This is a genomic window from Rhizobium sp. B230/85 (genome assembly GCF_019355735.1).
Taxonomy (GTDB): domain Bacteria; phylum Pseudomonadota; class Alphaproteobacteria; order Rhizobiales; family Rhizobiaceae; genus Rhizobium; species Rhizobium rhododendri.
Map to the genome: position 1 here is coordinate 1555960 of NZ_CP072156.1, position 54133 is coordinate 1610092.

64 protein-coding genes (2 of these 64 running past the window's edge) are annotated in these 54133 nt (G+C 61.9%); 43 read left to right on the forward strand and 21 right to left on the reverse strand.

The features are described 5' to 3' along the window. Both J5289_RS07445 and J5289_RS07450 read right to left on the reverse strand, forming a co-directional pair. Positions 1 to 793 carry the 5' portion of an AI-2E family transporter gene (locus tag J5289_RS07445; protein ID WP_142824353.1) on the reverse strand. 377 nt of this gene lie to the left of the window's left edge, so only the first 793 of its 1170 coding nucleotides appear in the window; its start codon is at positions 791 to 793; the stop codon falls past the left edge of the window. Between the two features lie 158 nt (positions 794 to 951). Next, positions 952 to 1815, reverse strand: coding sequence for a VOC family protein (locus J5289_RS07450; RefSeq protein WP_209183213.1), 864 nt, complete (start codon positions 1813 to 1815; stop codon positions 952 to 954). Between the two features lie 276 nt (positions 1816 to 2091). On the opposite strand from J5289_RS07450, the gene J5289_RS07455 reads away from it, so the two are divergent. Next, positions 2092 to 2505 carry a universal stress protein gene (locus J5289_RS07455; RefSeq protein ID WP_209183214.1) on the forward strand — a complete coding sequence of 138 codons (414 nt, stop codon included), beginning with the start codon at positions 2092 to 2094 and terminating at the stop codon, positions 2503 to 2505. Between the two features lie 92 nt (positions 2506 to 2597). Continuing rightward, positions 2598 to 3143, forward strand: a complete 546-nt coding sequence (locus J5289_RS07460) for a GNAT family N-acetyltransferase (RefSeq protein ID WP_209183215.1) — start codon at positions 2598 to 2600, stop codon at positions 3141 to 3143. 7 nt (positions 3144 to 3150) lie between these two features. Here the strand turns inward: J5289_RS07460 and J5289_RS07465 are convergent, their stop codons facing one another. Next, positions 3151 to 3402, reverse strand: coding sequence for a hypothetical protein (locus J5289_RS07465; RefSeq protein WP_142829893.1), 252 nt, complete (start codon positions 3400 to 3402; stop codon positions 3151 to 3153). Between the two features lie 55 nt (positions 3403 to 3457). Next, positions 3458 to 3829: a putative toxin-antitoxin system toxin component, PIN family gene (locus tag J5289_RS07470; protein ID WP_209183216.1), complete on the reverse strand. Its 372-nt coding sequence runs from the start codon at positions 3827 to 3829 to the stop codon at positions 3458 to 3460. Between the two features lie 137 nt (positions 3830 to 3966). On the opposite strand from J5289_RS07470, the gene J5289_RS07475 reads away from it, so the two are divergent. Next, positions 3967 to 4638 (forward strand): hemolysin III family protein, encoded by a 672-nt coding sequence (locus tag J5289_RS07475; protein ID WP_209184080.1) that lies wholly within the window; start codon positions 3967 to 3969, stop codon positions 4636 to 4638. On the opposite strand, the gene J5289_RS07480 is transcribed toward J5289_RS07475, so the two are convergent. Then, positions 4610 to 5152 carry a hypothetical protein gene (locus J5289_RS07480; RefSeq protein ID WP_209183217.1) on the reverse strand — a complete coding sequence of 181 codons (543 nt, stop codon included), beginning with the start codon at positions 5150 to 5152 and terminating at the stop codon, positions 4610 to 4612. The two genes, J5289_RS07475 and J5289_RS07480, sit on opposite strands and share 29 nt — an antisense overlap. A gap of 195 nt (positions 5153 to 5347) precedes the next feature. Here J5289_RS07480 and J5289_RS07485 point away from each other — a divergent pair, with 195 nt between their 5' ends. The 5 genes from J5289_RS07485 to J5289_RS07505 all read left to right on the forward strand — a co-directional run bounded on the left by J5289_RS07485 (position 5348) and on the right by J5289_RS07505 (position 9698). Then, positions 5348 to 5854 (forward strand): N-acetyltransferase family protein, encoded by a 507-nt coding sequence (locus J5289_RS07485; protein WP_307877416.1) that lies wholly within the window; start codon positions 5348 to 5350, stop codon positions 5852 to 5854. A 769-nt stretch (positions 5855 to 6623) separates the two neighbouring features. Continuing rightward, positions 6624 to 7052: a MucR family transcriptional regulator gene (locus tag J5289_RS07490; RefSeq protein ID WP_142824361.1), complete on the forward strand. Its 429-nt coding sequence runs from the start codon at positions 6624 to 6626 to the stop codon at positions 7050 to 7052. 210 nt (positions 7053 to 7262) lie between these two features. Beyond that, complete coding sequence (locus tag J5289_RS07495) at positions 7263 to 7691, forward strand: helix-turn-helix domain-containing protein (protein ID WP_247749018.1); 429 nt, start codon at positions 7263 to 7265, stop codon at positions 7689 to 7691. Then, positions 7681 to 8535: a DUF6456 domain-containing protein gene (locus J5289_RS07500; protein ID WP_209206612.1), complete on the forward strand. Its 855-nt coding sequence runs from the start codon at positions 7681 to 7683 to the stop codon at positions 8533 to 8535. Before J5289_RS07495 ends, J5289_RS07500 begins: the two co-directional genes overlap by 11 nt. Positions 8536 to 9011: 476 nt before the next feature. Continuing rightward, positions 9012 to 9698, forward strand: coding sequence for a YkgJ family cysteine cluster protein (locus J5289_RS07505; RefSeq protein WP_142824362.1), 687 nt, complete (start codon positions 9012 to 9014; stop codon positions 9696 to 9698). Between the two features lie 42 nt (positions 9699 to 9740). Here J5289_RS07505 and J5289_RS07510 read toward each other — a convergent pair whose 3' ends face one another. Together J5289_RS07510 and J5289_RS07515 are read right to left on the reverse strand one after the other, a co-directional pair. Further along, complete coding sequence (locus J5289_RS07510; RefSeq protein WP_209183220.1) at positions 9741 to 10163, reverse strand: SufE family protein; 423 nt, start codon at positions 10161 to 10163, stop codon at positions 9741 to 9743. Positions 10164 to 10364: 201 nt separating this feature from the next. Further along, positions 10365 to 10835, reverse strand: coding sequence for a DUF5330 domain-containing protein (locus J5289_RS07515; RefSeq protein WP_209183221.1), 471 nt, complete (start codon positions 10833 to 10835; stop codon positions 10365 to 10367). Between the two features lie 469 nt (positions 10836 to 11304). Between J5289_RS07515 and J5289_RS07520 the strand changes: the two genes are divergently transcribed. From J5289_RS07520 to J5289_RS07530, 3 genes are all read left to right on the forward strand, one after another. Continuing rightward, a complete protein-coding gene (locus J5289_RS07520) occupies positions 11305 to 12822 on the forward strand; it encodes a HAMP domain-containing sensor histidine kinase (protein ID WP_209183222.1) in 1518 nt (505 codons plus the stop codon). Next, entirely contained in the window at positions 12794 to 13798 is a 1005-nt protein-coding gene (locus tag J5289_RS07525; protein ID WP_209183223.1) for a peptidoglycan-binding domain-containing protein, read from the forward strand. Before J5289_RS07520 ends, J5289_RS07525 begins: the two co-directional genes overlap by 29 nt. Before the next feature lie 153 nt (positions 13799 to 13951). Next, a complete protein-coding gene (locus J5289_RS07530; protein WP_209184082.1) occupies positions 13952 to 14365 on the forward strand; it encodes a GNAT family N-acetyltransferase in 414 nt (137 codons plus the stop codon). A gap of 45 nt (positions 14366 to 14410) precedes the next feature. Here J5289_RS07530 and J5289_RS07535 read toward each other — a convergent pair whose 3' ends face one another. The 3 genes from J5289_RS07535 to J5289_RS07545 all read right to left on the reverse strand — a co-directional run bounded on the left by J5289_RS07535 (position 14411) and on the right by J5289_RS07545 (position 18408). Further along, positions 14411 to 15637 (reverse strand): cytochrome P450, encoded by a 1227-nt coding sequence (locus J5289_RS07535; RefSeq protein ID WP_209206611.1) that lies wholly within the window; start codon positions 15635 to 15637, stop codon positions 14411 to 14413. Positions 15638 to 15755: 118 nt separating this feature from the next. Next, positions 15756 to 16193, reverse strand: coding sequence for a VirK family protein (locus J5289_RS07540; RefSeq protein WP_209183225.1), 438 nt, complete (start codon positions 16191 to 16193; stop codon positions 15756 to 15758). A 307-nt stretch (positions 16194 to 16500) separates the two neighbouring features. Next, positions 16501 to 18408 (reverse strand): hypothetical protein, encoded by a 1908-nt coding sequence (locus J5289_RS07545; RefSeq protein ID WP_209183226.1) that lies wholly within the window; start codon positions 18406 to 18408, stop codon positions 16501 to 16503. A gap of 238 nt (positions 18409 to 18646) precedes the next feature. Here J5289_RS07545 and J5289_RS07550 point away from each other — a divergent pair, with 238 nt between their 5' ends. Further along, a complete protein-coding gene (locus tag J5289_RS07550) occupies positions 18647 to 19003 on the forward strand; it encodes a DUF1491 family protein (protein WP_142824370.1) in 357 nt (118 codons plus the stop codon). A gap of 12 nt (positions 19004 to 19015) precedes the next feature. Here J5289_RS07550 and J5289_RS07555 read toward each other — a convergent pair whose 3' ends face one another. Together J5289_RS07555 and J5289_RS07560 are read right to left on the reverse strand one after the other, a co-directional pair. Continuing rightward, positions 19016 to 20041, reverse strand: coding sequence for a DUF2336 domain-containing protein (locus J5289_RS07555; RefSeq protein ID WP_209187365.1), 1026 nt, complete (start codon positions 20039 to 20041; stop codon positions 19016 to 19018). A 286-nt stretch (positions 20042 to 20327) separates the two neighbouring features. After that, positions 20328 to 20552 (reverse strand): hypothetical protein, encoded by a 225-nt coding sequence (locus J5289_RS07560; RefSeq protein ID WP_142824371.1) that lies wholly within the window; start codon positions 20550 to 20552, stop codon positions 20328 to 20330. Positions 20553 to 21135: 583 nt separating this feature from the next. On the opposite strand from J5289_RS07560, the gene J5289_RS07565 reads away from it, so the two are divergent. Next, positions 21136 to 21318, forward strand: a complete 183-nt coding sequence (locus J5289_RS07565) for a hypothetical protein (protein WP_209183228.1) — start codon at positions 21136 to 21138, stop codon at positions 21316 to 21318. A 25-nt stretch (positions 21319 to 21343) separates the two neighbouring features. Here J5289_RS07565 and J5289_RS07570 read toward each other — a convergent pair whose 3' ends face one another. After that, on the reverse strand, positions 21344 to 21892 hold the full coding sequence (locus tag J5289_RS07570) for a DUF1254 domain-containing protein (RefSeq protein WP_209187366.1): 549 nt from the start codon (positions 21890 to 21892) through the stop codon (positions 21344 to 21346). Next, a complete protein-coding gene (locus J5289_RS07575; protein ID WP_209183230.1) occupies positions 21885 to 22472 on the reverse strand; it encodes a DUF1214 domain-containing protein in 588 nt (195 codons plus the stop codon). Before J5289_RS07575 ends, J5289_RS07570 begins: the two co-directional genes overlap by 8 nt. A gap of 154 nt (positions 22473 to 22626) precedes the next feature. On the opposite strand from J5289_RS07575, the gene J5289_RS07580 reads away from it, so the two are divergent. Then, positions 22627 to 23127: a GNAT family N-acetyltransferase gene (locus J5289_RS07580; protein WP_209183231.1), complete on the forward strand. Its 501-nt coding sequence runs from the start codon at positions 22627 to 22629 to the stop codon at positions 23125 to 23127. A gap of 333 nt (positions 23128 to 23460) precedes the next feature. Further along, a complete protein-coding gene (locus J5289_RS07585) occupies positions 23461 to 24942 on the forward strand; it encodes a hypothetical protein (protein WP_209183232.1) in 1482 nt (493 codons plus the stop codon). A 96-nt stretch (positions 24943 to 25038) separates the two neighbouring features. Here the strand turns inward: J5289_RS07585 and J5289_RS07590 are convergent, their stop codons facing one another. Both J5289_RS07590 and J5289_RS07595 read right to left on the reverse strand, forming a co-directional pair. After that, complete coding sequence (locus tag J5289_RS07590) at positions 25039 to 25860, reverse strand: endonuclease/exonuclease/phosphatase family protein (RefSeq protein ID WP_209183233.1); 822 nt, start codon at positions 25858 to 25860, stop codon at positions 25039 to 25041. Positions 25861 to 25949: 89 nt separating this feature from the next. After that, complete coding sequence (locus J5289_RS07595) at positions 25950 to 28115, reverse strand: transglycosylase domain-containing protein (RefSeq protein WP_209183234.1); 2166 nt, start codon at positions 28113 to 28115, stop codon at positions 25950 to 25952. 178 nt (positions 28116 to 28293) lie between these two features. Here J5289_RS07595 and J5289_RS07600 point away from each other — a divergent pair, with 178 nt between their 5' ends. From J5289_RS07600 to J5289_RS07620, 5 genes are all read left to right on the forward strand, one after another. Beyond that, the gene (locus tag J5289_RS07600; protein WP_209183235.1) at positions 28294 to 28815 is read left to right on the forward strand and encodes a YcgN family cysteine cluster protein; all 522 of its coding nucleotides are present in this window, start codon (positions 28294 to 28296) and stop codon (positions 28813 to 28815) included. 488 nt (positions 28816 to 29303) lie between these two features. After that, positions 29304 to 29660 carry a hypothetical protein gene (locus tag J5289_RS07605; RefSeq protein WP_209183236.1) on the forward strand — a complete coding sequence of 119 codons (357 nt, stop codon included), beginning with the start codon at positions 29304 to 29306 and terminating at the stop codon, positions 29658 to 29660. Between the two features lie 3 nt (positions 29661 to 29663). After that, positions 29664 to 30281 carry a PIN domain-containing protein gene (locus J5289_RS07610; RefSeq protein ID WP_209206610.1) on the forward strand — a complete coding sequence of 206 codons (618 nt, stop codon included), beginning with the start codon at positions 29664 to 29666 and terminating at the stop codon, positions 30279 to 30281. Between the two features lie 174 nt (positions 30282 to 30455). Beyond that, positions 30456 to 31061 (forward strand): hypothetical protein, encoded by a 606-nt coding sequence (locus J5289_RS07615; protein WP_209187367.1) that lies wholly within the window; start codon positions 30456 to 30458, stop codon positions 31059 to 31061. A 217-nt stretch (positions 31062 to 31278) separates the two neighbouring features. Next, positions 31279 to 32547 carry a DNA-packaging protein gene (locus J5289_RS07620; protein ID WP_209183239.1) on the forward strand — a complete coding sequence of 423 codons (1269 nt, stop codon included), beginning with the start codon at positions 31279 to 31281 and terminating at the stop codon, positions 32545 to 32547. Between the two features lie 41 nt (positions 32548 to 32588). Here the strand turns inward: J5289_RS07620 and J5289_RS29175 are convergent, their stop codons facing one another. Beyond that, positions 32589 to 32717 carry a hypothetical protein gene (locus J5289_RS29175; protein WP_257623367.1) on the reverse strand — a complete coding sequence of 43 codons (129 nt, stop codon included), beginning with the start codon at positions 32715 to 32717 and terminating at the stop codon, positions 32589 to 32591. A gap of 370 nt (positions 32718 to 33087) precedes the next feature. Between J5289_RS29175 and J5289_RS07625 the strand changes: the two genes are divergently transcribed. Then, a complete protein-coding gene (locus tag J5289_RS07625; RefSeq protein WP_209206604.1) occupies positions 33088 to 33705 on the forward strand; it encodes a glycoside hydrolase family 19 protein in 618 nt (205 codons plus the stop codon). 12 nt (positions 33706 to 33717) lie between these two features. Here the strand turns inward: J5289_RS07625 and J5289_RS07630 are convergent, their stop codons facing one another. Together J5289_RS07630 and J5289_RS07635 are read right to left on the reverse strand one after the other, a co-directional pair. Next, entirely contained in the window at positions 33718 to 34122 is a 405-nt protein-coding gene (locus J5289_RS07630; RefSeq protein WP_142824383.1) for a thioesterase family protein, read from the reverse strand. A 54-nt stretch (positions 34123 to 34176) separates the two neighbouring features. Beyond that, a complete protein-coding gene (locus J5289_RS07635) occupies positions 34177 to 35142 on the reverse strand; it encodes a magnesium and cobalt transport protein CorA (RefSeq protein ID WP_209183241.1) in 966 nt (321 codons plus the stop codon). Between the two features lie 239 nt (positions 35143 to 35381). On the opposite strand from J5289_RS07635, the gene J5289_RS07640 reads away from it, so the two are divergent. The 6 genes from J5289_RS07640 (at position 35382) to J5289_RS07665 (ending at position 40250) form a co-directional block, all read left to right on the forward strand. Further along, a complete protein-coding gene (locus J5289_RS07640) occupies positions 35382 to 37220 on the forward strand; it encodes an alkaline phosphatase family protein (RefSeq protein ID WP_209206603.1) in 1839 nt (612 codons plus the stop codon). Positions 37221 to 37400: 180 nt separating this feature from the next. After that, a complete protein-coding gene (locus J5289_RS07645; RefSeq protein ID WP_209183243.1) occupies positions 37401 to 37709 on the forward strand; it encodes a Dabb family protein in 309 nt (102 codons plus the stop codon). Positions 37710 to 37848: 139 nt separating this feature from the next. After that, positions 37849 to 38241 (forward strand): hypothetical protein, encoded by a 393-nt coding sequence (locus J5289_RS07650; RefSeq protein WP_142824387.1) that lies wholly within the window; start codon positions 37849 to 37851, stop codon positions 38239 to 38241. Between the two features lie 224 nt (positions 38242 to 38465). Next, on the forward strand, positions 38466 to 39623 hold the full coding sequence (locus J5289_RS07655) for a phage portal protein (RefSeq protein WP_142824388.1): 1158 nt from the start codon (positions 38466 to 38468) through the stop codon (positions 39621 to 39623). 52 nt (positions 39624 to 39675) lie between these two features. Then, positions 39676 to 39936, forward strand: coding sequence for a CopG family ribbon-helix-helix protein (locus J5289_RS07660; protein ID WP_142824389.1), 261 nt, complete (start codon positions 39676 to 39678; stop codon positions 39934 to 39936). Then, positions 39933 to 40250, forward strand: coding sequence for a type II toxin-antitoxin system RelE/ParE family toxin (locus J5289_RS07665; RefSeq protein WP_209183244.1), 318 nt, complete (start codon positions 39933 to 39935; stop codon positions 40248 to 40250). The genes J5289_RS07660 and J5289_RS07665 overlap by 4 nt, the downstream gene beginning before the upstream one ends. A 42-nt stretch (positions 40251 to 40292) precedes the next feature. Here J5289_RS07665 and J5289_RS07670 read toward each other — a convergent pair whose 3' ends face one another. Then, the gene (locus J5289_RS07670; protein WP_209183245.1) at positions 40293 to 40433 is read right to left on the reverse strand and encodes a hypothetical protein; all 141 of its coding nucleotides are present in this window, start codon (positions 40431 to 40433) and stop codon (positions 40293 to 40295) included. Positions 40434 to 40467: 34 nt separating this feature from the next. On the opposite strand from J5289_RS07670, the gene J5289_RS07675 reads away from it, so the two are divergent. The 6 genes from J5289_RS07675 (at position 40468) to J5289_RS07700 (ending at position 44368) form a co-directional block, all read left to right on the forward strand. Further along, positions 40468 to 40788, forward strand: coding sequence for a DUF6107 family protein (locus J5289_RS07675; RefSeq protein ID WP_209183246.1), 321 nt, complete (start codon positions 40468 to 40470; stop codon positions 40786 to 40788). A gap of 157 nt (positions 40789 to 40945) precedes the next feature. After that, on the forward strand, positions 40946 to 41536 hold the full coding sequence (locus J5289_RS07680; protein ID WP_209183247.1) for an HK97 family phage prohead protease: 591 nt from the start codon (positions 40946 to 40948) through the stop codon (positions 41534 to 41536). A 4-nt stretch (positions 41537 to 41540) separates the two neighbouring features. After that, a complete protein-coding gene (locus tag J5289_RS07685) occupies positions 41541 to 42806 on the forward strand; it encodes a phage major capsid protein (protein WP_209183248.1) in 1266 nt (421 codons plus the stop codon). A 146-nt stretch (positions 42807 to 42952) separates the two neighbouring features. After that, complete coding sequence (locus J5289_RS07690; RefSeq protein ID WP_209183249.1) at positions 42953 to 43522, forward strand: head-tail connector protein; 570 nt, start codon at positions 42953 to 42955, stop codon at positions 43520 to 43522. 2 nt (positions 43523 to 43524) lie between these two features. Then, on the forward strand, positions 43525 to 43860 hold the full coding sequence (locus J5289_RS07695) for a phage head closure protein (RefSeq protein ID WP_209183250.1): 336 nt from the start codon (positions 43525 to 43527) through the stop codon (positions 43858 to 43860). A 106-nt stretch (positions 43861 to 43966) separates the two neighbouring features. Further along, positions 43967 to 44368 carry a DUF3168 domain-containing protein gene (locus J5289_RS07700; RefSeq protein ID WP_209187368.1) on the forward strand — a complete coding sequence of 134 codons (402 nt, stop codon included), beginning with the start codon at positions 43967 to 43969 and terminating at the stop codon, positions 44366 to 44368. 25 nt (positions 44369 to 44393) lie between these two features. Here J5289_RS07700 and J5289_RS07705 read toward each other — a convergent pair whose 3' ends face one another. After that, complete coding sequence (locus J5289_RS07705; protein ID WP_209206602.1) at positions 44394 to 45617, reverse strand: MFS transporter; 1224 nt, start codon at positions 45615 to 45617, stop codon at positions 44394 to 44396. Positions 45618 to 45789: 172 nt separating this feature from the next. Between J5289_RS07705 and J5289_RS07710 the strand changes: the two genes are divergently transcribed. From J5289_RS07710 to J5289_RS07755, 10 genes are all read left to right on the forward strand, one after another. After that, positions 45790 to 46197 carry a phage major tail protein, TP901-1 family gene (locus J5289_RS07710; RefSeq protein ID WP_209183253.1) on the forward strand — a complete coding sequence of 136 codons (408 nt, stop codon included), beginning with the start codon at positions 45790 to 45792 and terminating at the stop codon, positions 46195 to 46197. Next, positions 46197 to 46559: a gene transfer agent family protein gene (locus J5289_RS07715; RefSeq protein WP_142829875.1), complete on the forward strand. Its 363-nt coding sequence runs from the start codon at positions 46197 to 46199 to the stop codon at positions 46557 to 46559. Before J5289_RS07710 ends, J5289_RS07715 begins: the two co-directional genes overlap by 1 nt. Before the next feature lie 68 nt (positions 46560 to 46627). Further along, a complete protein-coding gene (locus J5289_RS29180) occupies positions 46628 to 46783 on the forward strand; it encodes a rcc01693 family protein (RefSeq protein ID WP_247749020.1) in 156 nt (51 codons plus the stop codon). Between the two features lie 35 nt (positions 46784 to 46818). Beyond that, positions 46819 to 47394 (forward strand): phage tail tape measure protein, encoded by a 576-nt coding sequence (locus J5289_RS07725; RefSeq protein ID WP_209183254.1) that lies wholly within the window; start codon positions 46819 to 46821, stop codon positions 47392 to 47394. An 8-nt stretch (positions 47395 to 47402) separates the two neighbouring features. Further along, positions 47403 to 48044, forward strand: a complete 642-nt coding sequence (locus J5289_RS07730) for a DUF2460 domain-containing protein (RefSeq protein WP_209183255.1) — start codon at positions 47403 to 47405, stop codon at positions 48042 to 48044. After that, positions 48041 to 48931 (forward strand): DUF2163 domain-containing protein, encoded by an 891-nt coding sequence (locus J5289_RS07735; RefSeq protein ID WP_209183256.1) that lies wholly within the window; start codon positions 48041 to 48043, stop codon positions 48929 to 48931. The genes J5289_RS07730 and J5289_RS07735 overlap by 4 nt, the downstream gene beginning before the upstream one ends. Then, the gene (locus tag J5289_RS07740) at positions 48928 to 49365 is read left to right on the forward strand and encodes an NlpC/P60 family protein (protein WP_209183257.1); all 438 of its coding nucleotides are present in this window, start codon (positions 48928 to 48930) and stop codon (positions 49363 to 49365) included. Before J5289_RS07735 ends, J5289_RS07740 begins: the two co-directional genes overlap by 4 nt. 49 nt (positions 49366 to 49414) lie before the next feature. After that, complete coding sequence (locus J5289_RS07745) at positions 49415 to 49741, forward strand: hypothetical protein (protein ID WP_209206601.1); 327 nt, start codon at positions 49415 to 49417, stop codon at positions 49739 to 49741. Positions 49742 to 50066: 325 nt separating this feature from the next. Beyond that, positions 50067 to 53900 (forward strand): glycoside hydrolase/phage tail family protein, encoded by a 3834-nt coding sequence (locus J5289_RS07750; protein ID WP_209206600.1) that lies wholly within the window; start codon positions 50067 to 50069, stop codon positions 53898 to 53900. 22 nt (positions 53901 to 53922) lie between these two features. Next, positions 53923 to 54133, forward strand: the 5' portion of a protein-coding gene (locus J5289_RS07755) for a hypothetical protein (RefSeq protein ID WP_209183259.1). The gene runs 2 nt beyond the window's last position; the window shows 211 of its 213 coding nt (coding positions 1-211); it begins with the start codon at positions 53923 to 53925; the stop codon is cut by the window's right edge — 1 of its three bases falls inside, at position 54133.

Consider the following 54133-nt stretch of genomic DNA (forward strand, 5'->3'; position numbering starts at 1 on the left):
AGGCGATGGCCGTCATGATCACGCCGAGCCCCATATAGATCAGCGAGGCCGTGGCGAAATAATAGCCCAGCACCTGCTCGACAGCATTGATGACGCGGATCGCCGCCAGCCGTTCAGGCCGGCCCTTGAACGCCATGATGATCGCCTTGCGCAGAGTGACGCGGCCGACCAGAAAAAGCAGCAGCGCCGCAAAGAACACCAGCCCCTGGACGATGGCCGGGGTCAGGTTGGCGGTGACCACGTGCAGTATGCTTCCGGTATGCTCGATCAGGGCACCTGCCGACATCGGCCCGCTCTCGAATGTCTTCGGCGTGATGTGCAGCCAGTGGATTTTCTGCAGGAACGGCATGATGCGGTCGATCGAGTTCTGCACCATGTCCGGCCCTTGGCTCGCCAGCGCTGCCAGCGGCCCGGCAACGCTGTTGATGATCAGGAAGATGATCAGCGCCACGGAGCTCGAGAGAAGGACCGCATTGAGAATGCGCGGGACACCGAGCTTGCTGAGCTTTTCGGCGACCAGACCGAGGATCATGCCGACGACGATTGCCAGCGTCACCGGAATGAGGATGACCGACATGAAATAGATGCCGGCTCCCGCCATGATCAGGAAAATGCCGATGATGGCCCAGGCGGACGCGACGTCGAGCCCGTCTTTCTCGACCCGGCGCATGGGTGCCCCACCATCCATCTGCTCGGTCGCCTGTTTCAGCGAATTGGCCCAGCTGCTCAATCGCATCTCGCGTTCTATGGCAATCTTGCGTGTCTGCTTACGTATACCGTTGGCAATGCCCATTTTTGTGAACGTTCCGGAAGCCCCAGCGCCTCGCAGCCATAACGCGCAAACGCACTGCGGGTTCCCGAGAGCGGTAAGCTAAAGGTTGTAGCCGGCTCTGCGGCATCGGCAGCGATTTCTACAGCGCCGCCGACTGCCCGCCGGGAGGGCGGAACGCCCTATGCGGTGAGCGTCAGGCCGATACCCCAGGGGTCTCTCAGCGACACCCCGCCGTCGCGTTTTTCGTGGCGGATTTCGAGGCCGTCGAGCTTGCTGACGGCTGCATCCAAAGCGGCGCTGTCGTTGAAGCGAAGCGTGTAGTCGGACAGCCCGGTCATGTTCTCCGCGCGGACGCCGGCGCCACGGCTGTTCCAGATGTTGGCCGCGACATGATGGTGATAGCCGCCGCTGGCAAAGAAGCTGGCGCCGGGATAGCGCGCCATGATCTTCAGGCCGAGGACGTCGCGATAGAAAGCATCCGCTTCCGGGATATTGCCGACCTGCAGGTGGATATGGCCGATGGCCGAGCCGTCCGCCATGCCGTTCCAGCTGTCCTGTGGCGCACTTTCGTAGAGCTTCTGCAGGTCCAGCGCCAGTGTCGCCATTTCGATCATGCCGTCGGTCTGCAACTTCCAGAGGTCGTGGGCGCGGTCGGCATAGATCTCGATGCCGTTGCCTTCCGGATCGGCGAGATAGATGGCCTCGCTCACGAGATGGTCGGAAGCGCCCTGCAGCTGCACGTTGTTGTGGGCAGCATGGCGCAGCCAGCGGGCCAGCTCGGTCCTGTTGGGCAGCAGGAAGGCGGTGTGAAACAGGCCAGCGGTATTCTGCGGCGCGCGCCTGGCTGCTTTGTCGGTGGTGAGCGACAGCAGCGGCTTTCCGCCAACGCCGAGCAATTCGCCGCTGGCGCTTTTTTCCATCGATTTCAGGCCGAGCATAGACTGGTAGAAGCCGGAAACCAGTGGCAGGTCGCTGACGACCAGATGCGACTGGCCGACATAGGCTGGGCGCGTCAGCGCATAGGACGGTGCGGTCTCGGTCATGAAATCTCCTGCCCGGTGTCCGGGTATTATATCCGTCGCGCGAGGCGGCATCGATGGGACGGCTGGCAGGACCCGAGGTCCCGCCACCGCCTTCGCTATCTTATATGGCCGATAACCGTCGTTCGCAGAAGATGTGTTTTTGACGATGAAGCGTGCATTCCTTGTTGACGCTGGCCTTGTTGACGCTGGCAGCCTTTGACCTCGATCAAGGGATTGTCGGGTCAGCGCCGTTAGGGTGGTCATGGAAAGCAACGGGGCGTCCAAAGGGGCAGAAGCATGTACAAGAAGATCATCGTGGCCATCGATATCGGAACCCTTGCGAAGGGTGAGCCAGCGCTGCGGCGCGCGATGGAACTGCTCGATGCCGGCGGCGAGATCGTCGCGTTGAATGTCGTGGAGGATATACCGAGCTCTCTCATCCTCGACCTGCCGCAGGATTTCGTCACCGACGCTATCGGCGACGCCGACCTGAAGCTCCAGGATCTCTGCAAGCGCCTCGCTGTTCCGGCTCTCGTCGAAGTCCGCACCGGCTCGCCGGCAGCAGCGATCCTGAAAGCTGCCGAGGAACATGAGGCAGACCTCCTCATCGTCTCATCTCACATACCCGACCTGTCGAACTACTTTCTCGGCGCAACCGCCGACCGCGTCGTCCGCCACGCCAAATGCTCCGTCCTCGTCGAACGTGGATAGGGGAGCGAAGGAGGAAATACGGCTCTCTCTCTTCTCTGCCGGAGTATGCTATCGGCTACCGCCGGAAAGCACCGAGTGTAGGGGAAGGCGGAATGGAGTTTCGTGAGGCTGTAGCAGACGATGCCGCCAATCTGGCAGCGCTGACGACACAGGTTTTTCTCCATACCTATGCGAAGCGCGGCGTCCGGACCGCACTTTCGACCTATGTCCTATCGGAGTTCACGGCAGACAAGTTCCTTCAGGCCCTCGAGGACAAGCAGCAGATGTTCATCGTCTGCTGCGAGGACGTCCATCTCGTCGGCTACGTGCGCCTCGCCTTCAGCGCGCCGTGTCCGTCCGACGAACGGCTACAGTCGGAAATTGCCACGCTCTACGTCCAGGAACACTTCCTGCGGCGGGGCATCGGGACGCAACTGCTGAACCGGGCGCTCCAAACGTTGCAGCGCCGCGGTGCCGATGCCGCCTGGCTGTCCGTCAACCACGAAAACGCCGATGCCATCGCCTTCTACGAAAGCCATGGCTTCCGACGCGCCGGTTCCACAGACTTCGAACTGGACGGCGAGCGCCACGAAAACTTCATCCTCCGCCGCGCGCTTGACGGGAGTGACGATGGGGAGGGCGTGGCTGAGTCGGGGTGAGTTGGCCTCAGCCCGCGTCTTCGGGCATTTCGTCGCCCTTCTCCGGGGGCTGGCTTTCAAGCCGGTCGAGAATCGCCAGTGCCTGCGCCGGATCGCCACGCGCCGCTCTCCGCTTCAGACTTTTGAAAGCCCGGCGGTTTCCCATGCCCTCGGATATGAGCGACAAAAGCATCTGGTTCACCGAGACATTTTCCTCAGCGGCGGCTTCCTTGGCCTGCTCCATCAGATAGTCGGGCAGCCGCAACGGATATTGGCTCATGTGAGTTTCCTTTCTCGTTTGTACAGGCGGACAAAATCTTTTGCCGAAAGAGCTGTCAGGCCGAATACCGAAACTGACGGATGTCGAAATGGCGATCATCCGTGACGATCAAATTCGCTCCAGCTGCCAAGGCGCATTCGACAATCAGGTCGTCCTTCGGATCATCCAGGAATGGCCGAAAGCGGAACCACGGCTGTATCAAAGTTGCCATGGCACACAGAGCGTCAAGAATGACATCGATCTCCACTGCCGATGTATACAATCCGGCTAGTCCGGGCCTTTTGAGAACATCCTCGTATTCCAGCACAACCGCGGGTGACATTGCAAACGGAATGGACCCCAAAAGCATCTCTCTGAGAACGAAGCCGGATGCTCCGTCCCGCGAACGAATTCCGCGTAGAATGACATTGGCATCCGCGACAATCATGGTTCAGAGTAATATCGTATATGATATCACGCAAGCCCGATGTCAGCGTATGCTGACCTTCTCTGCATCCCAACGCTTGCCCCGAAATCCATGAAATGGCACCATTCGGCATGGCAAATCGCGACGCACATTCACCGGTGGCGGAGTTCAAGGGTATCCGCTGGGCTTACGACAAATCCGAAATCATTGCAGACAGCATCGTCAACGGCGTCGGCGTCGTGCTGGCTCTGATCGGCGCCACGGTGCTGGTCGTCTATGCGACGCTGTGGCGATCTGAGGGCGAAATCGCCGCTGCCTGGATCTACGGCCTCGGCCTCGTGCTGACGCTGACCATGTCGTTTTCCTACAACATCTGGCCGGTCTCGCCGACCAAGTGGATCCTGCGGCGGTTCGATCATTCGGCAATCTTCGTGCTGATCGCCGCCACCTATACGCCGTTTCTCGAGCGCGGATCCGACGATCCACTGCTGCTGTCGACCTTGATCGCCCTGTGGGTGTTCGCTGCTATCGGTATCGTGCTGAAATGCGGATTTCCCGGCCGCTACGACAGGCTGGCGATCCTGCTGTATCTCGCCATGGGCTGGAGCGGCGTGCTGGTGGCGGGACCTGTGGCAGCCCGGATCCCGTCCGTCTCGATGCTGCTGATCGTCGTCGGCGGTGTCGTCTATTCGCTGGGCGTGATCTTTCACGTCTGGGAAAAGCTGCGGTTCCAGAACGCCATATGGCACGCTTTCGTGCTGACTGCCGCCGGCATCCACTATGCGGCGGTCATGACCTGCTTCACCCTGTCGCCGCCAGCGAGCCTTTGAAAGGCGGCTTCTGGCTGCCGGGGTTGCATTTTTCGGTTGCCTTGAGGCTGCGTACCAGCCGCATCAGCACGGCATCGTAGCGCTGCATTTCGGCCTTGGCATAGTCCATCTGGAAAAAGGCGGAAGCCCCGTTACAGAGCGCAACGCCGCGTCCGTAGACCAGCCTGTCGCGCTTGATGCCGGTGAAGCTGAAGCCCTGCGAGGTCGTCTTCGAAAACGACACCTGCCAGCCATCCTGCCTCGCCAGCACCAGACGCGTCTTCGCCTCGCTCTGAAAATCGCTGCTGAAGGCGGGGGTGGCAAATACCAGCAAGCGGGCGGATTTGTCGGCCGGCGCCAGGGAAAGTCCGTCGCCGTGATTGGCAAGAAGGGTAAGCCCGAAACCGGGCGGCAGTTCGATGCTGTAGCCGAAACGGCTGTTGTCGTAGGGCCACCATTCGCTTGCATGAGCCTGCGCGGTCGAGAGCGCAGACACTGCAGACAGGAGCAGACAGGCGGCAAGGCGCGACAACATGCGTTTTCCGGATGGCGAGAACGAAGGATGTCTATTGTTTAGCCTATTTCGAGCCAAGAATCTCGTAGTCTTGAAAAATTAATATGGCGAATTGCCCAAGGATAAGTCATCGCGGCGGCAGCCATGCAAGAGCGGCAGATTTACTTTGGTCATGGCGCGGCGTATGCCGTCGATCGTCCTAAAACGGAGTGTGCCGTGACAGCCCCCATCCTTTTGCGCGATGCCGTCGACGCCGATCTGGCCTCAATCCGCGACATCTACAACCACGCCGTCGAGCATAGCACGGCGATCTGGAACGAGGTGCTGGTCGATGTCGACAACCGCCGCCAGTGGTGGAACGCACGCATCGCCAAGGGCTATCCGGTGCTGGTCGCGGTTGTCGACGGCAAGGTCGCCGGCTACGCGTCATACGGCGACTGGCGCGCCTTCGATGGTTACCGCCACACCGTCGAGCATTCGGTCTATGTCGACCGGGAGGCGCGTGGCGCGGGGATCGGCGAGCAACTGATGCGAGCCCTGATCGAGCGAGCCGCTGCCGGCAATGTCCACGTCATGATCGCTGGCATCGAGGCCGAGAATGCAGCGTCTATCCGGCTGCACGAAAAACTCGGATTTCGCGTCGTCGGGACGTTTTCGGAAGTCGGCATCAAGTTCGGACGTTGGCTCGATCTGACCTGCATGGAGTTGCGGATACTGTCCTGACCGCTGGGCCATGCTCCGGCTTGCTGTCCATGCGCTTGCCTCCAGGCATTGGCAACAAGCCGGGGGCAGGGCGACAAGGTCCCGTCGCTACATCTGCTGTCCCGCGAGTGCAGGGAGAAGTGCACCCCGCAGTATCTGGCAGCTTAACTGCCGGTTGAATACGTCGCGAGACAACACTGGACCCTGCACCGGCGATTTCCGGGGCTCAAGCATTTACAACTTGACGCGGCTTTCTTTCAGGGATCATTTGTTCGTAAGCAAATAGGTAGGTATGCTTTGTTATTTTGGGTGTCTGTTCCTGCATAGAATAACGGATTCGACCGTCTGAAACATTGCAACCGAGATCCTATTTCATAATCTGTTAATTTTCCTTCAAGTTGAAAATTCGAAGTATAATTACATTTACATTTCCCAATGTGTCTGAATTTAGCACACGAATTGTTCCCTGTGGTGACTGGACTTTCACGCCGACAGTGATAATTCATTGCAAGTCGAATTTGACGTGCTTTTGAACTCTCAATTACGCCATTGATGCTTGAAGCTTATTGCAACGGGTTTTACCAAGGGGTCGTTGGTCCATCTTTGGGCGTTCAAAGTCGGCACGCCGATTCGTTGGTAGACAATTTGCTGTTCATGCGGGGACAAGACTTGGGGGTGTCTTGAAGTCACATGCAGTTGTGTCGCGAAAGACTATGTCGCCGCGACGCTGACCGGAACTGAGGCGAGCCAGAGCGGCTTGTCTCTAAAAAATGTGAATAGGAGAATTTGAATGACAGACGCGGTTCTTGGTGCCGGCGCTGACTTGCTGGTTGAACTGACGGCCGACATCGTGGCCGCCTACGTGAGCAATCACGTTGTTCCCGTAAGCGACCTCGCACACCTGATTTCCGACGTGCATTCCGCGCTCAGCGGTACCTCGGCACCGGTCGCCGCTGTGGCTGTTGTTGAAAAGCAGAAGCCTGCTGTCTCCGTACGCAAGTCCGTACAGGACGACCAGATCACCTGCCTGGAATGCGGCGGCAGCTTCAAGTCGCTGAAGCGCCACCTGATGACGCATCATTCCCTGTCGCCGGAAGATTATCGCGAAAAGTGGGACCTGCAGGCGGACTACCCCATGGTCGCGCCAGCCTATGCCGAAGCGCGTTCGCGCCTCGCCAAGGAAATGGGTCTCGGCCAGCGCCGCAAGCGCGCCCGCTGACCATCAAAGATACACAGCGACACGAAACCGGGCCTCGAGCCCGGTTTTTTTGTGGGAAAGTTTCGATATTTAAGGAAAATAATCCCATTAATATTGAGGGTGATTTCCAATTTAATCATTTAATTCAGCAAAAAATGCTGGCGTCTATCAGTTGTTGGTTCTTGCTATCTTCGTCGATGTGTGAATAAATTCCTAAAAAGGAGTTTGCGCATGTCCATCGATCCCCTTGTTCCCGTCTCTCTTCCTGCGATCATTCCGCTGCCAACGGTGCTGTCGGGCACGGCGCTCGTGCCCGTTCGCCGCGGCTTTCTCTCGGTCGACGCCACCTGCGGTATCGTCAACCGTATGGCCGGCGAGATGTCGGCGCTGGTCAGCGAGCGCACTCTGCACCGGCGAGACCGGCGCCGGACGATGTGGCATATCCGCCAGATCTCCATGTATGTCTGCCACGTCGCGCTGCAGATCTCCATCGCCGATATCGCCGACGCCTTCGGGCGCGATCGCAGCACGGTGGCCTATTCCCTGCGGATCGTGGAGGGCAGGCGCGACGACCAGGCCTATGACGCTTTCGTCGAGTCCGTCGAACGTCTGGCCGGCTCGGTGTTTGCAGCTTCGGAGGCGGCTGCAGATGAGCACTAGGACACCCCCATCCCGCAAGTCGCTGGTCAGATTGCTGCGTTTCATCGGCGCCGGTGCGGGTATGATCCCCGAGCCCGGCGGCGTGGTGCTCCAAAGTGTGGACGGACGACGTCAGTTCAGCGCCACCGGGCTGATCGAGTGGGCAATGGCTGCCGGCCTCGTCACCGACAGCCCCTCGACCCCGCCCTTATCGGCGGCTGACGCGCCAGCCGGGTCGTCGGAGACGGCCAAGTACCTGATTTTGTTGCCGGCGGCACGCAGCTTCCTGCGTCGCGCAGCCGCCGACACGGAAGAGGAATTCCTGGCCCAGCACGCCGAAATCGTTTCCACGACTGCAGAGGTCGACGGCGCGAGGCAGAAAGTGCGGTTCGACCAGGCGGAATCGCCGCTTGCCGCGCTTTCCCGGTTGAAAGACCGCAATGGCGCGCCTTTCCTGCCGGAGGCGGCTCTCGCTGCCGGGGAAAAGCTGGCGTCCGATTTCAATCGTGGACAGTTGCAGCCGCGCGTCACTGCCTCGTGGGAGCCGCGCCTTGCGACTTCGGCCAAGGGCGGGCGCGGCGGCATGGCTGACGTCGCAGACAGCGCCATGGCGGCCCGTCTTGCCGTCAACCGCGCCATCGCCGCGATGGGGCCAGAACTCAGCGGTGTCGCGCTCGATGTCTGCTGTTTCACGAAAGGCCTGACGACCGTCGAGCGCGAAAGGCAATGGCCTGCGCGCTCTGCCAAGCTGATGTTGCGTACCGCGCTGCTGACGCTTTCGCGACACTATACGCCACCTCGATCTCAGAAGAATTCCACCACGCAGCACTGGGGAGCGGAAGGATATCGACCGGATCTACTCTAGCCGGCCCGCTCGTTGCGCCGGAAATCGGCCTTTCCGCTTCCGCTTTTCTGTCCGGGATTCGCAATGTCATGTCCAGTTTCAGGCGTTCGAGGAGATAGCGACTGTCTCCCGTTGACCTTTCGTTCAGTGAAATGACGTTTTTTTGGGGATGTTTTGAGCTCGAACGAGGGCGATGATGCGTTCGTAACGTTCGCGTCTAGGTTACATATTTATGCGTTCGCGCGTTGGGCTCGCTTGCGATCATTCATCCGTCCGATCTCAATCTATGGTTAAAGGCATGGTTAATCGTTTGAGCGAGGTGAAGCGCAGTGTTTTGCTGAAACGCAAGGGAGTGCCATCACGATTCTGATAGCTGGATAACGCAACCGGAAAGCAATCCCTGCGCGACTCGACGAATCGTCGGGCGAGGGATAGGCCAGATCCCGCAGCCCGCATTTTGCGCTTTGCTGCGGTCTCCATGACAGGTCAAGACATCGATGGATCACGACGAGGCCCGGCTGCGCATCATGGAGGATATCGCCACCGTCGGCGAGCTGACGCGGATGGTGACGCAGCGCTACGATGCGATGTTCGCGGAGTTTTACGCGGTGCTCCTTGAGACGCTCGACAGCGCCTCCGACATGGCCGATGCGGCGTTGACCGCCATGTCGGTGGCGGACGCTGCTGTCGACACCGTTCGGAGCAATTTCGCCGGCCAGCCGCACTTTGCCTGTTCGAAAGGATGCAGCCCCTGCTGTCACCTGTTCGTCGCGGTGCCGCCCGGCGTGGCCGAGGTGATCGCTGCTCATGTCGAGAGTAACTTCACGGTCATCGAGCGCGAAAAGCTGGTTTTGCGGCTGGAGGCGAAAGTTGCAGCCGATGCGGCCTCGCCGACACCGCAGCTGTTGCGGACGCCCTGTGCACTGCTCGACGACGGCGGCAGTTGCACGGTCTATGCGGTTCGCCCGCTTTCCTGTCGAAGCTTCACCTCGACCTCCCTGCCGCGCTGCCAGCAAGTAGTGTTCGGGGACAACCCGGATGGCGGCGGTGTCGATCAAAACCCGGCGCGCTACCGTCTCTATGAATTCGCGACAAGGGCGCTGGAAGAAACGGCCCGGCGCCGCGGATTGCCCGGCCAGCAACAGGGGCTCTCGGCAGCCCTGCTGCAGCAGCTGGCCGGCTGAAAGCGATCAGGCCATGCGATCGTACTATCCGGGACGGAAAACCTAGGCGGCGACCTTGTCGCGCGCTTCCTCGCGGATGCGCTTGACCATCGAGCGCAGGCCGTTGGCGCGTTGCGACGACAGGTGTTCGACCAGCCCGATCTTGCCGAACACCTCGATGGCATCGAGATCGGCGATATCGGAGGCGCGCTTGCCGGAATAGGTGGCGAGCACGATGGCGACCAGCCCCCGGACGATATGCGCGTCGGATTCGCCCTCGAACGTCATGACCGGATCCTTGGCCCCGTCTTCGGTGTGGCTGACGAGCCAGACCTGGCTGGCGCAGCCCTGCACCTTGTTGGCGGCCGTCCGCTGGTCTTCCGGCAGGTCCGGCAGCGCCTTGCCGAGCTCGATCACATAGCGGTAGCGATCCTCCCAGTCCTCGAGGAAGGTGAAATCGTCCATGATTTTGTCAAGGCTGGTCATCGCATACGTCCACTGTCTCTGAGACTGGCATATAGGCGAAAGCAACGGCGATTTGAACCCGCGCGGAAAAAAGAACGCCGTGCGGAGCAAGTCCACACGGCGCAGCAACATGCTGGGAGTTTAACAGGGCAGGCACGGCACGTCAGGGTAAAGGGGAGGCGGCACCGGAGACTTGCCCGGCGCTGCTGAATTCTTGTCGGCTCAGAGGACCGGGCGGCGCATCGGCACCGGAACGTGGATGATGGTGCCGGTGAAAACGCTGTCGTTGGCGTCGCTGCCGAGTTTCGGCGGCATCGGCTGCATATCGGGCTCTGCCTGCGGTGCGGCGACGGCGACCTGCTGGCGGGACGTATCGGTTGCACCGGCGTTGCTGGCAGTCTTGTCGGCCGACTTGCCGGAAAGCTGATGGTCGATCATCTCATAGGCGACCAGTGCGCCTTCGCGGGCTCTATAGCCGAGCGCCGTGAAGGTCTCGCCGCCCTTGACGCAAATCTCGGGCTTCTCGCTGCACAGCGACGTTACATATTGAAAGGCGCCCGTTGCTGCCGTAACGGCGTCGGACATCTGGACCTGCGGGTTGTTCTGGGTCCGGGTGGTGCTCTGCGAGGAGAAAACCGGCAGAAGCACCAGTACCAGCGAGAACCAGAAGGCTGTCTTGATCAGAAACCACATCGTGTTGCCCATCCTGTTTTTCGTTCGGTCTTGGAGCTGAATCGATCCGGTCTTCCCGGTTGAAACAAACCTAGTCCGCAGATGCTGACATCGCTTTTCAAAACTAGAAGGCATTTGAGGCCAATTTAGTTCAAATGCGAGCTATCGGTATTTTATGCACATTTAAGTCAAATTGTCGTGGCCGCCGTTAAGCATGTTGAAGGCCATCTCCAGAGAATGCCGGGGGTTGCGCTCCCGTCGCCTGCCACAAACCTTAACGAAAACACGAAAAAGCAGCGAAATCCATCGCTTACCCCCTGTTAACTACAAAAACCGATGCATCCTTTCGATGCGTCAAAACGGGATTTTCCGGCTTTTCAGCGGTGGATTGGACCTTTCGGCTTATCCTTTCCTTAAGCGCGCAACGCCTATTATCGGGACAGAAATAGACGCCTTTTGTGCGGATTTTGGTGTGCGCGTATTGAGTAAAATGGCTGATAAGGCGATCGCCCTCGTGGACAGGGCCGGCGGAAGCTGGCTCTCCCGGACGTCGGGAGACGGGCAGGTGCGCGGCGAAGAGCTGGCGATCCTGCGGCGCGTTGCGCTGCTGTCGTCGATGGCGCTTATTGTCGTGCCGTGCGGCCTGTCTTTCCTCACCACGCCAGCCGTCGCCTTGCCGGTCGGTGTCGCCACCGTCTGCGCAGCCTTCCTGTTTTCCGCCGTCGGCAGCATCGCCCTGTCGCGCCAAAGGCCGTTGCCAATTGAAGCCCCCGTCATTATCCAGCGCCAGGAGTTGATGCTCGAGGCCGCCGCCGGTCTTGTCCTGCTGCTCGACGCACAGGGTGTCGTCACCACTGTCGGCGGACGCGACCGTGCCGCGTTCCTCGGCTGGATGCGTCCGGCCCTTGGCCGCGGCTTCTTCGAGCAGGTCCATGTTTCCGACCGGATCGTCTTCCTACAGGCACTCGATGCCATCCGCCAGGGATCCGACGCCGTTGCCATCCGTCTTCGGCTCGACCGCCCGGCCGGCGCCATCGATGGCGACCAGTTCGCCCATATCAGCATGGACATGACAGCCCGTCGCGATGCCGATGGTCTGTTGACTGATATCGTCGCCCAGGCCCGCGACATCGGCCGCGAACAGCAGCAGCGCGACGCCGAGATCCGCAAGGCGGCAGAGGCGGAATCGGCCAATGACGCCAAGTCCCGCTTCCTTGCCGCCGTCAGCCACGAGTTGCGTACGCCGCTGAACGCCATCCTCGGCTTTTCCGACATGCTGGCCGGCGAATATGTCGGCCGGCTGGAAAACGACCGCCAGCGCGAATATGTCGGCCTGATCCGCGATTCCGGCGCCCATCTGCTCTCCGTCGTCAATGCCATGCTCGACATGAGCAAGATCGAGTCCGGCCGCTACGAGCTGATCGTGGAGCCGTTCCCGATTGCCTCCGCCATCAAGTCCTGCGAGGCGATGCTGTCGCTGCAGGCAAAGAACAAGGGCCTGAAACTGGCAAGTCGTATCCAGCGCGATCTCGGCGAGGTCGTCGCCGACCAGCGGGCCATCCAGCAGGTACTGATCAATCTGGTCGGCAATGCCATCAAGTTCACCGATGCCGGCGGCGCCGTTACCGTCGATGCGACGCGGGCCGGCGATATGCTGAAGATCTGCGTCAGCGACACCGGCATCGGCATTGCGCCCGAACGGCTCGCCTCGCTCGGCCAGCCTTTCGTGCAGATCGACAGCGAACATTCGCGCCGCTACGAGGGCACGGGCCTTGGCCTGTCGCTGGTCAAGGGACTGGTGGCGCTGCATGGCGGCAGCTTCGGTATCGCCAGTACGCCCGGTCATGGAACTGTGGTCACCGTGCTGGTACCGCTTGACGGCACGCTGGTGCAGACGGCAGAAGATCAGCAGCCGGTGGAATTCCCGCCGCGTCTCCGTTCCGTGGAGCATTTGGAAATACAGAGCAAGGAAGCAGTCTATGGCCACGCGAAAGCGAAAATCGCCTAAGGGAAAGGGCAAACGGCAGCAGTCCGGGCTCGCGTCCCGCAGTGCGGTGGCCGTTGGCAGCCTCGGTCTGCGCGGTGCCGGCCTCGTCGGTGGCGCAACCCTGCGCGGCGCAGGCCATCTCGGCGGTGTCATCGCCCGCTATCCCGCGACCGCAGGCGGCACCATGGCCTTCGCCGTGATCTTCAGCTTTATCGCCACCAACGCGCTCTGGTACCAGCCCGGCAACCACCCGTCGCCGTTCTTCCGCACCCGCGACGCGTCATCGCCCTACCAGCTGGCCGGACGCAAGCCGTTTAGCAGCGCCCGCCACGACCCCGCCGATACCACCACGTTCCGCATCGAACGCCCGGACGACACGGCGACATCCGCGCCGCCGGCACCAGCCGCGGCAGCACCTGTCGCAACGGCGCAGGCTCCCGTCGCCGAGCCGGGCAACGTTGTCTCGCAGGTGCAGGCCGAACTGGTCCGCCGTGGCCTCTATAACGGCGCGGCTGACGGCATCATCGGACCGCGCACCACGGCTGCGATCCTCTCCTTCGAGCAATCCGCCGGCCTGAAACAGACGGGCGAGGCGAGCGAGCAATTGCTGGCCGCGCTGAAGGCAGATGCCAAGCCTGGCGTCGCCGTGCCAGCCGAGAAGCCGCCGGCGGACATCTCCTCGAATGCCGCTGCCGCCGATCCGGTTGCCGCCGCCATCATGAGCTCGGAAAAGGACGTCAAGACCGCATCGGTCAGGACCGCCTCCGCGACGCCGGCCAAAAAGCCGGTGCCCGATCCGGTGGCCAACGCGACGATGGTGATGCAGATCCAGAAGGGCCTGAGCAACATCGCCTACAGCAATGTCAGCGTCGACGGCGTTGCCGGCGAGAGCACCCGCACCGCCATCCTCCACTTCCAGAAACACTACCGCCTGCCGGAAACCGGCGAACCCGACGGCGCCGTCTTGAAAAAACTCCGCGAGATCGGCGCCCTGTGATCGGGTTGCGGTGGTAACGTTGCTGCCGCTGAATGGATCAGCCTTGCAGAACCCCAATCAATGTCTTTTGGAGGATATGAGGTGGCTGTCGAAATCCGCCTGCTCGAAGCAAACGATCCTGCCGAAGCAGGTCTGGTCGCGCTCATGGAGGAAATGCAGGCGCACTACGGAGTCTTCTGCCCACCGACGCCGGACATTCTGCAGCAATTGCGCGTCCGCCCGGCAGGCTCCGAAATTCTGGTTGCCGAAGACGATGGCAAGGTTGGCGGCCTCTGCGCTTTCAGTTCGACCTATCCCGGAGCCGGCCTCAAGCCCGGCATATTCCTGAAGGAACTCTACGTCGGTGCCGCCTGTCGGGGGCAGGGCGTCGGACGCTCGCTGATGCGGACGCTGGCCATGCTCGCAGGCGAGAGGGGCCTCGTCCGCATAGACTGGACGGCAGACGCTGCCAACGAACGGCTTCTCGCCTTCTACGACGAAACAGGCGGCGCGCGCAAAACGGACAGGATTTACTACCGTCTGGATGGTGAGGCACTCGCGGCGCTCGGTAGCGATCCCGTTTCGTGACCCTGCCAAGCCGGCCGCCTGTTCCGCATGGAAGAAATGCCGGCCCTAAGCATTCAGGGTGACGGCGAAGTTCTGAACCTGGCGAATGCCCGAGAAGCCCCTGACCTTCGGAAACTCACCGGCGGCTTTGACGCCGGGAAAGCGCTCGGCGAGCACCGTGAGGGCTTCCTCCAGCTCAGCCCTCGCCAGCGCTTCCCCGAGACAACGATGCGCCCCTCCGCCGAAAACCGGATGCCATTTCAACTGCTCGCGGGAGATGTCGAAGCGTTCCGGCTCCGGATATAGCTTTTCATCCCTGAGGGCAGACATGGTGACCAGGGAACACGCTTTGTGGGCCGGAAGAACGTACCCGTCGAGTTGGATATCCATCGTGGTGACGCGGGGCACCGAGCCGATTGCCGGTTCGTAGCGAAGGCATTCCAGGACCGCGTTCGGCACCAGATCGCGATTTTCAACGACAGCGTTCCACTGATCTGGATGCTGGAGGAGCAGGGAGAGCTGAATGACCATCGCGGAGCGGGTCGTGTCGCTGCCGCCGACAATCAGGGTCATGATCTGGGTGATGGCTTCCTCGGCCGTCAGCGATCCCTCTTCTTCGACGTTGGACATAAACTCGCTGACGAAATCATCCGCCTTGTCACGGCTGCGCCTGGTCACGATCTCCCCGACATAGCGCCGAAGATCGCCCGCTGCCTGCTGCAATTCGGGCACGTCCTGCGCAAGCCAGGAGCCGCCCAGCAGCGGGCTGAAACGATAGACGATCTCTGAAAATTTGCTCACATCGTCTCGCGGCAGGCCGAGGATCGACGCAATTACCCTTGCCGGAATAACGGTCGCGAAATCGTCGAGCATGTCCATGCAGCCGTCGGGCGTTACGGCATCCGCAATCTCGGAAATTGTCTGCCTGATATGCGGGCGCAGCGCGGCAATCATCCTGAATGCGAATGTCTTTGCCATCGGCGACCGCCGCCGCGTGTGAGCTTCGCCATTCGAGGTCAGCATGCCGTTTGTCATGAAATCCCAGATCGGCCCGTCCTTGACGCCTCGCAGATTGATCAACTCCGTTTCGACCTGGCGCGTCTTGGCATCGCTGTAGAGGTTGAGAACATCATCGGCGCGCAGGACCAGATAGACGCCGGCTTCGGACCGGATGAATGGCAGTTCGCCTCGAAAGTGGCGATAAACCTCGTGTGGATTGCTAGCGAGGGTCTCCATCGAAAGCGTCGGGACGTCGCTGGCATCGGATCCGCTGGATGATTTGAAACTGGCCATCGAATTCCTGCGATGTTGACTTCTGGCGATATGCTTCGGCCAATGTTTGCGTCAGGCGCGCCAAAACGGTAGCAAGCCGGAACGGCTGTGCAACAGGCGATCAGGTTCACGTACCGCATCAGCGGGCGGTGAAAAAGCTCATCCCATCGTTGATCTTGCAGGTGAAACTGCGGGGAGTGCCGACCTGCGTGTAGCCGGGAAGGCTGAACACCGTCATCGTGAATTCGGCATTTTTATCCGGGTGGACCCTGTATCGCAAAAGCTGGACGATGGGCTTTCCCTCGAGATCCAGCGTCATATGCTCATCTGCAAAAGCCAGCGTTCCGTCGTCCATAATCCGGAAGGCTTCAATCTTCAGTCCGCCGCGTGTCTTGCTTGGCTTTTCATCGCCGCTGCTGGAGGTGCAACGACCGAGGTCGAGAGACACAGCGACCGATCTGCCTTTGACCAGTGCATCTTCGACGGCCGGGAGAGACATGGAGTGGGCGCCCGATGGAGCAGCACTTGCTGCCAGTGGCTGGGCAGCCAGAAGCAGTACGGCAAGGAAACGTTTCATAATCAGACCCTTAACTAGCAATAGCGAAGGTCGGCGGTGCGCTGTCGATAAAGAACGCCCGCGTCCTTCATAACAGGTGCTGCGAAACCGAATTTCGTCGCACCAGGGTCAAATTTAGCACTGCGATATAACAGATCGATGATCGTGCACTGGTTGTATGTTAGGGATTTCTGAAGCACTACCTGGCACCGGCATGGCAATCGTGCCGTTGGCGGCCGTGCAAGACAAAGCCGGCCACCCTTGATGGGTGGCCGGCGACGGGGAGGGCATAGGGCTTGTGCAGGATGCCCGACGAAAGCCTTGTTGCTTACCTCAGCCGCCCCAGGGCCTTCGGCGCTTCGGTTTCCGCGTGGATGTTGGCGGCGGCTGGGTTCCCGATCATTGCCACGTCGATGAGGCAGGCTTCCAGCAGGGGGCCTTCCTTGACGCCAGCCCGTGCACAGGCGTTCTGTGCGTTCTTCGCCGTTTTCGGGTCCAGATCCCGGGAGGAGAAGGGCGCCTTCGGGATATCGGCCATGGTCCGTTCGCCGCAGACATTCAGCATCGATTCTCCCGATTTCAGGCGCCAGCTATTGGCATAGGAACTGTAGAGCTCCTTGAAAGAGAACGGGTTTTTCAGGACTTCACCTTCCCGCGTGGCGAGCACGTTCGGGTCTTCCTTGACGTTGGCAAGCAGGCCCTGAGCCTCGACCGGCCACTGGCCGAGACCGACCTTGACGTTGATGTAGTCGGTGCCATTGCCCGGATTGATGCCGGCCTGCAGCCAGTCGCCGGTGGCACCGCGAATAAGGTAGGTGTCGCCGCTCCGGGTAACCTGCGTTCCATCGGCCAGCGAAACCGGCGTCTTTTCACTGACATTGACGGACTTTCCGTCGATGAACACGGCCTGCGGCTTGGTGCAGACGGCAACCTGCGTCTTTCCGAACCGCGCGGCGACGGCCGAGCTGACAGCGGCATTTGGCCAGTTCGGAGCACCCGATACCTGCCTGTTCTGCACGTCGAAACCGGACCCCGTCTGCAGCAGCAGGAAATCGCCGGAAGCCTGGAAATCGTAGAGGAGGCCGCTGAGCGTCGTCAGGTGGGTATCGCCGACTGCAGTCGAGGCGGCACAATTCGACGGACTGCCGCCGGCTATGCTTTCGTTGAAGGCGATTGCCGGTCCCGGTCCGGAGCTTGCCGGCGCATTCGGCCCGAAACTCAGGTTGTTGGTCTCGGCGGTAAACCCTTGTGCGACGCAGTTCGGGGGCGCAGTGCCGCCATAGGTGATCCGCGTCCTCGTCTGCAGCGATGCTCCTGCATTGAAGGTCGCCTGGCTGCCGACGCCGACAGCGCTGCCGCCATCACCGAGCACATTGAATTCGGCAATCGTCCACCCGCCGGATGCATTGACGGCGTTGTCGCCAACCCGCAAAAATGCGGTGCCACTGATGGTCATGATCACGCTGTCGCCGCTTGGCCCCGCCATACCCGTGAGCGTTACCTGTCCAAGATTGGTCACCGGCACCGCCGGGGTGGAAACAGCGCCGCTGGAGTTGCTGATGATAACGCAATAGATTTCCGCACCGGCGGCAAACTGCGTCCAGCCGACCGGGCATGTCGTGTTGTAGCTGATCAGCCAGTATTGGATGAAGGCACGGTGCGAAACATTGTTGTTTTCAAAAACGAACTGTTCCCATCCGCGGCAGTTCGGGTTCGGAGACGGCGCACAGACGCCGGTCTTGAAGAAATCGGTGTTGATCTGCAGCGTGTAGGTGTTGGGGATCATCGGCCCGGCGGCGCCGATCTGGCCGCTTTCGCTGGTGACATTGGTCAGCGTATCGAACGATCCCGAGGCGCTGGTGATAAAGCCGCCGGGTGCCTGCGCCGCGATGTCGTTGCCGTTGCCCACAGTCTGCGGCACGATGCCGGAGCGCGGTGGCATCGGTTGTTTCGGCGCCGCCACGCACTGCACTTCCTGCCAGTGGGTCGAAGGATACTTGGCCGTAAAGCAGCCCTTCTTCGGCTGCGGAACGGTGGCGATGGTAGCGCGCCAGTCTTCCTGGCGGCGAAATTGCCTTGCGGAAAGCCTCGGGATCGGCCTCGCGGCGGCCGCGGCGCTGAGGGGCCGCCTGCTTTCGGCTGCAACGCCCGACGGCGCCAGCCCCGTCAGCCCCACCAGTATCGTCAGGGCAAGTCCAAGCCCCTGCAGGCTTCTGTAGACAACAGACATCGTCATATGCACGTCTCCTTTTCAAAGAAGGTTGCAATTTTAGAGGTAAATCTGAAATGAATGCTACTATAAGTACACACTGCGCCCATTGCTCGCGTCTTGCAAGGCGTATGTTCCGCGCAGTTTTTTAAGGGAGAATCGCAAGGGATGGGCGCATCGCGCCGCAACGCGAGCCCGACGCCGGTGGAGGCGTTACCGGACCGTCGCTCTTGTTCGTCGATGCGCCACCAGATACACCGGATCCATGAGGCTGCGCAGCGACATCTTTGTATCCGCCCTGATCCGCCGGCTGTTTGGCCGGGGGGATTTTGCCGCGGTCGAACGCAAGGGGGCGGAAGCTTCGGGGGCGATCTTCATACGCCAGCGGTTTCGCGACGGGCTGGAAACACTCTTCGGCCCGGCGCCGCAAAGCCTGTTCGACGAGGATGGTTCAAACGGCCGGATGTTCGAAGTCCGCCTCGAGCGTCAGGATGCCGAGACGGTGCGTCAGATGCTCGAGCGCGAACAGAAATTCGATGCCGATCTCTGGATACTCGAACTCGAGACCGACGACATCGCCGACATCGTGCCTGTCGCAGACCAGCGGCAAAATCCGCTCTGACACCTGGGGCCTTTAGCGCGCTCCGCCGCGCGCCCGGGCCGGTAAGACGTCGTTTTCCGCCTCGGGATTGCGCGCCTTGAATTGGCTGGCGGGCCTTGCCTGGTCCGGGGTGACGCAGGTGTAGCGGTCGGCGCGGCGCCAGGTTTCGACGCGCGCCTGGCTGTCCACCGGGTCGACCGAATCCATGATCCGCCAGGCGCGGCTGATGCTGCCGGTACCCTCGCTCAGATGCGGATAGAAGCGCTCCAGCACGAAGACCCCGTCGGCGAAGTTCATGCCGAGGCTGGTCAGCGTGACCGCCAGCTGTTGGCCGGAGAGATCGAGCAGGATGCGCTCGGCAAGCCAGCGGCTCGACGACAGTGCGTCGGCCAGCGCCGTTGCAAAATTCTGGGCCTCGCGCTCGCGGGCAAAGCGCACCAGCAGCGCTTCCTGGACATCTGTCAGGCTGCGCAGGCCGAGGCGATCGGTATCGTCGTGGGAGAGGTGGCGGGCAATCTGGCGCAATTGCTGGCGCAGTGCCTCCTCGCGGGCCAGTCTTTCGGCAATCGCGCTGTCGGGTGCCTCGAGCAAGGGGATACGCTCGGTCTGTGGCGTTTCCAGCGCCTTCGTCTTGCCGCGACCGGTGTCGGCATGGCGCAGGCCGACCAGCGCATCGACGACCGCAGGCGAGAGATTGTCGCGCTTGACGATGGCCTTGGCGTGTTCCGTTCCTTGCGTGCGGGCTATGGTGATCAGCGTGTCGTCGTCGATTGTTGCGGCACCGGCGATGAACGGAGCGGCAATCGCGATCGGCTGGCAGCCGATGAACAGCGCCACGGCCGGCGGCACATGCGGGCATTGCGACAAAGCAGCGACCGCCTGTCGCTTGGCCTCGTCGCTGGAGGCGAGAAACAGCGGCATGAACAATTCGGCAAACTGCCGCAGTTCGGATTTTCCGGGATGGGGCCGTTCCTCGAAGCTGGTAACCGTCGCCATCAGGACCACATCCTTCTTGCGCTCGCCAAGCGGTCCTTCCAGGTCTCGAAACCGATCACGCACGCTACCACCCACACACAGAACAAAGAGGGGAGCCGGAGATCAGCACGCGGGGCAGCCGGGCAAACGCGCTCCGGCGAAAACGTCGCGCGGAAAACGATAGGACCCGGCGGACGCTCGCGTCCGGATCTGGCTATGCCGTGACGTTAGCGCGATCAGGGTTAATAGGCAGTGAAAACTTTAATGAAAATACGACGGAAATGTCACGAAAAGGTACGCTCGTGAAAAGCGGGGAAGCGATTGCGACAGCGAGGTTGCAGCAAGCATCCCGCCGGTTACTTTCAACAGGTCACGCGTAGGAAACGCCCTGGCGGGCACTGTGGCTGCGCAGGGCGACCAGCAGCCTGTCGCGGGTATCGTAGCCCGATTGAAACAGGTCGAGCGCGGCTGCAGCCGCAAACTGCGCCTCGGTGCTCTTCAGGTCGATGCGTTTTTCCGCATACCAGCAGTCGAGCGCGCCGCGAAGCACGTCTACATCGTCGGTTGTGAAGGCTGAGTTGAGCAGAAGCGTCATTGCACATCTCCCAAGCTGTGGGATGAAAACACTGTATGTCATGAACTGCCGGTGTTTGCAGGGCCGGCCAGTAGGGGAACCATACGCCAAACGGCCAAAGTCGCAAATAATATTTGCATGACGTTTTCGTGTCACACACGCTCGAAGCAGGGCTCGCCGGAAGGCGGGCAATGGCGCTAACAATATGAATCCATTCTATTTTAGAATTTTGCGCCTCAACCATTGGTGGTTTCTCATGCCAATCCGAAGCTCCAGTTCCAACCTGTTGGCACGGCGGCGGACCAAAACGCGGAGCAGGGCGTCCCGTGCCGTTAAGGTCTTGTTAACGATCCCCTGTCTCAATCCGCGCAAGCACACCGCGACCCGGCGTCTGTTCGAATCGCTACCGCCGCAAACCGTCCCTTCGGGCGCCCCGGCAAACCGTCAGACACGTACCGCACTGCTATTGGAAAGGCGCGAATGCCCTTCGGACATGCTCTTGCCAGCAAGACTTTTCCCGAGGGAGCGCCGGTCCGCCAAAAAGGCGGACAGGGTGAAATCGATCGCAAGTTCATCCGTCTCAAGATTGCAATGGAGACGAGACATGGCTGATATCATAAGACTGGAAGACCGACGAAACCACAAGCCGCCACCGCCGGCCCATGATGGCACGGCGGCCCGCATCCTGCTGTTTACCGGCGTACGCTACGAGCGGCTCGATCCGCCCAAGCGCCGCACGGGGCCTGGCGCCAAGCGGCCGAAAACGAAGACGAGAAAACAGGGCTGACAGGCCTTGTCCGGCTTTAGCCGATCTAGCCTGCGTCGAAGGCGTCGCATCGCGCCTTGGCGAGAAAATCACTGGCGCCCTCTTTGAAGCTCGGCTGCGGCGCCATGGTCCGCAACACCACGTAGCCCTGACCCTCTGTCATCTCCACGAGAATGGATTGCGCCAGCTCTGCGGGCAACGCCTTGCGGATCGCGGCAAGCTGCACCGGCGCTGCCACGAGCACGTCGAGCGCACCCCCGACCGAGGTCCGGTCGCTCATGCTGAAGACTTCGTTCGAAGCACTGTCGTAGATCCCCAGAGACCAGAATGGCACATGGCCCGCCGCCATCAGGTGCACCGGCATGTCGGCAAGGTCGAAGGCGCAGACGGCGGTATGCATGTAGGGATCGCCGTTCGAGAGACTGCCTGCACTGGTGGTGGGGTCCAGCACGTGAAATGCATCTTCCTCGCCGAGCGCCTCGACCCGCTGGAAGGCATCGCGATCGCTGTAGGCGGGCAGCGCCAGGATGATCACCAGATGCAGCAGGGCCGCACCGAGCACGCCGACGACGATGGCAAACAGCACCTTAAGCATGGTCGCAGCCGATCTTCTCGACCTTCGGCATCGAGAGGTCGATCAGCCCCGCGCTGCCGGCCGCCGGCGTGTCCAGCAGCGTCAGCACCAGCTTGAAATTGCCAGCCGGCGGCAGCGCCAGCCAGTTGCCGGCGGCTGCATCTTTCGAGACGACGATCGAAAAGCTGGAATCGCTGTCGCGCAGCACGTTCCAAGAGTTGATTGCGGCCGGGCGGCCGGGTTGGGCTGCCAGCTGCTTGCCGTCCGGGGCGACGGAGAACAGCGTCCAGAGCCGCGCCGGCGGCGTCTGGCCGCTGATGCGGTAGCGGCATCCGGCCGATAGCCGGTCATGTCCATCGTCGTCGCCAGCGGTGAATTCCAGCCCCTCAGCGGTGCCATAGAGCAGCCGTCCGTCGCGGGCACGGTGGGATTTGGCATAGGGGTCGGCGTCCGCGGTATGCAGCGCCGGAAAGGCCTGCCAGGCGCCAAGCCGGATCGCGCCGAAACCGGCACTGGCATCGAGCGCATAGAGCGTGAACAGGATGCCGCCGCCAAACGCAATGGCCAGCGACAGCGCGACCAGAAGAGGAACCCGAAACACAGCGGCGTCCTTGTGAGAACTCAAGCGTCAAGCTTATTCCTGATTCTGCCGGGAGGGGGAAGGGCGGGATGGTCCGTGGGCCGAGCGCGCCCCTGCCAAAGCTCCGGCGAATGTGGCACATTGCCGGAAATTTCGTTCTTGCAAAGGACACGCAATGATCCGGCTGCTGTCACCCGATGATGTAGATCTGTTTCGGTCAATTCGCCTCGAAGCCTTGCGAGCCTCGCCGGAAAGTTACGCCAGTAGTGTCGAGGATTGGCAGGACCTTCCAGATCAGGAATGGCGCCGCCGTCTGGTGGACAATGATGTCTTCATCGCAGTCGAAAACGACCTGCCGGTTGGAATCATGGCGCTTGCCCGGCAGGGCACCGCCAAGAAGGCGCACCGCGCCATGGTCCAGATGGTCTATCTGCGCGAGAATGCGCGCGGCAGGGGGCTTGCGGAAGCGCTTCTGGAAACACTGGTGGAATTTGCCCGTGGGCAAGGCGTTCGCCAGCTGGAGCTCGCGGTAAGTGCCGAAAATGATGTCGCGATCCGTTTTTACCGTCGCAGGGACTTTACGGAGATCGGGCGAATACCCTGCGCATTGTTGCACCAGGGCAGGGAGATCGACCAAATTCTCATGGCCAGACGGATCGTCGCCCTGGAAGACTGAAGGCGGGAATCGATTCGCCGGTATTGAGCCTCACCCGGACGGCAACCCGCGAGCTGTCTCGAACGCCTCTGCGCCGGGGCTTCCCGGATGCCGACGCGAAATACCGGTTTCGCTTATCAACACACGCGGGAGATTTACGAAACGGTTCGCAAAATCGAGGATTGCAACACCGGCAGCGGCTTTTCTGCATGGGTTGAACCGCGTAATTTCCGGTCAATGGCAACTAACGACCCGTCAGATAGCAGACTATTCCAGACGCTTGGGCGCTCCACATATTGCAGTGCACTATGAGCCCATCTCCGGGCTCGGTCGATCAGGCAAAAAGGAAAAGCCATGCAAAAGCTCCTCTCCGCTCTAGCCCTATCAACCGCAATCCTTCTCGGGCAGTCGGCTGCCCGGGCCGCTCCCGCCGACGATGCGATCGCCGGTTGGACCTCGCTTGGAACCTATGTCTTCGGCACCAGCGCCGTGGCCGGCACGGGCGAAACTGCCATCACCAACAAGGCGCAACTGGATGGCAAGTTCAACTATTTCCAGAACAATGCGGCAGAAGTAACGATCGGCTCGGAGGTCCAGCGCTATACCGCTGGCAACGCCCAGACCCACGTCTTTGCCAGCGACCGGCTTAACCTGACCGGCGTGCTTGGCGGCGGCGACGCCTCCTATTCCGGCGGCTTCACCAATGTCTTCGGCCAGATCAGCGGCTCGATCAACGTCAATAGTCCGATCGACCCCGCACAGTTCGGCTTTGCCAGCGGCACCAAGATCGAGGTCGGCAACATGATCGTGCTGCAGTCGCGCGGCATCTACAGGGTCGACTCGATAGGCACCGATGGGAAGATCACGCTTCTTGCCATGTTCAACTCCAACACCACCAATCCCGTCACCAACGCGCTTGCCGTCCTGACGCCGTTCTATGCCCTGAAACTCGCCCAGCCGACCGCCACCAATGCCGCCGGCACGGCCACCACCATGGTGTTCGATACCATTCCCGCCTCCATGCCGACAGGAATGGCCGTCGGTTATGTCAAGGACAACGCCTTCCAGCGAAACGACGACTACCGGGCTGTCACCGTCGACAAGACCACCAAGACGGTGACCACGCAGAAAAAATTCGTGTTCATCAGCCAGCCCTCGACCTATCAGAACCCGGCCGGCCAGCTGATGATCTTCGTGCCGCCGATCCGCTCTGCGCAAATCATCACCAAAGACACCTTCGACCTCAAGAATGGCGACTATGCCTTCGATGCAAACGTCAACTACCCTGAGGCCGTTGCCAGCCGCCAGGTCAACACGATTGCCGAACTGAACGCCTTGCCCGCCAACCAGCCTAACGGTTTCTGGGGTGCTGCATGGCTCTACGGCAAAAACACCACCGCCTCGACAACGAGCTCCGACGAGATCGACAGCGAGAGCTGGTTCGACTTCTACAAGGGGCCCGACATCTTCTCGGCCTTCACCCACGGCGAGACCGTGACCCAGGGCTTCCAGCTCAACAACGACGAATGGGCGCCTGCAACCGCGGATGTCGGCGCCGGCTATCTCAAGCGCCTCACCGGCCCGCTGGTCGGCGATATCAGGCTGACGAAAGTCGTGCGCACCAGCGTCGGCAAGGTCGACACCTACGTCAACGGCACACTGGTGGATACGAAGAACTACACCTGGACCAATGCCAATCCTGCAGAGTTCATCGTCAACCTCGCCATCGGCTCGATCAGCGGCAGCTACTCCGCCAACGTCCTGTTCCCGCTGAAGGCCTCCAACCTCAACAACATGAAGCTGGGTGTCAAGCGGCTGGCGTTTTACAAGAAGTAATCAGCTTTTGCTGAATGAAGGACTGCGGCCCTCTGGCCGCAGTCAGCTGAGGTTAAATGAGCCATTGATGAAATCCAGCGGCTTCCTGCTGCTGACTCACACCCGGCGACATGTGGCACCGACTGTCAGCAGCAGCGGTGAATGATCCGAGACTTCCGGCTCTGAGACAACCTCGAAAGCTTCTACGCCGACGGTATCGTTGACCAGCATATAGTCGGCGTAGCGTTCCCGCTTGGCGTAGAATGACGTTCTGGTGCCCCTAAAGCCCCGGCCGGTGACAAGGTCGGTGAGGCCTATATTCCTGAGAACATCGAATGTCTTGCTTTCAGGCAGCAAATTGAAATCGCCGCACGCCACGACAGGCTCTCCCGGTCGCGCAGTCGACATGATCAGCAACGCAAACCTATTGGCCTGCAGATGCCTTTCGGGAGTGTCGTGCTTGCCGCTCAATTCGCGCAAGCCATGCATCTGTGCAATGGTAATGCATTGCTGCAATTCCACATCGAACAGCCGAACGGCGTGCGCAGTCCGCGACCGCGGATGCAGTCCGTATCCGTCAGACGAATAATCTCCGTGAACGAAGCCCTGTGTCTGGCCAATGATGGGAATGGTGGCGCGAACGAATGTCGCTAGACCCCATTGCGACTTATATGGCTGCTCGCCATCAAACAGATCGCCCTCAGCGGCCGGGCAGAAGATCGACGTGTGATGGGGCAGGGCCACCGCAACGTCAGCCAGAAAATTGGCTCTTTGCGGTAGGGCGGTACCTTGGTCGCGGTAGGTGAGCCAACGCTGACCTGTACCCGGTGTCTTGACCACTTCCTGCAGGCAGAGAACATCGGGGTCGACTGCAGCCACGTAGGCAACGAGGCGCTCATAGAGGCGCCCGCCCCAGCCGTTCAGACACAGCACGCGCACATCTGCCTCCCGTACTCCAATGCATCAATCTCAAACGTGAAACCGGCGATGTGTCTAGTAATCCTTCACGACAACTGCTGGAACTGCTCTCAAAGCCCCATACTCGCCACCCGCTGTCCCTTCAGCGGTGGTGCGGTCTTCAACTGCTCCTCCAGATCCCGCAGCACCTTGGTCGATTCGGCCGACAGCGAGCGGGGCCGGACGGGTGGGGGTTCGGCGCTGGCGGCGGCGTCCGTGGCGGCTTTGCGGGCGGCTGTTGTCATCGGTTTCTGGGCCGGGAACGGGTCGGCGATGCCGGGGATGGCTTTGAGCGCGATGCCCTGGTGGGCGTAGTCCATGATCTTCTTGAAGGTCATCGCCGGCAGGGTGCCGCCGGTCATGTTGTTGGTCGAGGTGTAGTCGTCGTTGCCGAACCAGACGGCGCAGGTGTAGTTGCCGGAAAAGCCGATAAACCAGGCGTCGCGGTAGGCCTGCGTCGTGCCGGTCTTGCCGCCGACGACGATGCCGCGGTCAAGGGCTGCCTTGCGACCGGTGCCGATGACAGGGATCTGCGTCAGCATCTGGGTCATCGAGGCATTCGCCTGCTCCGACAGCACCCGCTTTGCCGCAGGTTCGTCGCGATTGAAATCATAGAGGATCTTGCCGTCGTAGCCGACAATCTCGCTGACGCCGTGGCGCCGCGATTGCAGCCCGTCCGAGGGAAAGACGGCATAGGCCGTCGCTTGGTCGAGCACGGTGACCTCGGAGGTGCCGATCGGAATGGTCTTGTCGTTGCGAACCGGGCTCTCGACGCCCATCCGCTTGGCCATCTCGCGGATCGGCTGGATGCCGAAATGCTCCTTGGCAAGCCGCACCGGGATGGTGTTGATCGACTTGGCGATGGCCTCGGTCAGCGTTACCCGCCCTTCATAGCGGTTCTCGTAGTTGTGCGGGCTCCAGTTGCCCCAGGAGATCGGCGCATCGACGATGGTTGTGGCCGGCGTCATGCCGTTCTCCATGGCGACTGCGTAGGTATAGATCTTGAAGGACGAGCCCGGCTGGCGCAGCGCCTTGGTGGCGCGGTTGAACTGGCTTTCGCCATAGTCCCGGCCGCCGACCATGGCCCTGACGGCGCCGCCGGTTTCGATCAGTACGGAAGCGCCCTGCTTGGCGTTGTAGTGCTCGCCATATTCAAGCAGGCTGGAGCCGATAGAATCCTCGGTTGCCTTCTGCAGGCTCATGTCGATGGTGGTGCGAACGATCAGCGAGCGCTCGGCAAAGCGTGCCGACAGCCGCTGCACCTCGTCGAACGCCCAGTCGAGGAAGAAATCCGGCGACACGACTTCGGCCCTGTCGACCACTGAGGCCGGGTTGCGGCGCGCGGCCACCACCTGGCCCTCGGTCATGAAGCCCGATTGCACGAGGTTCGACAGCACGTCGTTGGCACGGGCGCGTGCCGCCGGCAGGTTGACGCTGGGCGCATATTTGGTCGGCGCCTTGAACAGGCCAGCGAGCATCGCCGCCTCCGCCAGGTTGACGTCCGAGATATTCTTGCCGAAATAATATTGCGCCGCCGCCGCCGCCCCGAAGGTGCCGCCGCCCATATAGGTGCGGTCGAGATAGAGCGAGAGGATTTCCTTCTTCGACAGGTTGGCCTCCAGCCAGATCGCCAGAAACGCCTCCTTGATCTTGCGTTCGATGGATCTTTCGTTGGAAAGAAACAGGTTTTTGGCCAGCTGCTGTGTCAGCGTCGAGCCGCCCTGGACGACGCCGCCGGCTTGCGCATTGACGGTCAGCGCCCGGAACAGGCCGAATACGTCGATGCCGAAATGATCGAAGAAGCGCCGGTCCTCGGTCGCCAGTACCGCCTTGACGAAGTAATCCGGCAGCTCGTCGACCGGTACGGAGTTCTCATGGATGATGCCGCGGTGGCCGATGACATTGCCGTAGCGGTCCTCGAAGGTGACGGCGAAATTACCGCGGTTGCGCCAGTCGCCGACCGTCGATTCGAAGGCCGGCATGGCAAGCGCCAGCATCACCACCGAGGCCGCGACACCGAGCGTCATGCCTTCGCCGAGCAGCTCGAACAGGATCCGCTTCCAGCCATGCATGCGGAAGCGGCGGAAGAAGATGGTGATGTCTTCCCAGATTTCGGCGGCGCGAAAGCCGGCATTCCAGACGGTGGAATCGATCAGCGAATCCAGCCGCAGCAGCAGGAAGCGTTTTCGGCGCGGCCTCTTCGGCGAAGGCCCTTCGGGCTCGATCGGCTCCTGCATGCGTGATTTCCCGTATGATCTTCGAGCCTTCCGCCGAATGCGGCAGGCTCAGCCTTCCCCGGCAACCCGATATCCCCTATATCCGCCACAGGTTGAACAATTGGTTGCTTTCCGGCAAATCACAAAACAAAGCGGCGCGGCTTTCCTGAAACGGCCGGCGCGCAGGGATAGCAAGAGCATGGACGAAACCCCCTTCTGGCAGCGCAAGACCCTTGCCGACATGAGCCCGGGCGAGTGGGAGAGCATCTGCGACGGTTGCGGCCTCTGTTGTCTCAACAAGATCGAGGAGTGGGACAGTGGCGACATCTATTTCACCGATGTCCGCTGCAAGCTGATGGACAGCGACAGCTGCCGCTGCACCAGCTATCCCAACCGCTGGGATTTCGTACCCGACTGCGTCCAGCTGACACTCGAGAATGTCTCGGAAATCCAGTGGCTTCCACCCACCTGCGGCTACCGGCTGATCAACGAGAAGCGCGATCTCTACTGGTGGCACCCCCTCGTCTCCGGCGACCCCGAGACCGTCCACGCCGCCGGCATCTCGGCCAGGGGCCGCACCTTCAGCGAAGAAGACGTACCGGTCGACGACTACGAGGACCACGTGGTGGACTGGCCGCTGACGGTTGGCGACATGCCAAGGGATGGCGACGGCGATGCGGAAGAAGACGAGCGCCAGCGGATCACGGAAATAGGGAAATAATCCTCTATAGGCTAGTTTAGGTGTGATATCTGGCGATATAGGAAAATAGTCCTTGACGGCGTAACGGTTGTTTGTTAGTTTTAGGTATAGTCGGAGAGGTGCGGGCAAAAAGATCCCCAGCCTGATCCCTCACCCTTGTGGAGGGAGATGTCAGCGTCGCTGACAGGGAGCCTACCGAGACCGCTGCATGATCCCCTCTGCCCTGTCGGGCATTTCCCCCACAAGGGGGGAGATCGGCTGGGGCCGTATTGCCTGCATCCCTGGTAATTAGATGCCGCACATTCTGACACCTCATGGTCTGCCGCCAAAAGCGGGGACGTTGGTGAGGGAACGGCCAAGGCGACGCCAGCCTGATCTCCCCCGCTTGTGGGGGAGATGTCAGCGTAGCTGACAGAGGGGGGGCACCGTGATTTCTGGGGGTATAGGCAGGTTGTAAACGGCTGCCCTCGCGGGTATATAGAAATGATGTGTTTCTATAGGAGCTAGCGATGTCCTCCACAATCTCGGCGAATGTCGATGGCAAAACAGCCACGAAATTAAAGATGGTGGCTTCGATGGAAAACAGGTCCGTATCGAACGCGGTTTCCAGCGCAATTACTGTTTTCGTTGGGCTTCCCAAGGGCGTTCGCGATTTGCTGCTCGAGTTGAACGCACAGAACGACCAGGACACTATCATCAGGCTCGGCCGCGAAATGATGGCTGCGGCCGCAAGGGTCCGTCTTGAGAAGGCGACCTCCGATCTCGCATCCGAGCACCGTTTCGGAGGGCCTGAAGATGCGTCCAGCGAGATCGACATGTTGGAGGATGCCACGTCCCTTACCCGAGCTGTAGCGCACCGGAAGTAAGGCATGGATCGTCCGGTCCGGGTGGTGCTCGATGTCAATGTCTTCGTCGCCAACATAATGGCGCACGACCGTGGTCATGTGGGAACTGCAACACAGACCCTGGTGTCGATGGTGAGCAACCAGAAATGGGGCGTGGCCGACAGGGCTCAGCTGGTCATCTCGTTCGAGATGATCGAAACCCTTGAGACGGTTCTCCGCCGGCTGCAATTTTCGAACGACCGCATTGATGCCTATACCGGCTCTATTGTCGATATCATGAAATATGGGCCGGATGGGCTTGATCCCTATCTTATCTTGGGCGGAGAAGAGCGCTTCGCCATGTCCGACGTCGAGGATGCAGGCGTGTTGGCGACGGCCTTCGGGTCCGAAGCCGACATTCTTGTCACGGATAATTTGAAAGATTTCGCTTCCAACGATGCGTCTGTCGTCGACACTCAAGTGGTGAACACGACGTCTTCTGGCAAGCGAACCCTCCAGGCTCTCAGATACGAGATCAGCAGCGCGGATCTCATTATCGCGCACCCGTTCGATGTCATGCAGTGGATACGCCTGGGCTATGATTTTACGCCCGGCACCCTCTGGAACACTATCCAGAAGCTGGGATATGCGCCTGGCCTGTGAGTAATTCCGCAACCACCGAACCTCCCGCATGACCCCCTCTGCCCTGTCGGGCATCTCCCCCCACAGGGCGGAGATCGGGTGTGGCGGCCTGACTGTGCTAATAGCATTCTGACAAATTCCATGTCCCGCCCGCTGACGCTCTCGTGTCCGGCGCGCCGAACCGTGAGAGTTGCCATGCATGAATTCGAGGGTTTCGATCCCGGTCTGTTCGGGTACTGGCCGAACGCGCCGGCCTATCGCGGCAGCGATTGCGGCTGGAGCGCGGAGCAATGCAGCAGGCAGGCGGAAGCCTGCCTGCTGGAAATCAAATCCGGCAGTGCCGAGGATGTCCTTCGGACGTTGCTCAACGAGATGACGGTCGAGATGCGGGCCGAGTTCGACTACTTCAAGGGACTACGCTCTGCGGCGGAAAAGTCCGGCCAGGCCTTTGCCGAGGGGGCCGGCGACGAGGCTGCGGCAAAGCTTGCCCGTGCCGATGTCAAGCTGTCGGTCGATGCGATGTCGCTGATCGTCCGGACGCTGGAAAAGATCGATGGCCTGCAGCGCCAGATGGCGCGCGACCGGGAAACGGAGATCGAGCGCCATGCCGATGGGCCCGGATATGTGGAAAACAAGCGCCGGCTGCTGGCGATCATCGAGCAACGTGCCGAGGATCGGGCGCGGGCAATCGTTGCGAAACGCGATCTTCAGCGGGCTGCCCCCGGTCTGGACCCCGCCGCCACCGCCACCGGGCCGCCGCAAGGGGATCCGCCGGCTGCTGAAGCTGATGCGGTATTTTGACGACGTGTTGAAGACCCACAGTACGGAAATGGCGCAACTCAGGTGCACTAGCCGCGCCGCTGCGATTTCGGCGGACAACCGGGCCTTCAGGCAGACCAAACCTTCGCCGGCAAGTGTGACGGCGGTGTCCGAGCAACTCTCAGGCGTCACTGCGTCTGGGCTTGCTTCAGGCCAATCGGCTGGTGCCGGTCCGGCACTGGCGGCGAGGGGAGGCCGTATGGCGGGCAATACCGATTGCGATGCCGTCCTCGATGCGCTTGCGGCGGAATATCTCGCCGTCAAGGATTGGGAGATCGCCGGTCGCGATCATCAAAAGCCGCCGCCCGGGCGCTGGCGCAGCTGGTTGCTGCTCGGCGGTCGCGGCTCCGGCAAGACAAGGGCGGGTGCCGAATGGGTGCATGGGCTCGCCAGCGCCGGAGACCGATCCGATCTTCGTATTGCGCTGGTCGCCGAAACGCTTGGCGATGCCCGCGAGGTGATGATCGACGGCGTGTCCGGAATTTGCCGCATCGCCCGGCTGAAGCGGCCGGATTTCGAGATCTCCCGCCGCCGGCTAGTCTGGCCGAATGGTGCGGTGGCCCAGATATTCTCCTCCGAAGATCCGGAAAGCCTGCGCGGGCCGCAGTTTCATTTCGCATGGTGCGACGAGCTGGCCAAATGGAAGCATGGCCAGGAAACCTTTGACATGCTGCAGTTCGGGCTTCGCCTCGGCGAACATCCGCAGCAGCTGGTCACCACGACGCCGCGCCCCGCGCCCTTGCTCAAAAACTTGCTGGCCGATGACGGCACGGTCGTCACGCGTCTGTCGACGCTGTCCAATGCGGGCAACCTGTCGCCGGGTTTCATCTCGGCGCTTGCCGCCCGCTACGGCGGCACGCGGCTCGGGCGCCAGGAGCTGGATGGAGAACTGATAGAGGACCGCGAGGATGGTCTCTGGAAGCGCGACACGATTGCGGCGCTGGTGCAAAAACTGACTGGCCCGCTTCGGCGCATCGTCGTTGCCGTCGACCCACCGGCCTCGGCCGGGCCGAATGCCTGCTGCGGCATCGTCGTCGCAGGCCTCGAGGCCTCGGGAAGGGCGGTGGTACTGGCCGATTGCTCGGTGGAAGGCGCAAGTCCTGCCACATGGGCGGGGGCTGTCGTCAGGGCCTTCCGGCGTTTCGATGCTGACCGTATCGTTGCCGAGATCAACCAGGGCGGCGACATGGTGACGGCCATGCTGCGCAGCATCGACATCAACTTGCCGGTAACGACGGTACGTGCCACGCGCGGCAAATTTCTGCGGGCCGAGCCGGTGGCAGCCCTCTACGAACAAGGCCGCGTGGCTCACGCCGGGCGTTTCACGGCGCTGGAAGACCAGATGTGCGATTTCGGACCGGATGGATTGTCGCTCGGCCGGTCGCCCGACCGGCTCGATGCGCTGGTCTGGGCGTTGACGGCGCTGATGCTGGAAGGTGGCGGCGAGCCCCGTGTCCGCGGCATCTGAAAGCGTGGATAATGACGGGCAGCGCCGGGCTGCCCGCGGTCTCAGGCCTGGGCGGTATGGGTCGCCGGCTTCGGAGCCGTCTCGCGGCTCTGCATCTGGCGCCATTCGCTTTCATGGCGCTCGAAAACATGCTGTGGAACGGTTTTGGTGCTTTGGTCGGGCTTTGACATCGGAACCTCGCTGGACGTTGACTGGGCAGATAACGACTTTGTGACATCATAGTTCCACAGCTTAAAGCGGTTGTAAATCAGGGGTTTAAACATGTTAAACGATTGAATTTTTTTAAACCGATTGAAGTTGTGGAGATCATGCAATCCCCGGTCACGTTGCCGGATCAAAGCCTCGTCGGCATCGATGTCCGCTGTCCGAGTTCAATCCAGGATGCTTGCGGCCGCGGCCAATATACGCGTGGAGGGTTGTGTCGCTGAGCTATGAATCGCCTCACAAAGAAAGGACACGCAGCGCTCTCCGGAGCGCATTCGCGACGTGACGACCTCCGGTGCACAAGTCGATTCCGCTGCATAGACAATGGAGAGACAGATGAGCCTGAACCGCGACTTCTTCTTCGACCAGCTGCGCGAAAAACTCTATCCAAACGGCCTGAACATGGCGCAGGTCGAGGGCCACGAGGCCGTCCTCGATGCCTGGGAAAAGGACCACGCCAAAAGCGACGACCGGTGGCTCGCCTATATCCTGGCGACCGCCTACCACGAATCCGCCTTCACGATGCAGCCGGTCCGAGAGACGCTCGCCAACCCCGACGAGCAGGCGGCCGCCCGGCTGGAGGCGGCCTGGGATGCAGGCAAGCTCTCCTGGGTGAAGACGCCGTACTGGCGCAAGGATGCCGATGGGAAATACTGGTTCGGCCGTGGACTGGTGCAGATCACCTTCAAGGCGAATTACCGGAAGCTCGGGGATGCCATCGGCGTGGATCTGGTCGCCGATCCCGATCTTGCGCTGGATCTGGACGTGGCCGTCCAGATCATCTTCTACGGCATGCTGAACGGCAGCTTCACCGGCCGCAAGCTGGCGGACTATTTTAACAAGACCAAGAGCGACTGGGTCAACGCCCGCCGGATCGTCAATGGCCTCGACCGCGCCGACACGATTGCCGGCTACGGCAAGATCTACTACGCAGCGCTCAGCTACACGGTTTAGAGGCAACCGGCCTCAGTCGGGCAGGAACCTGCGGACGAGGTCGCGTGCGACACGCTTGGGCTTGCGGGTGGCCGCATCGACGCAGCACCAGGAACTGATGACTTCTGCGGATACATCCTTGCCGCGCTTGAAGATAGTCTTGAACGACGCCCGCGAACCACGGGTCTCGGTCGCCGTCACCAGCGCCTCGACATTGTCGTCGAGGAAAAGCGGCGCACGGTAGGTTATGTCGTGCTTGAGCGCGACCCAGAGCAGGCCTGCCCGGGCCTCGATCGGAGCGACATGCTTCCAGTAGCTGACGATCGTCTCCTGCACCCACTGCAGATAGACGGCGTTGTTGACATGACCCATCTGGTCGATGTCGCCCGGCGATATCGTGATGCGGTGCTCGAACGTGGGTGTCGGGTGATGCGGCATGTCCTACAATTGGGAGCAGCGGGAGGGCTATTCAATACCGGGATGAGGGGAAGCTCAGATCCAGCCGGTCTTTTTGAAGCGCATGTAGAGCCCGCCGCAGAGAACGACGATTACGCCGAGCACGACATAATAGCCGTATTCGGTCTTCAGTTCGGGCATGTTTTCGAAATTCATGCCGTAGATGCCCGCAATCGCGGTCGGCACGGCAAGGATAGCCGCCCAGGCCGCCAGCTGCCGGGTAATCACCCCCTGGCGCTGCTGCTCGAGCAGGTTACTGGCCTCGAAAACGGAGGTGATGACGTCCCGGAGCCCGGCAACCATCGATTCCACCCGGTGGACATGGTCGAGCACGTCGCGGAAATAGGGCTTGGCCTCATAGTCGAGACAGGGCAGGTCGAGATGGACGAGCTTGCCGCACAGTTCCGACATCGGCCCGAGGACGCGCTGGAACAGGATGACCTGGCGGCGCAGCTGGAACAGGCGGGTGATCTGGGTTCGCTCGAGGAAGGATTCGAGCATGCGGCTTTCCATGCCGAGCACATGGTCCTCGATCGTCTGGACGACCGGCAGGTAGCCGTCGACGATAAAATCGATGATCGCATGCAGCACGTAGTCCGTGCCGTGGGCCAGCAGCTGCGGCGATTCCTCGAGCTGGCCGCGCAGCTGGCTGTGGCCCCGGTCCGATCCGTGCCGGACCGTAATGATATGGCGCTTGCCGACGAAGATCGCCGTCTCGCCATAGTCGATGTCGTCGCCGGTGAGGTGGGCGGTCTTTGCCAGCACGAAAAGCTGGTCGCCGTAGATATCGAGCTTGGGGACCTGCTTGGCATTCAGCGCATCCTCGACGGCCAGGCGGTGCAGCCCGAACGAGCGCTGCAGCACCTGCAGTTCGTCGAGGGTCGGATCATGCAGCCCGATCCAGACGAATTCGTTCTCCGCCACCGGCGCAACCGCCGCCGCAATCGGCACCTTCTCGGCCCGCACTCCATCGCGATACAGAAAGGAAGCAACAACACTCATGCAAAAGGACCCCGTCTCGGCCCCATGCAACACCCGCATGAACGCCATCTACCGCCGCTATCTAGGCACCCCGCCGCGCGATGTAAGGGCGGGTGCGAATTTTTGCGTGGTGCAAATCGCATCCGTTGAAAGTTGACAATCGTCTGTGGGTTTCAATGTATGAATCGGTCTTGCAACTGTCACGAAACTGTCAAGCAGCGCGGCTAGCGTCGGGCTCAGTCAAGAGATCGGAGACAGCCATGACATTGAAATTTCTATCCGCCGTGCTCGTAGCCGGAGTTGCAAGCCTTTGCGCCATCGGCACTGCCGGAGCCGCCGACCAGCCGCACAATGTCATCTTGTTTGTTGCCGACGGTCTCCGCAGCCCCATTGTCGACGACACCACGGCGCCCAACATGGCAGCGCTCGCCCGTAACGGCGTCTATCTGCGCAACAGCCACTCGCTGTTTCCGACCTTTACCACGGCCAATGCCTCCGCATTGGCAACCGGCCATATGCTTGGCGATACGGGCGATTTCTCGAACACCATCTACACCGGCTTCCAGGTTCCCGGCGCCGGCAAGAGCCTGACGCCGTTTCTCGAAAGCGATCCGGTGCTCGGCGATGTCGACGAGCATTTCTCCGGCAACTACCTGAACGAGGCGACTATCCTGCAGCTGGCCCGCGACAAGGGGTTCGGCACCGCCTCGATCGGCAAGCTCGGTCCCGCACTGATTTTCGACCACACCGAGCGTACCGGCGAAAAGACTATCCTGATCGACGATGCTACCGGCACCGAGAAGGGCATCCCGCTGTCTGCCGAAACGCAGGATCGCCTGAAGGCAGCCGGACTGCCACTGGCAGCGCCCAGCCGTGGGCCCAACAGCAAGTCGGGCGATTTCCAGACGGCCGGGACGAAATCGGCCAACACCATCCAGCAGGATTATTTCGCTGCCGCCACCACCCGCGCCGTGCTGCCCGAGCTTGCCGACAAGCATAAGCCCTTCGTCATGGTCTTTTGGTCCCGCGATCCGGATGGCAGCCAGCATAACCAGGGCGACAGCCTCGGCAAGCTGGTGCCTGGCATCAACGGCCCGACCTCCATGGCGGCCATCCGCAATGCCGACGACGATCTCGGCCGCCTGCGCGCTGCCCTGCAGGAACAGGGACTGGCCGACAGCACCGACATTGTCGTCACCGCCGACCATGGTTTCTCGACGATTTCGAAGCAAAGCCAGACCAGCGCTGCCGGTAAGGCGAGCTACTCCGACGTCACCCCCGGCCTTTTGCCCGTCGGCTTCCTTTCGCTCGACCTTGCAAAGGCGCTGAGCCTGCCGCTGATCGATCCGGACCAGGATTACAAGGCTATCGACGCCGGCCAGCACCCGAAGAGCGGCAACGGCCTGATCGGCGGGGACAAGGACCACCCGAAGGTGGTGGTGGCTGCCAACGGCGGATCTGACCTGATTTACCTGCCGGACGGCGACAAGGCGATGGCAAAGAACGTCGTCGATGCGCTCCTGAAGCAGGATTACGTCAGCGGCATCTTCGTCGCCAAATCGCTCGGTGCCTTCCCCGGTACGCTGTCGCTCGACGATATCGCGCTGGAAGGCACGGCGGTGACGCCGATGCCGGCCATCGCCGTCAACTTCCGCTCGTTCTCGACGATCTGCGGCCAGCCGGAGCGCTGCACCGCCGAGGTCGCCGACAGCGGGCTGCAGCAGGGCCAGGGCATGCACGGATCCTTCAGCCGCGCCGACACCTGGAACTTCCAGGCGATGATCGGCCCTGACTTCAAGTCCGGCTTCGTCGACGCCGCGCCGACCAGCAACGCCGACGTCGGCAAGACCATCGCCCGCATCCTCGACCTCAAGACCGAAGACAAGGGCAAGCTCGTCGGCCGCGTCATCACCGAAGCGATGAAGGACGGCACCATGCCCGAGGTCGCCACGAAGATGCTGGTGTCGCAACCGGCCGAAAACGGTCTGAAGACTATCATCGACATGCAGATGGTCGGCGACGTCAGATATTTCGACGCTGCCGGCTTCCCAGGCCGCACTGTCGGCCTCACCGTATCGGACGGCACATCGATGAACTGAGGCAGGCCGAGCGAGGTTCAAGACGGCGCGATCTCGGTGCCCTTGGGAAAAGATCCCTGCCGAGATCGCATTGGACCTTGCCGCTTGATGGACTGAGCCCGGGGCAGCATGCCCCGGTTGAACGCCGGCGGCACGCATGCTAACCGCTGCGACAGACAATGTCCTCGAGGAGTGCCACGCGTGATCCGTCATATCGTCTTCTTCAACGTCGCCGATCGGGCCAATCTGGAGGCGGTCCGGACAGGCCTGTCGATCCTCACCGAAATTCCTCACGCCCGGCTGCTGGAGATCGGCACCAACGTCAAGACCGACCAGCTCGGCACCGACGTCGACCTCGTCGTCTACGGCGAATTCGACGACGAGGCAGCCCTGGCCGCCTACAAGGCCCATCCGAACTACCAGATCTCGATTGAGCGTGTCCGGCCGCTGCGCGAGATGCGGATTGCCGCGGACTACGACAGCGAGACGGCGGTGCGGGAGACGCTGTAGGGGGCGGGGAGGTTGGCTGGAGGATTTCGATCGGCCGGGTTTGCGGAAAGCGGCGGTCGCTTGAGGGCGCGCGACAGGGATGTCCATTGCTACTGTAATGGCCTACGCCCTTTAAAGCTGCGGTATCTGGGAGCAGCACGTGAGTTTTCAAATGAATACCAAATCTAAACTGTGCCTCGCTCTTGTCCTTTCACTGGTGCTGCTGGTTGCCCGCGCAGAAGCCAGGCCGGCTATGCTGAAACAATCAACGATTGACGGCGTCATGCATGCGATCATAGCACGCTGGAATTTGCCGTCTGATTTGGCGATTCGCGGGCTACGCGCCGAAGTTCGGGTCAACCTGAACACGCGTGGTGAAATCAGCGGCAAACCCGCGCCACATATAACCGGTGGTACCGCCGCTCAGCAGCAAAGATTTGCAGAATTGGTCACTCGAACGATTTTGCAAGCCGCACCGTTTACCGGGTTGCCATTGGACAAGTACAAGTCGTGGAAGACACTGATCGTCAGGTTCGAAGCACAAGCATTTTGAGGACACGTCGCGTTTTCGGGACAGCGTGAACAGACGTTCAAAGCGTGGGGCAGATATCCTCCCAGGCGGGGGAGACATCAGCGTATATGCCAGCGAATTCTAACTTTGCGCAGAGCCCCCTCTGCCCTTTCGGGCATCTCCCCCACAAGAGGAGATCCGTCGAGCCTGCTCTGCCAGCCCCACAGGCTTAAGGCGACTTAATCGCAACTCAAAAGGACATCCCGATGAAACTCCCGTTCACCCTGCCGTGGCGTTCCACGGCGGGCCGCAGGGCTGTGGCCGAGCACAAGGCAAGCGGCTCGATGATGACGTTGACGTCCGAGGGTCGGGCGCACTGGACGGGGCGGTCCTATGGGGCGCTGGCGCGTGAGGGGTTCATGAAGAACCCTGTGGCGCATCGTTCGGTGCGGCTGGTGGCCGAGGCGGCGGCATCTGTCTCCTGGCTGCTCTACGAGGGTGACCGGGAAGTTGGCGAGCATCCGTTGCTGTCACTGATGCGACAGCCGAACGGGCGCAAGGCGGGCCCGGATTTCTTCGAAGCGCTGCACGGCCATTTGCTTCTGTCGGGCAATGCCTATGTCGAGCCGCTCATAGTCGGCGGCGCGTTGCGCGAGCTGCACCTGCTGCGGCCGGATCGTGTCGCCATCGTCGAGGGCCGCGATGGCTGGCCGGAAGCCTATGAATACCGCGTTGGCGGCCTCGTGCGCCGCTTTGCTGCCGAGAGCGATGGCCTGACGCTGCTGCACCTGAAACTGTTTCATCCGCTCGACGACCATCTTGGCTTTCCGCCGCTGGCAGCTGCCCAGGTGGCGCTCGATCTGCACAATGCCTCCTCCACCTGGAACAAGGCGCTGCTCGACAATTCGGCGCGGCCATCGGGGGCGCTCGTCTACCAGCCGAAGGAGGGCGGCAACCTGTCGCCGGACCAGTACGAACGGCTGAAACAGGAACTCGACGAAGGCTATTCCGGGCCGATGCGGGCCGGCCGGCCGCTGCTTCTCGAAGGCGGGCTGGACTGGAAGTCGATGGGCCTGTCGCCGAAGGACATGGATTTCGTCGAGGCCCGCAATGGCGCTGCCCGTGATATCGCGCTGGCTTTCGGGGTGCCGCCGATGTTGCTCGGCATCCCCGGCGACAACACCTATGCCAACTACCAGGAGGCCAATCGCGCCTTCTACCGGTTGACCGTCCTGCCGCTGCTAACCCGCACCGCCTCGGCGCTCTCCCTGTGGTTTGCCACGGCTTATGGCGAAGGCCTGCGGCTGGAGCCGGATCTCGACAAGATCGCCGGCCTTGCCGCCGAACGCAGCGAATTATGGGCCCGTGTCGGCCAGGCGGATTTCCTGACAGACGCCGAAAAGCGCCAGGCGGTGGGTTATTGAGGTGGCGCCCGAAATTTGTTATACATCGTATAACAAGATAAGGAGCTTCCCGATGACAAAGCCCGTCCTCTCAGACCCCATCGCCCTGCGTATTCCGGAAGACATCCTGAAGGACATCGAAACCATCGCCAAGGTCTCCGAGCGCAGCCGCAGCTGGGTGATTGTCAGGGCACTGAAATATTACCTGATGCAGGAAGGAAACGACATCCTACAGATCATGGAAGGCGAGGAACAAATTCGCAATGGCGAGGTCATCGACGCTGAGGATCTGTTTGCAGAGTTACTATCTCCCGTGCAACATGATGCTGCATGAGAAAAATCATTCTTTCGGCAAATGCCGGAGACTATCTGCGGTGCGAGAAGGCCTATCTCGCAAGCTTCAATCCGCGAGCAGCAGACACCGCAATGAGACAGCTTCACTCGGCATTCCGACTGCTGGCCGGATACCCCCAGGCGGGCCTCGCGGATACAAAGCTGCCGGGTCGTCGGATTTACGTGGCCGGCAATTACATCATCGCTTACCGCGTCGAGCCGGACGCCATCAAGATTTCCTATATCCGGCATGGGCGCCAGCAGGCGCCTGATCTCGACAAAGACGAAGGCGCGGATATTCCCGACACGGATTAGTTCCGAGATTAAATCACGCCAGGTGGGGCCGGTAGCAGCAATTCAGCCGCCCGTCTTCCGCTCATTCAAAATATCAAGTTCCTCGCCAAGCCAGCGAAGTTCGGGCGCGAACAGATTCCAAAGATTCACTGAAATCAATCCCTGCCGTCCCATGCCGAGCATGGTCGACGCTGGCAGATGCATGCGACATCCCCTTCCTAAACCGGAGATCTTAACAATGGCGCACCTTCCGGGCGAGACTTCGCTGTGGGCAACGAGGCTCGTCGGCGCTTCGGCGGGAGCGGCGGTGTCGCTGATCTATCTGCTGCCGAAGACCCGTCGCGAGGCAGCCATGCGCTTCTTCACGGGCCTTGCCTGTGGCCTCATCTTCGGCGGTCCGACAGGCGTCTGGGCGTCCGAGCGGCTCAATGTCTCGCACGTGCTGGCGGCATCGGACATCATGCTCGCCGGCTCCGCCGCCGCCAGCCTCTGCGCCTGGTGGGCCCTCGGCATCCTGTCGCGGCTGGCCGACCGCTACGGCCAGAAAAACGACGCCTGACGGGAGCGGGCAAACCGCCCCCAGCGGGAGCGGCCGAACCGCCCCTGGCGGGAGCGGGTAAACGCCCCTGATGGGAGCGGATAAGCCGCCCCTGACGGGAGCGGGCCGAGGCCCGGCATCCTGACGCCACTCAACATCGCAATCCGGAGACTTTGCCATGACCGCACCCCGCGCGTCTGCTCGATCCCCCATGGGTATCGACAGCTGCAAATTTGCCAGTCTCGAACTCAGGGGCCTCACCCGCGACGGCAGCTTTTCCGGCTATGCCAGCGTCTTCGGCGAGGTCGATCTCGGCAGCGATCGCGTCGAGCGCGGCGCCTTTGCCCGGTCGCTTGCGACGCGCGGTGCGTCGGGCATCCGCATGCTATTCCAGCACGACCCGTCCGAGCCGATCGGCGCATGGAAGACCATCCGCGAGGATGAGCGCGGCCTCTATGTCGAGGGCCAGCTGGCCGATGGTGTGGCGCGCGCCCGTGAGGTGCATCAGCTCTTGAAAAATTCCGCCCTCGACGGGCTGTCCATCGGTTTCCGCACCGTGAGGGCCCGCACCGACGCAAAATCCGGCGTGCGGCGCATCCTGGAAGCCGACCTCTGGGAAATCTCGGTGGTCACCTTTCCGATGCTGCCGTCGGCCCGCGTCCAGAATGTCAAGAATGCGCGGTGGTTCCGCGACAGGGAGACCGAGCTTGTCCGCCACATCAGGCGGGCGGCGCGGCAATTGATGACCGAAACCTTCAAACAAGGATGATCGCATGAGCGAGCAGACAGCAACGGCACCGCGCGGTGGTGCCATGGAAATTAAGACCGTGCCGGAAACCGTGGGGGCAGCCTTCGAGGAATTCATGGAGGCGTTCGAAGCCTTCAAGGATGTCAACGACCGGCGCCTCGGCGAGATCGAGGGCAAGCTGACATCGGACGTGGTGACGCGCGAAAAGGTCGACCGCATCAACAAGGCGATGGACGATCACAAGAAAGTCCTCGACCAGCTGGTGCTGAAAAAGGCCCGCCCGCCGCTCGGTCGCAGCCTTTCCGGCTCCGTCGATGCCGCCGAACACAAGGCGGCCTTCGAGACCTACATTCGCCGTGGCGACGCGTCTGGGCTGCGCGAGATCGAAGCCAAGGCGCTGTCGGTTGGGTCCAACGGTGACGGCGGCTATCTGGTGCCCGACCAGACCGACACCGAGATCGGTCGTCGCCTGTCTGTGGTCTCGCCGATCCGTGCGCTGGCGACGGTTCGCCAGGTGTCCGGCTCCGTCCTGAAAAAGCCGTTCACCACACAGGGCCTCGCCTCCGGCTGGGTGTCGGAAACTGCCGCCCGGCCGCAGACCACCGCGCCGCAGCTGGCCGAGCTGACCTTTCCGACGATGGAACTCTATTCCATGCCGGCCGCCACCCAGGCGCTGCTCGACGATGCCGCCGTTGACATCGAGAGCTGGATTTCCAGCGAGGTCGACATTGTCTTTGCCGAGCAGGAAGGCACCGCCTTCGTCACCGGCGATGGCGTTGCCAAGCCGAAAGGGTTTCTGGCGTACCCATCGGTGGCGGATGCCGGTTGGAGCTGGGGTAATCTCGGCTATATCGCCACCGGTGCTGCCGGTGCCTTTCTCACCGCCGGGCCGACGGACGTGCTGATCGATGCCGTCTATGCGCTGAAGGCCGGCCATCGCCAGAACGGCAATTTCGTCATGAACCGCCGCAGCCAGGCAACCATCCGCAAGTTCAAGGATGCCGATGGCAACTATCTCTGGCGGGCGCCGTCTGCCGCCGGACAGTCGGCCTCGCTGATGGGCTTCCCGATTACCGAAGCGGAGGACATGCCGGATATCGCCGCCGATGCGCCGGCCATTGCCTTCGGCGATTTCCGCGCCGGCTACCTCGTCGTCGACCGCACCGGTATCCGCGTCCTGCGCGATCCCTATTCAGCGAAACCCTACGTGCTGTTCTACACCACCAAGCGCGTCGGCGGCGGCGTGCAGGATTTCGAGGCGATCAAGCTGATCAAGTTCTCTGTCAGCTGAAGCACCCCTTATCCGCCTGACGGCACCTTCTCCCCGGGGGGAGAAGGGAATGCAGCGCGGCTTCCCGCTCCATCGCCCTCTCCCCTCGGGGAGAGGGCAGGGTGAGGGCGCGGGCCGCCTACTCGATCTCATACGAAAGATGTCCCATGACCTATGCCCAGATCACTCCGCCCTCAGCGGAGGCATTGACGCTCGCCGGGGTGAAGGCCCATCTGCGGCTGGATACGTCCGACGAGGACGAGCTTGTTGCCGGCCTGATCGCGGTTGCCCGCGAGCATCTGGAGCGCAGCACCGGCCTTTGCCTGATGACCCAGCGCTGGCGTCTCTATCTTGATTCAATCTGTGAAGACGGCGTGATTCCGATTGCCAGGGGTCCGGTGCAAGCCATTGCTGCCATTACCGTTTATGACGAGCTCGGCCAGCCCTCGATAGTCCCGCTCGACGGTTATGTACTGGATGGCATCAGGCAACCGGCGCGGCTTATGCTCCGCCAGCGCCTGTCGTCCGGCCGCGCCGTCAACGGTATCGAAATCGATTTCGTCGCCGGTTTCGGCCCGACCGCCAACGATGTGCCGGACATGCTGAAGCGGGCTATGCTGACCCATGTGGCACAGATGTTTTCCTGCCGCGGCGTCGTCGGCATCGAGGACCAACCGGCACTGATCCCGCCCGGCTATGACCGGCTGGTCGCACCCTTCCTGCTCCGGAGCCTTTGACCATGCGCTCGACCTTCTTCGACCCCGGCCGCATGACCGCCCGGCTCAATCTCGAGGCGCCGCTCGAAACGCCTGACGGCCAGGGTGGCGTCACCCGGACCTTCGTCGAGACGGCATCGTGCTGGGCGCTGATCGAGCCGGTCAGCGGGTCGGTGGAAGAGGAAGCGTCGAGCGAGATATTCAGGCGCACGCACCTGATCTGGCTGCGCTGGCGCACCGATGTCGTGCCCGGCATGCGGCTGCGCAAGGGCAGCCGGCTGTTCTTTATCGGCGGCACCCAGGACCCCGACGATAACCGCCGTTATATGATCTGTCATTGCCAGGAGAAGTCGGTATGACCGCCCTTTCGACATATACCCTGCCAGACCTCGCGGCAGTGCTGGCAAAGCTCTTGGCTTCCGGCAATGCGCCTTTTCGGCACCCGGCAGGCAAGGAGACCGGACGATGAGATCCGCTGCCAACGAGTTGTTGCACGCCATCCACACCGCGCTTGCCGGCAGTGTATCCCTGACAGAGATGATCGGTATCGACGGCATTCGCGATCGGCTTGTCACCGGCCGGCAATTGCCGTGCATCGTCGTTTCCGAACTCACCAGCAACGATTATTCTACATCCACCGAGCCCGGAGAGGAGCATTTTCTGACGCTGCAGGTCTGGTCCGATGCTGCCGGCCAGCGACAGGCGCAGCAGATCGCCGCCATCGTCGGCAGCCTCCTGCAGGACGTGTCCCTGCCACTTGCCACCTATGCGCTGGTCAATTTCCGCCATCTCGCAACGAAGGCAAAGCGCGAACCGAAGACGCGGCTGTTTTGCGCCGAGATGCGGTTTCGGGCGGTGACCGAGTAGAGATGGCAGCGACCGGCTATGGCTCTTACGCTTGCGCCAGCACGGCACCCATCGCCGTTGCCCGCCGCACCAATAGTCCGAGCGCCAGGATCAGCATGAGTACGCCCGACGACAGAACGACACACACTCCAAGCGCAGTCGGCGCTCCGGCGTAATCGAGGACGGCGGTGAAGACTACAGGGGCAGTGGCATTGGCGAGGTTCTGCGGCAGCGACAATCGGGCGGAATGCAGGCCGTATTCGCTTGGCGAAAACAGCGCCAGCGGCAGCAGCGCCCGTGCGACCGCCATGACGCCGGAGCCGAACCCGAACAGCAGCGTGAAGATGACAAGCTGCGCCGTGGACGCTCCGAAAAGCAGCAGGAGCAGGAAGCTGGCGACCATCAGGCCTATGCCGATAATGGCGCTCAGTACCGGGTTGCCCCGCCGGCCAAGCAGCATGTCCATCAGCCGCGCCGAAATACCGATGACACCGCGTGCCGAACCGAGTTGCAGCGCCAACGCAGGCGACGCGCCGTATTGCCGGAAGATCCCGAGCAGCGACGGGGCCAGCCCGAAGGTCACGAAGGTGGAGATCGTCGTCGCCGCCGCGATCAGCAGGAAAGCCTTGCGCCGGCCCGCCGGTGACAGCGGTACAGGCGGCGTCAGGTGTCCGGGCTCGCCTTTTTCGACGACGACAGGCTTCGGCAGGGCAAACAGATAAAGCGGCAGGCAGAGACAAAGGTGCAGGGCGGCGCAGGCGACATAAGTTCCCCGCCATCCGAGATGGGCATTGAGCAGGGTCAGGATAGGCCAGAAAAGCGTGGCCGAAAGGCCGGTAAACAGCATCATGATGGTGATGATGCGCTTGCCGTTCATCCCCTCGCGCTCGATGACGGCGGCATAGGCCGGTGCATTCAGCCCGAGCGCGCCGCCGAACCCGATGACAAGCCATGCGATCCCGTAGACGAGGATGCCGTTTGCCGCCGAAAGCAGCAGCAGGCCGAGGGCAAAAACGATCGAGGAGGCTGCAAGCACACGCGCCGCACCGTAGCGGCCAAGCCAGCGACCGGTGACCGGACTGCAGAGGCCGCTGACCACCATCATCAGCGTCAGGCCGGAGAAGACCACCTCGTTGGGAAGGCCTAGATCGGGCGCGACGATGCGCCCCATGACGCCGAGCATGTCGAAGCTGGTGCCCCAGCTGACAAGCTGCGTGATGCTGAGGACGGCAACGATCTGGGCCGAGCGCGGTGAGAAGGCTTTGGGCATGAAAAGCGGTGCTTTGTGACCTGTTTGTGACCTTGCGTAGCAGCTTGGCCGAGGCGTTGAAAGTGACATCTCGATGACGTCCGGACGCTGCCTTTTGCCGATGTCCGGCGCGCAGAAAATTCCGATTTTGCAAGCGCCGTTCCCGGCGCATTTTCCTTGAAAGGATATCCGAATGGTCGCGCAGAAGGGCAAGGACCTGCTGTTGAAGATCGACAATGGCGGGACTTACGAGACGGTGGCGGGACTGCGCAGCAAAAAGCTGTCGTTCAACGCCGAGACGGTGGATATCACCGATGCCGAGAGCGCCGGGCGGTGGCGCGAGCTTCTTGGTGGCGCCGGCGTCCAGCGCGCCGGGCTTTCCGGTTCAGGCCTGTTCAAGGATCATGCTTCGGACGCACTGATCCGAACCGCCTTTTTTAACGGATCGATCCTCTCCTGGCAGATCGTCATTCCCGATTTCGGCACCGTCAGCGGTGCGTTCCAGGTATCTGCGCTCGATTACGGCGGCGAGCATAATGGCGAGGTCACCTTCGATATCGCACTGGAATCGGCAGGCGTCATCACCTTCGGGGTGCTGTGATGCTGCGCCCGCGTACAGGTGCCCGCGCCAATCGCCGTCGCGGCGAGATCGAGGCGGAAATTGACGGCGAGCGCCGCATCCTCTGCCTGACGCTCGGCGCACTGGCCGAACTCGAAACCGCTTTCGCTGCCGACGATCTCGCCGGCCTGGCGGCAAGATTTTCGCAAGGCGGGCTCAAGGCCGCCGACCTCATCCGCATCCTCGGCGCCGGCCTGCGGGGAGGCGGCAACGTCTATTCCGACGACGACGTCGCGGCAGCCGGCATCGGCGGCGGCATCGCTGCCACGGCGGCTATCGTCGGTAATCTGCTGGCGGCAACGTTTCTCGGCGATCAGGAGCAGGCATCGCCGGGCCCTCGCTAGCCGCAGCAGGCGATTCAGTCGACGGGGCCGACAGGGCAGCGCCAACAGCCTTTCCCTGGCATCGTGCCTTGCATGTCGGCCTCTGCCTGCTGCGGCTTCCCCCCGCCATATTCTGGGCGATGACACCCATTGAATTCCACGCCATGGCCGGAGGCCTGTCGCCGCGCAGTTCGTCGCTCGACCGCGCCGGACTGGCCGCAATGATGGTGCTCTTTCCGGACTGATCCCACCAAACCTCGCAACGATCTGCAGGAACGCCATGACCGAAACAACCGATCTCTCAGACACCAACACCCAGGCGCAGGCCTTGAAACAGACCCTCGACGATCTCGACAGCCGCTCTCGTTCGTTCGGTTCGGCGCTCGGCAGCGCACTGACGTCTGCGACCACAGGCGGCAAAGGGCTCGACAGCGTGTTGCAGGGCCTTGCCAGCCGGCTGACCAATATCGCCCTGTCTGCCGGGTTGAAGCCGCTCGAAACGGCACTCGGCGGCGCTGCGGACAGCCTGAGCAGCGGCATCGGCAAGCTCTTCGGCTTTGCCAAGGGCGGCGTGCCCGGGCAGGTGACGGCCTTTGCCGACGGCGGTGTCGTCGCCTCGCCAACCTATTTTCCGATGGGCAGCGATCTCGGGCTTATGGGTGAGGCGGGCTCGGAGGCGATCCTGCCGCTGAAGCGCGGCTCGGATGGCTCGCTCGGAGTGGCGAGTTCGGGCGGCAGCGGTTCGTCCGTTGTCGTCAACATCACCACGCCGGATGTCCAGGGCTTCCAGAAAAGCCAGGCGCAGATTTCCGCCATGCTGGCGCGCACGGCACTGCGCGGCCAGCGCAATCTTTGAGGCTACCGATGACCCTCGCATTCCACGATATCCGTTTTCCGCTGCGCTTGTCGCTGGCCACCAGCGGCGGGCCGGTGCGGCGAACCGATATCGTCAACCTGTCGAACGGCCGCGAAAGCCGTAACAGCCGTTGGCGCGATGCCCGTCGCAGTTACGATGCCGGCTCGGGGGTCCGATCTGTCGCCGATCTCTATGCGGTACTGGCGTTCTTCGAGGCCCGTAGCGGCCAGCTTTGCGGCTTCAGGTTTCGCGATCCCATCGACTTCGCATCGACACCGCCCGGCGCACCGGTCACGGCCTTCGACCAGCCGATCGGCACGGGTGACGGCACGACGACCAGTTTCGCGCTTACGAAGACCTATGCCGATATGGCCGGGCAGTCCGTGCGCGGGATCGCAAAGCCGGTGGCCGGCTCCGTGCTGGTGGCCGTCGGAGGCATCGCCGTTCCGGCAGGCGACGTCTCCTGCGATCCGACGACAGGCCTTGTCGTCTTTGCAAGCCACGCCATTCCGGCGGCAGGTGTTTTAGTGACCGCCGGCTTTGCCTTCGATGTTCCCGTAAGGTTTGCCATTGACCGCATCGATATCAGCCTGTCCGCCTTTCAGGCGGGCCGCATCCCGTCCATTCCCCTGGTGGAGATCTTGCCATGAGAACGATCGATCCGGCGCTGGCGGCGCATCTCGCCGGCGACGCCACAACGCTGTGCCATTGCTGGCGCGTCGTCCGCCGCGACGGTATCGTTCTCGGCTTCACCGATCACGACCGCGACCTTGCTTTTCTCGCTACCCGCTTTCTCGCGGCAAGCGGTTTTGCAGCCAGCGACGGCGAGGAACAGGCCGGCTTGCCCGCGACCACCAGCGACGTCACAGGCGGCTTTTCCAGCGAGGCAATATCCGAGGCGGACCTCGCCGCCGGCCGCTACGACGCGGCTCGTGTTGAGGTCTATCTCGTCAACTGGTCCGCCCCCGACCAGCATCTGCTCTTGAAGGTGCAGGAGATCGGCGCTGTCACCCGCCAGATCGGCCAGTTTCAGGCGGAATTGCGCAGTCTTGCCGCCCGCCTCTCCGAGCCACAGGGCCGCATCTACAATCGCCGCTGCGACGCCATCGTCGGCGACCCCAGGTGCGGCATCGATCTCGCCTTGCCGCGATATCGCGCCGAAGGACTTGTTGCGTCCGTGGAAGATGCAACCAGGATGACGCTATCCGGCGTTGCCGGCTTCGCCGACGGCTATTTCGCCCGAGGCAGCCTGGTCTTTCTCGACGGGCCCAATAGCGGCACCGCGGTCGATGTCGATGGCCATTCCACCCGTGGCGCGGTGACGCAACTGACCCTCTGGCTGCCCCTGTCAGACGCGCCCGAGATCGGCACCCGCGTCGTGCTGACGGCCGGTTGCGACAAGGCATTCACCACCTGCCGCGCCAAGTTTGCCAATGCCGCCAACTTTCGCGGCTGCCCGCACATGCCGGGCGCCGACTTTGCCTATACCTATGCGGATGGCACGAGCCTGCACGACGGGAGCCCGTTGTTTCCATGAACGAAGATGTCGCACGACAGGTGCTGGAGATCGCCGAAAGCTGGATTGGCACGCCCTACAGGCACCAGGGCGCCAACAAGGGCGTCGGGTGCGATTGCCTCGGTCTCGTCAGGGGTATCTGGCGCGAACTATACGGCGAAGATCCGGAGTTGCCTCCTGCTTACGCGCAGGACTGGGCGGAGCGCAGCGGCGAAGACCGTCTGTTGAACGCAGCGCTTCGGCATTTCGGACCATCCGGGTGCCTCGAAGATGCAAAGCCGGGCGATCTCCTCCTGTTTCGCTGGCGACCGGAGCATGCTGCCAAGCATGCCGGTATTCTCGATCATGCCGGACATTTCATCCACGCCTACGAACAGGCAGCCGTGATCCGCTCGCCATTCGTACCGTCCTGGCGCAGACGGGTGGCCGCCACGTTCCGCTTCCCGCCGCGTTAGACAAGGGCGGTCACTTGCAAAAGGGCGCAACCTTCGGTATTTTGGAGTGGTGAGCGAGGCTGGAACCTCGCTCACCGTTTGCTTATACTATGATGCTGACCCGGACGGCGACAGACCAGCCCGTCCGGGTCTTTCTCATAGTAAGCGTGATGCTAAGTGGAAACCACCACATAACTTCACCTCCATGTTCGAGAGCAAGGCCTTTGCCAAGGTCGGCGCGGCCGATCCCGCCGACGCGCCGGCTGGTTCGGCGCATACTGCTTCTGCTTTCGACAACTTAATGATGCAATTTTTGTGGATTTTGCAAGCGCTCTCGGCCGCAATGCCTCTACGGCGTCCAGTGGTCCAATCACTTGCAAAAGTCCGCAACATTTAGTATTTTGAAGTGGTGAGCGAGGGGCTAACCTCGCTCACCGTTTGCCTACGCTATGATGTGGACCCGGACGGTTACAAACCAGCCCGTCCGGGTTTTTCTCACAGTAAGCGTGATGCTAAGTGGAAACCACCACATAACCTCACCTCCATGTTCGAGAGCAAGGCCTTTGCCAATGCCGGCGTAGCCAATGCTCGCCGACGCGCCGGCTGGTACGACGCTTTCTGCTTCTGCTCCCGATCTTTGACGACAATACAATTTAAAAGAGTATTTTCAAGTGCGGGATTTCCCGGCGCTGACCTCCCTTGTCCAACTCAGCGAGATGTTCATGGCAACCATCCTCTTTCAGGCGGCGGGTGCTGCTCTCGGTAGTGTTTTCGGACCGGTCGGCGCGATGATCGGCAGGGCCGCAGGTGCGTTGGCGGGCAGCGTCGTCGATAAGGCGCTGATCAACGGCAGCCGCACCGTTTCGGGTGCGAGAATGGCGACGGCGCGCATTCCGGGTGCCGACGAAGGGGCGGCAATCATCCGGCTCTACGGCACTGCACGACTGGGAGGCACCTTGATATGGGCGACCCGTTTCGAGGAGGAGGTCTCCACCGAGCGCTCCGGCGACAAGTCGACCGGGTCGCGTGTCGAGACATTCCGCTATTTCGCCAACTTCGCCGTCGGCCTTTGCGAGGGACCCATCGCCTGCATCCGCCGCGTCTGGGCGGATGGCAAGGAGGTGGATCTGACCCAGATCGAGATGCGCGTCTACAGAGGCTCCGAAGACCAACTGGCGGATCCGCTGATCGAGGCCAAGCAGGGCGCAGGCCATGCACCGGCCTATCGGGGAATTGCCTACGTCGTCTTCGAACGACTGCCACTCGATACATTCGGTAATCGCATTCCGCTGTTCCAGTTCGAGGTGGTGCGGCCGATCGGGCGCCTGGAGCGGCAGATCCGCGCGGTAACGATCATTCCGGGCTCGACAGAGCACGGTTACAGCACGACCCGGGTAACCGAAAAAACCGGTGCCGGCAGCATGCGCGCCGTCAACCGCAACGTGTTGACAGCGACGACCGATTGGCAGGCCTCGCTCGACGAACTGACGGCACTATGTCCCAACCTGAAAAGCGTCGCACTCGTAGTTGCCTGGTTCGGCACCGATCTGCGCGCCGGGCACTGCCGCATCGTCCCCGGCGTGGAGACGCTGGCCCGTGACAGCGAGAGCAGTCGGTGGTCCGTGTCGGGTATCAACCGCGCGGACGCCCATCTGATCAGCCTCAGCGAGGGTACGCCTGCCTATGGCGGCACCCCGGATGACGCCAGCGTATTGCAGGCAATCGCCGATCTCAGGCAGCGCGGGTTGGGCGTTTTCATCTACCCGTTCCTGATGATAGATATTCCGCGGGGCAACGGGCTCCCGGATCCGGAAGGGGCAGGCGAGCAGGCGGCCTATCCTTGGCGCGGCCGGATCACCGCCTTCCCGGCGATCGGCAGGCCCGGCACGGTGGACCGGACAGCTGTGGCGGGCGCACAGGTTGCAGCTTTTTGCGGCGCGGCCTCCTCAGCCGATTTTTCCATGGACGGCGCGGCGGTCACCTATCACGGCACGGACGAAGGTTATCGCCGCATGCTGCTGCACTACGCCCATCTGGCTGTTGCAGGGGGTGGTGTCGACGGGTTCATCATCGGTTCGGAACTTCGTGGGTTGACGCAACTGCGCGATGCCGGGGGCAGCTTTCCTTTCGTGCAGGCTCTGGCGACGATGGCGACAGACATCCGTGCCATCGTCGGCCCCGCGACTAGGCTCACCTATGGCGCCGACTGGAGCGAATATTTCGGCTACCACCCGGACGATGGCTCCGGCGACGTCTATTTCCATCTCGACCCGCTGTGGGCCTCGCCGGATATCGACGCCGTCGGCATCGACAATTACATGCCGTTGTCCGACTGGCGCGACGATGACCTCGCAAAGGCCAATCCCGACGGCTTCCGCATCCAGGACGATCTTGCGGGCATGACGGCGGCAATCGACAGCGGCGAAGGCTTCGACTGGTACTACGCAAGCGCCGCTGACAGGATTGCGCGGGACCGGTCGGCGATTTCGGACGGCCTTGCGGCAAAGCCCTGGGTGTTTCGCTACAAGGACATCGGTAGCTGGTGGAGCAGCCTTCATTATGAGCGCGTCGGGGGTGTCGAGCGCACCACGCCGACAGCCTGGGCACCCCATGCAAAGCCGATCTGGCTGACGGAGCTTGGATGCCCGGCAATGGACAAGGGCGCCAACCAGCCGAACGTCTTTCTCGACCCGAAATCGGTGGAATCTGCGGCGCCGTATTTCTCCAACCGCATGCGCGCCGACAGTGTCCAGCGCCGCTTTCTCGAGGCCCACCACGATCACTGGGCCGGCTCCAACATCGTAGATCCCAATCGTGTCTTCGTCTGGACCTGGGATGCGCGGCCTTATCCTGCGTTCCCTGTCGATACCGGCCTTTGGAGCGACGGGAGTAACTGGCGGACGGGGCACTGGCTGAACGGACGACTCGGCGCCGGCACCCTAGCCGACGTTATCGCTGCCATCCTGACGGATCAGAATTTCACCGATTTCGATGTTTCCGAGGTGAGCGGAGACCTCTCCGGCTATGCCCAGGGAGATGTCACCTCCGCTCGCGACATGCTGACGCCGCTCCTTGAGATCTTCCAGATCGACGTCACCGAGGACGGCCCTGTGCTACGGTTTCGCTCGAGGGCCGCGGCCAGCCTGGCTCCCATTCTTATTTCCGCCGTGGTCGATGTCGAAGGCCAGCCGCTCTGGCAGGAAACGCGCGGCCACGACAGCGATTTCGCCGCCGAGGCCATCGTCACTTGCTACGACCCCCTGGCCGACTACGAGCAGGCCAGCGTCCGCTCGAGGCGGGCACCCTCTGCATCGAATCGCGTGCTCCGCAACGATCTCGGCGCCGTCGTACCGGAGGAAGCGGCGCTGCAGGCAGCCGAAAACCTGTTGCGCGACAACAGGGCCTCGCGCCGCTCGTTCACCCTGTCGCTTTCGCCGACAGCAAGTTACCTCCAGCCGGGCGATGTGATTTCCATGGCAGATGGCCCCGAAGGCCGCTTCCTGGTGACCCGCATCGAGGACGGTGCCGCGCGAAGTATCGAAGCGCGCGAGTTCGCATCGCTTGGCGGCGGCGCGATCTCAGCCTCGACGCCGGTTAAGGCGAGTGGCGGCGGGGCGGCCTCTGATGTCTTTGCTCCTGTCGTCGAACTGATGGACCTGCCGCAGTTCGAAAGCGGCTCGCCAAGCGATTTTGCATGCGCTGCCGTCTACGCCAGACCGTGGCGCACGACCGTCCTGTCCTCGTCACCATCCACCGAGGCGTTTGCCCGGCGCGTGATGCTCGACCGTCCGGCCAAGATAGGCTCGGTCGTGGCGCCACTATTTCCCGGCGTCAGCGGTCGGTTCGACTGGTCGCAGTCGCTCACCGTCGATCTTGCCTATGGCGGGCTGGAGTCGGCACTGAAGATCTCGGTGCTCAACGGCGCCAATCGCTTTGCGGTGCAGAGCGCCCCGGGGATGTGGGAAATCGGCGCGTTTATCGAGGCGGAGGAAATTGCGGCTAAACGCTGGCGGCTGTCAGGCCTGCTGCGCGGGCTGGCGGGAACGGAGGATGCTATGGCGGCAGGCATTGCCACACATGCTCCGTTCGTCATGCTCGACGCAGCCGTCAACCCGCTCGGCCTTGCCAGCGGCGAGATGGGCCTGCAACTCAACTGGATCGCCGAGGCGCCGGGATCGAGCGACCGGGCAGGACCCATCGTCTTTGCAGGCGGTATCCGCGCCGAGACGCCGCTGTCGCCGGTCCACATCGCCGGGAGCCGGAATGCGGAAGGGGCGGCTGTCTTCACCTGGATGCGCCGGGGGCGGATCGATGCGGACAACTGGATACCGTCCGACATTGCCCTCGACGAGCCGACCGAGCGCTACCGTGTCGATCTCATGCAGGGCGGCGTGCTGAAAAGGCGGGTCGAGGTCGTCACTGCCGGATGGACCTATTCGGCCAGCGACGAGATCGCCGATTTCGGCGCGACCCAGCCCCACCTTGAGATTGTCATTTCGCAGATGGGCCAGCGGGTGCCGATCGGCATTCCGGCCGCCGCCGTCGTGGCAGTTTAGTTTTCAACCAGAGGAGTAGAGCATGGAAGACGGGAAACACTGGTACTATTCGAAGACGATCTGGGGCGCGTTGCTGGCGATCGGGTCGTCCGTCCTGCAGATGAAGGGGCTTCAACTTGGCGAGGCGGACCAGGCGACGATCGTCAACTCCGCCGTTTCGATCGCCGGCGCGGTGGGCGGATTGCTGGCAGTCTATGGCCGCATCGCTGCCAACACTGCGATCAAAGCCAGCT

Bases quoted from the DNA above. Each gene is read 5' to 3' on its own strand.
- J5289_RS07450 (WP_209183213.1), bottom strand. From the start codon at position 1,815: ATGACCGAGACCGCACCGTCCTATGCGCTGACGCGCCCAGCCTATGTC.
- J5289_RS07455 (WP_209183214.1), top strand. From the start codon at position 2,092: ATGTACAAGAAGATCATCGTGGCCATCGATATCGGAACCCTTGCGAAG.
- J5289_RS07460 (WP_209183215.1), top strand. From the start codon at position 2,598: ATGGAGTTTCGTGAGGCTGTAGCAGACGATGCCGCCAATCTGGCAGCG.
- J5289_RS07465 (WP_142829893.1), bottom strand. From the start codon at position 3,402: ATGAGCCAATATCCGTTGCGGCTGCCCGACTATCTGATGGAGCAGGCC.
- J5289_RS07470 (WP_209183216.1), bottom strand. From the start codon at position 3,829: ATGATTGTCGCGGATGCCAATGTCATTCTACGCGGAATTCGTTCGCGG.
- J5289_RS07480 (WP_209183217.1), bottom strand. From the start codon at position 5,152: ATGTTGTCGCGCCTTGCCGCCTGTCTGCTCCTGTCTGCAGTGTCTGCG.
- J5289_RS07490 (WP_142824361.1), top strand. From the start codon at position 6,624: ATGACAGACGCGGTTCTTGGTGCCGGCGCTGACTTGCTGGTTGAACTG.
- J5289_RS07495 (WP_247749018.1), top strand. From the start codon at position 7,263: ATGTCCATCGATCCCCTTGTTCCCGTCTCTCTTCCTGCGATCATTCCG.
- J5289_RS07500 (WP_209206612.1), top strand. From the start codon at position 7,681: ATGAGCACTAGGACACCCCCATCCCGCAAGTCGCTGGTCAGATTGCTG.
- J5289_RS07505 (WP_142824362.1), top strand. From the start codon at position 9,012: ATGGATCACGACGAGGCCCGGCTGCGCATCATGGAGGATATCGCCACC.
- J5289_RS07510 (WP_209183220.1), bottom strand. From the start codon at position 10,163: ATGACCAGCCTTGACAAAATCATGGACGATTTCACCTTCCTCGAGGAC.
- J5289_RS07515 (WP_209183221.1), bottom strand. From the start codon at position 10,835: ATGTGGTTTCTGATCAAGACAGCCTTCTGGTTCTCGCTGGTACTGGTG.
- J5289_RS07520 (WP_209183222.1), top strand. From the start codon at position 11,305: ATGGCTGATAAGGCGATCGCCCTCGTGGACAGGGCCGGCGGAAGCTGG.
- J5289_RS07525 (WP_209183223.1), top strand. From the start codon at position 12,794: ATGGCCACGCGAAAGCGAAAATCGCCTAAGGGAAAGGGCAAACGGCAG.
- J5289_RS07530 (WP_209184082.1), top strand. From the start codon at position 13,952: ATGCAGGCGCACTACGGAGTCTTCTGCCCACCGACGCCGGACATTCTG.
- J5289_RS07535 (WP_209206611.1), bottom strand. From the start codon at position 15,637: ATGGCCAGTTTCAAATCATCCAGCGGATCCGATGCCAGCGACGTCCCG.
- J5289_RS07540 (WP_209183225.1), bottom strand. From the start codon at position 16,193: ATGAAACGTTTCCTTGCCGTACTGCTTCTGGCTGCCCAGCCACTGGCA.
- J5289_RS07545 (WP_209183226.1), bottom strand. From the start codon at position 18,408: ATGACGATGTCTGTTGTCTACAGAAGCCTGCAGGGGCTTGGACTTGCC.
- J5289_RS07550 (WP_142824370.1), top strand. From the start codon at position 18,647: ATGAGGCTGCGCAGCGACATCTTTGTATCCGCCCTGATCCGCCGGCTG.
- J5289_RS07560 (WP_142824371.1), bottom strand. From the start codon at position 20,552: ATGACGCTTCTGCTCAACTCAGCCTTCACAACCGACGATGTAGACGTG.
- J5289_RS07565 (WP_209183228.1), top strand. From the start codon at position 21,136: ATGGCTGATATCATAAGACTGGAAGACCGACGAAACCACAAGCCGCCA.
- J5289_RS07570 (WP_209187366.1), bottom strand. From the start codon at position 21,892: ATGCTTAAGGTGCTGTTTGCCATCGTCGTCGGCGTGCTCGGTGCGGCC.
- J5289_RS07580 (WP_209183231.1), top strand. From the start codon at position 22,627: ATGATCCGGCTGCTGTCACCCGATGATGTAGATCTGTTTCGGTCAATT.
- J5289_RS07585 (WP_209183232.1), top strand. From the start codon at position 23,461: ATGCAAAAGCTCCTCTCCGCTCTAGCCCTATCAACCGCAATCCTTCTC.
- J5289_RS07595 (WP_209183234.1), bottom strand. From the start codon at position 28,115: ATGCAGGAGCCGATCGAGCCCGAAGGGCCTTCGCCGAAGAGGCCGCGC.
- J5289_RS07600 (WP_209183235.1), top strand. From the start codon at position 28,294: ATGGACGAAACCCCCTTCTGGCAGCGCAAGACCCTTGCCGACATGAGC.
- J5289_RS07605 (WP_209183236.1), top strand. From the start codon at position 29,304: ATGTCCTCCACAATCTCGGCGAATGTCGATGGCAAAACAGCCACGAAA.
- J5289_RS07610 (WP_209206610.1), top strand. From the start codon at position 29,664: ATGGATCGTCCGGTCCGGGTGGTGCTCGATGTCAATGTCTTCGTCGCC.
- J5289_RS07615 (WP_209187367.1), top strand. From the start codon at position 30,456: ATGCATGAATTCGAGGGTTTCGATCCCGGTCTGTTCGGGTACTGGCCG.
- J5289_RS07620 (WP_209183239.1), top strand. From the start codon at position 31,279: ATGGCGGGCAATACCGATTGCGATGCCGTCCTCGATGCGCTTGCGGCG.
- J5289_RS29175 (WP_257623367.1), bottom strand. From the start codon at position 32,717: ATGTCAAAGCCCGACCAAAGCACCAAAACCGTTCCACAGCATGTTTTC.
- J5289_RS07625 (WP_209206604.1), top strand. From the start codon at position 33,088: ATGAGCCTGAACCGCGACTTCTTCTTCGACCAGCTGCGCGAAAAACTC.
- J5289_RS07630 (WP_142824383.1), bottom strand. From the start codon at position 34,122: ATGCCGCATCACCCGACACCCACGTTCGAGCACCGCATCACGATATCG.
- J5289_RS07635 (WP_209183241.1), bottom strand. From the start codon at position 35,142: ATGAGTGTTGTTGCTTCCTTTCTGTATCGCGATGGAGTGCGGGCCGAG.
- J5289_RS07640 (WP_209206603.1), top strand. From the start codon at position 35,382: ATGACATTGAAATTTCTATCCGCCGTGCTCGTAGCCGGAGTTGCAAGC.
- J5289_RS07655 (WP_142824388.1), top strand. From the start codon at position 38,466: ATGAAACTCCCGTTCACCCTGCCGTGGCGTTCCACGGCGGGCCGCAGG.
- J5289_RS07660 (WP_142824389.1), top strand. From the start codon at position 39,676: ATGACAAAGCCCGTCCTCTCAGACCCCATCGCCCTGCGTATTCCGGAA.
- J5289_RS07665 (WP_209183244.1), top strand. From the start codon at position 39,933: ATGAGAAAAATCATTCTTTCGGCAAATGCCGGAGACTATCTGCGGTGC.
- J5289_RS07670 (WP_209183245.1), bottom strand. From the start codon at position 40,433: ATGCATCTGCCAGCGTCGACCATGCTCGGCATGGGACGGCAGGGATTG.
- J5289_RS07675 (WP_209183246.1), top strand. From the start codon at position 40,468: ATGGCGCACCTTCCGGGCGAGACTTCGCTGTGGGCAACGAGGCTCGTC.
- J5289_RS07680 (WP_209183247.1), top strand. From the start codon at position 40,946: ATGACCGCACCCCGCGCGTCTGCTCGATCCCCCATGGGTATCGACAGC.
- J5289_RS07685 (WP_209183248.1), top strand. From the start codon at position 41,541: ATGAGCGAGCAGACAGCAACGGCACCGCGCGGTGGTGCCATGGAAATT.
- J5289_RS07690 (WP_209183249.1), top strand. From the start codon at position 42,953: ATGACCTATGCCCAGATCACTCCGCCCTCAGCGGAGGCATTGACGCTC.
- J5289_RS07695 (WP_209183250.1), top strand. From the start codon at position 43,525: ATGCGCTCGACCTTCTTCGACCCCGGCCGCATGACCGCCCGGCTCAAT.
- J5289_RS07700 (WP_209187368.1), top strand. From the start codon at position 43,967: ATGAGATCCGCTGCCAACGAGTTGTTGCACGCCATCCACACCGCGCTT.
- J5289_RS07705 (WP_209206602.1), bottom strand. From the start codon at position 45,617: ATGCCCAAAGCCTTCTCACCGCGCTCGGCCCAGATCGTTGCCGTCCTC.
- J5289_RS07710 (WP_209183253.1), top strand. From the start codon at position 45,790: ATGGTCGCGCAGAAGGGCAAGGACCTGCTGTTGAAGATCGACAATGGC.
- J5289_RS07715 (WP_142829875.1), top strand. From the start codon at position 46,197: ATGCTGCGCCCGCGTACAGGTGCCCGCGCCAATCGCCGTCGCGGCGAG.
- J5289_RS07725 (WP_209183254.1), top strand. From the start codon at position 46,819: ATGACCGAAACAACCGATCTCTCAGACACCAACACCCAGGCGCAGGCC.
- J5289_RS07730 (WP_209183255.1), top strand. From the start codon at position 47,403: ATGACCCTCGCATTCCACGATATCCGTTTTCCGCTGCGCTTGTCGCTG.
- J5289_RS07735 (WP_209183256.1), top strand. From the start codon at position 48,041: ATGAGAACGATCGATCCGGCGCTGGCGGCGCATCTCGCCGGCGACGCC.
- J5289_RS07740 (WP_209183257.1), top strand. From the start codon at position 48,928: ATGAACGAAGATGTCGCACGACAGGTGCTGGAGATCGCCGAAAGCTGG.
- J5289_RS07750 (WP_209206600.1), top strand. From the start codon at position 50,067: ATGGCAACCATCCTCTTTCAGGCGGCGGGTGCTGCTCTCGGTAGTGTT.